The 56,493-nt window shown below is 59.9% G+C and carries 53 protein-coding genes and 3 pseudogenes (2 of these 56 running past the window's edge); 25 read left to right on the top strand and 31 right to left on the bottom strand.

Annotated elements, in window-relative coordinates; genetic code table 11:
- Together OEG84_RS05950 and ttcA are read left to right on the top strand one after the other, a co-directional pair.
- On the top strand, positions 1 to 840 hold the 3' portion of the coding sequence (locus OEG84_RS05950) for a glutaminase (RefSeq protein WP_267652867.1). Its footprint begins 90 nt before the window's first position; the window shows 840 of its 930 coding nt (coding positions 91-930); its start codon lies beyond the left edge, outside the window; its stop codon occupies positions 838 to 840.
- A gap of 40 nt (positions 841 to 880) precedes the next feature.
- The gene (gene ttcA, locus OEG84_RS05945) at positions 881 to 1,798 is read left to right on the top strand and encodes a tRNA 2-thiocytidine(32) synthetase TtcA (RefSeq protein WP_425602898.1); all 918 of its coding nucleotides are present in this window, start codon (positions 881 to 883) and stop codon (positions 1,796 to 1,798) included.
- A gap of 205 nt (positions 1,799 to 2,003) precedes the next feature.
- Here ttcA and OEG84_RS05940 read toward each other — a convergent pair whose 3' ends face one another.
- The 4 genes from OEG84_RS05940 to grxD all read right to left on the bottom strand — a co-directional run bounded on the left by OEG84_RS05940 (position 2,004) and on the right by grxD (position 5,294).
- On the bottom strand, positions 2,004 to 3,251 hold the full coding sequence (locus tag OEG84_RS05940) for a multidrug effflux MFS transporter (protein ID WP_267652865.1): 1,248 nt from the start codon (positions 3,249 to 3,251) through the stop codon (positions 2,004 to 2,006).
- Between the two features lie 384 nt (positions 3,252 to 3,635).
- The gene (locus OEG84_RS05935) at positions 3,636 to 4,349 is read right to left on the bottom strand and encodes a TIGR02453 family protein (RefSeq protein ID WP_267652864.1); all 714 of its coding nucleotides are present in this window, start codon (positions 4,347 to 4,349) and stop codon (positions 3,636 to 3,638) included.
- Positions 4,346 to 4,828, bottom strand: a complete 483-nt coding sequence (locus tag OEG84_RS05930) for a YtoQ family protein (RefSeq protein ID WP_267652863.1) — start codon at positions 4,826 to 4,828, stop codon at positions 4,346 to 4,348. The genes OEG84_RS05935 and OEG84_RS05930 overlap by 4 nt, the downstream gene beginning before the upstream one ends.
- A 133-nt stretch (positions 4,829 to 4,961) precedes the next feature.
- Positions 4,962 to 5,294 (bottom strand): Grx4 family monothiol glutaredoxin, encoded by a 333-nt coding sequence (grxD, locus tag OEG84_RS05925; RefSeq protein WP_267652862.1) that lies wholly within the window; start codon positions 5,292 to 5,294, stop codon positions 4,962 to 4,964.
- 99 nt (positions 5,295 to 5,393) lie between these two features.
- On the opposite strand from grxD, the gene OEG84_RS05920 reads away from it, so the two are divergent.
- Entirely contained in the window at positions 5,394 to 6,242 is an 849-nt protein-coding gene (locus tag OEG84_RS05920; protein WP_267652861.1) for a phosphodiester glycosidase family protein, read from the top strand.
- A gap of 105 nt (positions 6,243 to 6,347) precedes the next feature.
- Here OEG84_RS05920 and OEG84_RS05915 read toward each other — a convergent pair whose 3' ends face one another.
- On the bottom strand, positions 6,348 to 7,193 hold the full coding sequence (locus OEG84_RS05915) for a c-type cytochrome (protein WP_267652860.1): 846 nt from the start codon (positions 7,191 to 7,193) through the stop codon (positions 6,348 to 6,350).
- 135 nt (positions 7,194 to 7,328) lie between these two features.
- On the opposite strand from OEG84_RS05915, the gene OEG84_RS05910 reads away from it, so the two are divergent.
- Complete coding sequence (locus tag OEG84_RS05910) at positions 7,329 to 8,351, top strand: LysR family transcriptional regulator (RefSeq protein WP_267652859.1); 1,023 nt, start codon at positions 7,329 to 7,331, stop codon at positions 8,349 to 8,351.
- Between the two features lie 76 nt (positions 8,352 to 8,427).
- Here the strand turns inward: OEG84_RS05910 and OEG84_RS05905 are convergent, their stop codons facing one another.
- The 4 genes from OEG84_RS05905 to OEG84_RS05890 all read right to left on the bottom strand — a co-directional run bounded on the left by OEG84_RS05905 (position 8,428) and on the right by OEG84_RS05890 (position 11,724).
- The gene (locus OEG84_RS05905; RefSeq protein WP_267652858.1) at positions 8,428 to 8,697 is read right to left on the bottom strand and encodes a hypothetical protein; all 270 of its coding nucleotides are present in this window, start codon (positions 8,695 to 8,697) and stop codon (positions 8,428 to 8,430) included.
- Between the two features lie 36 nt (positions 8,698 to 8,733).
- On the bottom strand, positions 8,734 to 8,967 hold the full coding sequence (locus OEG84_RS05900; protein ID WP_267652857.1) for a BolA family transcriptional regulator: 234 nt from the start codon (positions 8,965 to 8,967) through the stop codon (positions 8,734 to 8,736).
- A 19-nt stretch (positions 8,968 to 8,986) separates the two neighbouring features.
- A complete protein-coding gene (gene purL, locus OEG84_RS05895) occupies positions 8,987 to 11,218 on the bottom strand; it encodes a phosphoribosylformylglycinamidine synthase subunit PurL (protein ID WP_267652856.1) in 2,232 nt (743 codons plus the stop codon).
- Positions 11,219 to 11,346: 128 nt separating this feature from the next.
- Entirely contained in the window at positions 11,347 to 11,724 is a 378-nt protein-coding gene (locus OEG84_RS05890) for a hypothetical protein (RefSeq protein ID WP_267652855.1), read from the bottom strand.
- A 172-nt stretch (positions 11,725 to 11,896) separates the two neighbouring features.
- Here OEG84_RS05890 and OEG84_RS05885 point away from each other — a divergent pair, with 172 nt between their 5' ends.
- The gene (locus tag OEG84_RS05885) at positions 11,897 to 13,213 is read left to right on the top strand and encodes a flavin-containing monooxygenase (protein WP_267652854.1); all 1,317 of its coding nucleotides are present in this window, start codon (positions 11,897 to 11,899) and stop codon (positions 13,211 to 13,213) included.
- A gap of 111 nt (positions 13,214 to 13,324) precedes the next feature.
- On the opposite strand, the gene purQ is transcribed toward OEG84_RS05885, so the two are convergent.
- The 3 genes from purQ to purC are packed head-to-tail and all read right to left on the bottom strand — an operon-like array spanning position 13,325 to position 15,028.
- Positions 13,325 to 13,999: a phosphoribosylformylglycinamidine synthase subunit PurQ gene (purQ, locus tag OEG84_RS05880; protein ID WP_267652853.1), complete on the bottom strand. Its 675-nt coding sequence runs from the start codon at positions 13,997 to 13,999 to the stop codon at positions 13,325 to 13,327.
- A 3-nt stretch (positions 14,000 to 14,002) separates the two neighbouring features.
- Positions 14,003 to 14,245 carry a phosphoribosylformylglycinamidine synthase subunit PurS gene (purS, locus tag OEG84_RS05875; RefSeq protein WP_267652852.1) on the bottom strand — a complete coding sequence of 81 codons (243 nt, stop codon included), beginning with the start codon at positions 14,243 to 14,245 and terminating at the stop codon, positions 14,003 to 14,005.
- An 18-nt stretch (positions 14,246 to 14,263) separates the two neighbouring features.
- Entirely contained in the window at positions 14,264 to 15,028 is a 765-nt protein-coding gene (purC, locus tag OEG84_RS05870; RefSeq protein ID WP_267652851.1) for a phosphoribosylaminoimidazolesuccinocarboxamide synthase, read from the bottom strand.
- A 228-nt stretch (positions 15,029 to 15,256) separates the two neighbouring features.
- On the opposite strand from purC, the gene OEG84_RS05865 reads away from it, so the two are divergent.
- Positions 15,257 to 15,577, top strand: coding sequence for a DUF1476 domain-containing protein (locus tag OEG84_RS05865; RefSeq protein WP_267652850.1), 321 nt, complete (start codon positions 15,257 to 15,259; stop codon positions 15,575 to 15,577).
- Positions 15,578 to 15,708: 131 nt separating this feature from the next.
- On the top strand, positions 15,709 to 16,470 hold the full coding sequence (locus OEG84_RS05860; protein WP_267652849.1) for an HpcH/HpaI aldolase family protein: 762 nt from the start codon (positions 15,709 to 15,711) through the stop codon (positions 16,468 to 16,470).
- 33 nt (positions 16,471 to 16,503) lie between these two features.
- Here the strand turns inward: OEG84_RS05860 and OEG84_RS05855 are convergent, their stop codons facing one another.
- The 7 genes and pseudogenes from OEG84_RS05855 to OEG84_RS05825 form a co-directional block, all read right to left on the bottom strand.
- Complete coding sequence (locus OEG84_RS05855) at positions 16,504 to 17,058, bottom strand: RBBP9/YdeN family alpha/beta hydrolase (RefSeq protein WP_267652848.1); 555 nt, start codon at positions 17,056 to 17,058, stop codon at positions 16,504 to 16,506.
- 106 nt (positions 17,059 to 17,164) lie between these two features.
- Positions 17,165 to 17,407 (bottom strand): hypothetical protein, encoded by a 243-nt coding sequence (locus OEG84_RS05850; RefSeq protein ID WP_267652847.1) that lies wholly within the window; start codon positions 17,405 to 17,407, stop codon positions 17,165 to 17,167.
- A 161-nt stretch (positions 17,408 to 17,568) separates the two neighbouring features.
- Positions 17,569 to 18,875 (bottom strand): annotated as a pseudogene (gene purB / locus OEG84_RS05845) (adenylosuccinate lyase).
- Between the two features lie 121 nt (positions 18,876 to 18,996).
- Positions 18,997 to 19,611: a hypothetical protein gene (locus OEG84_RS05840; protein WP_267652846.1), complete on the bottom strand. Its 615-nt coding sequence runs from the start codon at positions 19,609 to 19,611 to the stop codon at positions 18,997 to 18,999.
- Complete coding sequence (locus tag OEG84_RS05835) at positions 19,608 to 20,339, bottom strand: DUF2259 domain-containing protein (protein ID WP_267652845.1); 732 nt, start codon at positions 20,337 to 20,339, stop codon at positions 19,608 to 19,610. Before OEG84_RS05835 ends, OEG84_RS05840 begins: the two co-directional genes overlap by 4 nt.
- 68 nt (positions 20,340 to 20,407) lie before the next feature.
- Complete coding sequence (locus tag OEG84_RS05830) at positions 20,408 to 21,415, bottom strand: P1 family peptidase (RefSeq protein WP_267652844.1); 1,008 nt, start codon at positions 21,413 to 21,415, stop codon at positions 20,408 to 20,410.
- A complete protein-coding gene (locus OEG84_RS05825; protein WP_267652843.1) occupies positions 21,412 to 22,536 on the bottom strand; it encodes an ABC transporter substrate-binding protein in 1,125 nt (374 codons plus the stop codon). Before OEG84_RS05825 ends, OEG84_RS05830 begins: the two co-directional genes overlap by 4 nt.
- 159 nt (positions 22,537 to 22,695) lie before the next feature.
- Here OEG84_RS05825 and OEG84_RS05820 point away from each other — a divergent pair, with 159 nt between their 5' ends.
- The 7 genes and pseudogenes from OEG84_RS05820 (at position 22,696) to OEG84_RS05790 (ending at position 28,519) form a co-directional block, all read left to right on the top strand.
- Positions 22,696 to 23,190 (top strand): flavin reductase family protein, encoded by a 495-nt coding sequence (locus OEG84_RS05820; RefSeq protein ID WP_324288178.1) that lies wholly within the window; start codon positions 22,696 to 22,698, stop codon positions 23,188 to 23,190.
- A gap of 96 nt (positions 23,191 to 23,286) precedes the next feature.
- On the top strand, positions 23,287 to 24,210 hold the full coding sequence (locus OEG84_RS05815) for an AAA family ATPase (RefSeq protein ID WP_425602897.1): 924 nt from the start codon (positions 23,287 to 23,289) through the stop codon (positions 24,208 to 24,210).
- Positions 24,210 to 25,444: pseudogene (locus OEG84_RS05810) on the top strand (vWA domain-containing protein). Before OEG84_RS05815 ends, OEG84_RS05810 begins: the two are co-directional and overlap by 1 nt.
- 52 nt (positions 25,445 to 25,496) lie before the next feature.
- A complete protein-coding gene (locus tag OEG84_RS05805; RefSeq protein ID WP_267652840.1) occupies positions 25,497 to 25,832 on the top strand; it encodes an XdhC family protein in 336 nt (111 codons plus the stop codon).
- Between the two features lie 11 nt (positions 25,833 to 25,843).
- The gene (locus tag OEG84_RS05800; RefSeq protein WP_267652839.1) at positions 25,844 to 26,539 is read left to right on the top strand and encodes an XdhC family protein; all 696 of its coding nucleotides are present in this window, start codon (positions 25,844 to 25,846) and stop codon (positions 26,537 to 26,539) included.
- A 3-nt stretch (positions 26,540 to 26,542) separates the two neighbouring features.
- Positions 26,543 to 28,215: pseudogene (locus OEG84_RS05795) on the top strand (NTP transferase domain-containing protein).
- Entirely contained in the window at positions 28,205 to 28,519 is a 315-nt protein-coding gene (locus tag OEG84_RS05790; RefSeq protein ID WP_267656104.1) for a TfoX/Sxy family protein, read from the top strand. The pseudogene OEG84_RS05795 and the gene OEG84_RS05790 overlap by 11 nt, the downstream one beginning before the upstream one ends.
- Before the next feature lie 41 nt (positions 28,520 to 28,560).
- On the opposite strand, the gene OEG84_RS05785 is transcribed toward OEG84_RS05790, so the two are convergent.
- Together OEG84_RS05785 and OEG84_RS05780 are read right to left on the bottom strand one after the other, a co-directional pair.
- On the bottom strand, positions 28,561 to 28,974 hold the full coding sequence (locus OEG84_RS05785) for a hypothetical protein (RefSeq protein WP_267652838.1): 414 nt from the start codon (positions 28,972 to 28,974) through the stop codon (positions 28,561 to 28,563).
- 16 nt (positions 28,975 to 28,990) lie between these two features.
- Positions 28,991 to 29,245 carry a hypothetical protein gene (locus OEG84_RS05780; RefSeq protein ID WP_267652837.1) on the bottom strand — a complete coding sequence of 85 codons (255 nt, stop codon included), beginning with the start codon at positions 29,243 to 29,245 and terminating at the stop codon, positions 28,991 to 28,993.
- Between the two features lie 115 nt (positions 29,246 to 29,360).
- Here OEG84_RS05780 and OEG84_RS05775 point away from each other — a divergent pair, with 115 nt between their 5' ends.
- Complete coding sequence (locus tag OEG84_RS05775) at positions 29,361 to 30,314, top strand: LysR family transcriptional regulator (protein WP_267652836.1); 954 nt, start codon at positions 29,361 to 29,363, stop codon at positions 30,312 to 30,314.
- Positions 30,315 to 30,457: 143 nt separating this feature from the next.
- Here the strand turns inward: OEG84_RS05775 and OEG84_RS05770 are convergent, their stop codons facing one another.
- The 4 genes from OEG84_RS05770 to OEG84_RS05755 all read right to left on the bottom strand — a co-directional run bounded on the left by OEG84_RS05770 (position 30,458) and on the right by OEG84_RS05755 (position 35,056).
- Complete coding sequence (locus OEG84_RS05770) at positions 30,458 to 32,008, bottom strand: DEAD/DEAH box helicase (protein ID WP_267652835.1); 1,551 nt, start codon at positions 32,006 to 32,008, stop codon at positions 30,458 to 30,460.
- Positions 32,009 to 32,317: 309 nt separating this feature from the next.
- On the bottom strand, positions 32,318 to 33,619 hold the full coding sequence (locus OEG84_RS05765) for a M23 family metallopeptidase (RefSeq protein WP_267652834.1): 1,302 nt from the start codon (positions 33,617 to 33,619) through the stop codon (positions 32,318 to 32,320).
- Positions 33,620 to 33,740: 121 nt separating this feature from the next.
- Positions 33,741 to 34,565 (bottom strand): ferritin-like domain-containing protein, encoded by an 825-nt coding sequence (locus OEG84_RS05760; RefSeq protein WP_425602826.1) that lies wholly within the window; start codon positions 34,563 to 34,565, stop codon positions 33,741 to 33,743.
- A 23-nt stretch (positions 34,566 to 34,588) separates the two neighbouring features.
- Positions 34,589 to 35,056: a peroxiredoxin gene (locus tag OEG84_RS05755; protein WP_267652833.1), complete on the bottom strand. Its 468-nt coding sequence runs from the start codon at positions 35,054 to 35,056 to the stop codon at positions 34,589 to 34,591.
- 126 nt (positions 35,057 to 35,182) lie between these two features.
- Here OEG84_RS05755 and OEG84_RS05750 point away from each other — a divergent pair, with 126 nt between their 5' ends.
- Complete coding sequence (locus tag OEG84_RS05750; protein WP_267652832.1) at positions 35,183 to 38,572, top strand: YhdP family protein; 3,390 nt, start codon at positions 35,183 to 35,185, stop codon at positions 38,570 to 38,572.
- 52 nt (positions 38,573 to 38,624) lie between these two features.
- Here the strand turns inward: OEG84_RS05750 and tyrS are convergent, their stop codons facing one another.
- Positions 38,625 to 39,878 carry a tyrosine--tRNA ligase gene (gene tyrS / locus OEG84_RS05745; RefSeq protein WP_267652831.1) on the bottom strand — a complete coding sequence of 418 codons (1,254 nt, stop codon included), beginning with the start codon at positions 39,876 to 39,878 and terminating at the stop codon, positions 38,625 to 38,627.
- Positions 39,879 to 40,095: 217 nt separating this feature from the next.
- On the opposite strand from tyrS, the gene OEG84_RS05740 reads away from it, so the two are divergent.
- Entirely contained in the window at positions 40,096 to 41,247 is a 1,152-nt protein-coding gene (locus OEG84_RS05740) for an anhydro-N-acetylmuramic acid kinase (protein ID WP_267652830.1), read from the top strand.
- 123 nt (positions 41,248 to 41,370) lie between these two features.
- Here OEG84_RS05740 and OEG84_RS05735 read toward each other — a convergent pair whose 3' ends face one another.
- The 3 genes from OEG84_RS05735 to OEG84_RS05725 all read right to left on the bottom strand — a co-directional run bounded on the left by OEG84_RS05735 (position 41,371) and on the right by OEG84_RS05725 (position 42,434).
- Positions 41,371 to 41,607, bottom strand: coding sequence for a hypothetical protein (locus tag OEG84_RS05735; RefSeq protein ID WP_267652829.1), 237 nt, complete (start codon positions 41,605 to 41,607; stop codon positions 41,371 to 41,373).
- Between the two features lie 74 nt (positions 41,608 to 41,681).
- Complete coding sequence (locus tag OEG84_RS05730) at positions 41,682 to 42,155, bottom strand: hypothetical protein (protein WP_267652828.1); 474 nt, start codon at positions 42,153 to 42,155, stop codon at positions 41,682 to 41,684.
- A gap of 9 nt (positions 42,156 to 42,164) precedes the next feature.
- Positions 42,165 to 42,434 (bottom strand): hypothetical protein, encoded by a 270-nt coding sequence (locus OEG84_RS05725; protein ID WP_267652827.1) that lies wholly within the window; start codon positions 42,432 to 42,434, stop codon positions 42,165 to 42,167.
- Positions 42,435 to 42,707: 273 nt separating this feature from the next.
- On the opposite strand from OEG84_RS05725, the gene OEG84_RS05720 reads away from it, so the two are divergent.
- Complete coding sequence (locus OEG84_RS05720) at positions 42,708 to 43,748, top strand: AI-2E family transporter (RefSeq protein WP_267656102.1); 1,041 nt, start codon at positions 42,708 to 42,710, stop codon at positions 43,746 to 43,748.
- Positions 43,749 to 43,960: 212 nt separating this feature from the next.
- Here OEG84_RS05720 and OEG84_RS05715 read toward each other — a convergent pair whose 3' ends face one another.
- Positions 43,961 to 49,888: a hypothetical protein gene (locus OEG84_RS05715; protein ID WP_267652826.1), complete on the bottom strand. Its 5,928-nt coding sequence runs from the start codon at positions 49,886 to 49,888 to the stop codon at positions 43,961 to 43,963.
- Between the two features lie 608 nt (positions 49,889 to 50,496).
- On the opposite strand from OEG84_RS05715, the gene OEG84_RS05710 reads away from it, so the two are divergent.
- From OEG84_RS05710 to OEG84_RS05690, 5 genes are all read left to right on the top strand, one after another.
- Positions 50,497 to 50,988, top strand: a complete 492-nt coding sequence (locus OEG84_RS05710; RefSeq protein ID WP_267652825.1) for a hypothetical protein — start codon at positions 50,497 to 50,499, stop codon at positions 50,986 to 50,988.
- 109 nt (positions 50,989 to 51,097) lie between these two features.
- Entirely contained in the window at positions 51,098 to 51,469 is a 372-nt protein-coding gene (locus OEG84_RS05705; protein ID WP_267652824.1) for an RICIN domain-containing protein, read from the top strand.
- Between the two features lie 25 nt (positions 51,470 to 51,494).
- Positions 51,495 to 52,577 carry a hypothetical protein gene (locus tag OEG84_RS05700; RefSeq protein WP_267652823.1) on the top strand — a complete coding sequence of 361 codons (1,083 nt, stop codon included), beginning with the start codon at positions 51,495 to 51,497 and terminating at the stop codon, positions 52,575 to 52,577.
- A gap of 7 nt (positions 52,578 to 52,584) precedes the next feature.
- Positions 52,585 to 53,841: a hypothetical protein gene (locus OEG84_RS05695; RefSeq protein WP_267652822.1), complete on the top strand. Its 1,257-nt coding sequence runs from the start codon at positions 52,585 to 52,587 to the stop codon at positions 53,839 to 53,841.
- Positions 53,778 to 54,833: a hypothetical protein gene (locus OEG84_RS05690; RefSeq protein WP_267652821.1), complete on the top strand. Its 1,056-nt coding sequence runs from the start codon at positions 53,778 to 53,780 to the stop codon at positions 54,831 to 54,833. Before OEG84_RS05695 ends, OEG84_RS05690 begins: the two co-directional genes overlap by 64 nt.
- Before the next feature lie 50 nt (positions 54,834 to 54,883).
- On the opposite strand, the gene OEG84_RS05685 is transcribed toward OEG84_RS05690, so the two are convergent.
- The gene (locus tag OEG84_RS05685; protein WP_267652820.1) at positions 54,884 to 55,603 is read right to left on the bottom strand and encodes a TetR/AcrR family transcriptional regulator; all 720 of its coding nucleotides are present in this window, start codon (positions 55,601 to 55,603) and stop codon (positions 54,884 to 54,886) included.
- Between OEG84_RS05685 and OEG84_RS05680 the strand changes: the two genes are divergently transcribed.
- Together OEG84_RS05680 and OEG84_RS25465 are read left to right on the top strand one after the other, a co-directional pair.
- Positions 55,604 to 56,401, top strand: coding sequence for an HlyD family secretion protein (locus OEG84_RS05680; protein ID WP_425602825.1), 798 nt, complete (start codon positions 55,604 to 55,606; stop codon positions 56,399 to 56,401).
- Positions 56,323 to 56,493 carry the 5' portion of an HlyD family secretion protein gene (locus OEG84_RS25465; RefSeq protein ID WP_425602896.1) on the top strand. 156 nt of this gene lie beyond the right edge of the window, so the window shows 171 of its 327 coding nt (coding positions 1-171); it begins with the start codon at positions 56,323 to 56,325; the stop codon falls past the right edge of the window. The genes OEG84_RS05680 and OEG84_RS25465 overlap by 79 nt, the downstream gene beginning before the upstream one ends.

Genomic DNA, 56,493 nt, shown 5'->3' with positions numbered 1-56,493 from the left:
CTCGCCAAGGTTGACCCCGAGCAATTCGGCATCGCCGTAGCACTGCCTGACGGACGCGTGCTGTCTGCAGGTGACGCAGGTACCGGGTTCTCCATTCAGAGCGTGTCGAAAGTGTTCACGCTGGCGCTGGCGCTGGGCAAACTCGGCGACGCGGTCTGGAGCAGTGTCGGGCGCGAGCCGTCTGGCAATCCGTTCAATTCGATCGTGCAACTCGAGCAGGAAAAAGGCCGGCCGCGCAATCCCTTCATCAATGCCGGCGCCATTGCGGTGGTCGATCTGATCATGGCCGGCCATGAGCCGAAAGAAGCGATCGGCGAGATCATCCAGTTCATCCGCCATCTGGCTGATGATGATTCGATCCTGATTGACGAGCATGTGGCGCGCTCGGAGACGGCGCATGGTGACCGCAACGCGTCGCTGGCACATTTCATGCGCGCCTTCGGCAATATCGATCATCCGGTTGATCATGTTCTGGGCGTCTATTTCCATCAATGCGCCATCGTCATGAATTGCCAGCAACTGGCGCGCGCGGGCCTGTTTCTGGCAAATCAGGGCCGTGATCCGGTGACGGGCGCGCAAGTTGTCTCGCCGCAGCGGGCGCGACGAATCAATGCCATCATGCTGATGTGCGGGCATTACGACGGATCGGGCGAATTCGCCTTTCGCGTCGGCCTGCCCGGCAAGAGCGGCGTCGGTGGTGGCATCCTGGCGATCGCCCCGGGAAAGGCCTCGATCGCCGCCTGGTCGCCCGGCCTTGATCATGTCGGCAATTCCAAACTTGGCAGTGCAGCGCTTGAACAACTGGCCAAGCGGATGGGCTGGTCAGTATTCGGGGCTTGACGGGGCCACGCAAAGCCATCATCCCCACCATATGAGCGACATGACCATGAATGCCGAGGCCCCTGAGGCCATAGCTGATCTCGCGGCAGCCCCTGCAGAGGGGCTGGGGACGGGTGGACCGTCAATGTTTGCCGGCGCGCCGTCGAGCGTGTCGCACAACAAGCTGCGCAAGCGGCTGATCCGCAATGTCCGGCAGGCGATCGAGGATTTTGCCATGGTGGCCCCGCCGCCGGAAGCTGGTGCTGACAATCCGCGCTGGCTGGTGGCGCTGTCGGGCGGCAAGGATTCCTACGGGCTGTTGGCGCTGCTGATGGATCTGAAGTGGCGTGGCATGCTGCCGGTCGACCTGATTGCCTGCAATCTTGATCAGGGGCAGCCTAACTTTCCCAAGCACATCCTGCCCGATTATCTCACCACCCATGGGGTGCCGCACCGGATCGAGTACCGCGACACCTATTCGGTGGTGACGGATAAGATCAAGACGGGGGCGACCTATTGCTCGCTGTGCTCGCGGTTGCGGCGCGGTCATCTCTACCGGATTGCCCGCGAGGAGGGCTGTGAGGCGCTGGTGCTGGGTCATCACCGCGACGATATTCTGGAGACATTCTTTCTCAACTTCTTCCATGGCGGACGGTTGGCTGCGATGCCACCGAAGCTGATCAATGACGAGGGCGACGTGATGGTGCTCAGGCCGCTGGCCTATTGCGCCGAAGAGGATCTGACGCGGTTTTCAGAAGCGATGAAGTTTCCGATTATCCCCTGTGATCTGTGCGGATCGCAGGACGGGCTGCAGCGCAACGCCATGAAGGAGATGATCTCCGAGATCGAAAGGCGGATGCCGGGGCGCAAGGATTCAATGATCCGGGCGCTCGCCAATACCCGGCCCTCGCATTTGCTCGACCGCTCGCTGTTTGATTTTGCGGCGCTGGCGTTGGATCCCAAAAAGACCCCGAAATAGCGAAATTAGCCTCTGCCGATCTGGATGGACTGGTGCTGATGCTGGTCAGTGTGGCGGCATGCGAAATCATGCAGTGGGTGAGCAATCTCGCTAGAGGCAATCGGGCAGAAGAAATAGCCAGACCGCAGCAATGCGCTGCGCCAGGCCACTTTGTGCGGCGAGGGCGCATTAAGCGGCCTGAGCTGGTCCGGTTTCCGGTTTGGAACTAGTTCTGTTCTCCGACGCCGAACAGCCGACCCTTTTCGGCGATTACAACCATCAGCAAAGATATTGCCGAGACCAGCACATAGCCCACTGCCAGCGGCAGCACGCTGCCATCATAGGCTTGGCCAATCAGCGCGCCGACCACGCCGCCGCCGACGGTTTGAGCGAAGCCGAGGATCGAGGATGCGGTGCCGGCAATCGCGCCGAGCGGCTCCATGGCGATCGAATTGAAGTTGGAACCGACAAAACCGAACAGCGGCATCATCAGCATGGAAATTCCGAAGAACAGCCAGAATGGAATCGGACCCCATGCTGCCAGACCGGCCAGCACGATGGCCAGAGCAAAATAGCCGCAGAGCGCACCGTGCGACAGCCGCCTCTGGCCGAACCGGCCAACCAGTTTGGCATTGACAAAAGAAGAGCCGGCCATGACGACGGCGACGGCGGCAAAGGCTATCGGGAAGTAGGCGCCCAGGCCGTAGAGGTCGACATAGATCGGCTGGGCGACGTTGAGAAAGCCGAACAGAGACCCGAAATAGAAGGCGGTTGCCAGCGTGTAAAACAGCGAAACGCGGTTGGTCAGCACTGTGGTAAATGCCTGCACCACGCTCTTCAACGTCAACGGCCGGCGATTTTCGTCGCTCAGCGTCTCGGGCAGGCGCAGCATCGACCATCCGCAGATCAACAGCGAAACTACTGCCATGAACACGAAGATCAAGTGCCAATCGCCGCCAAGAATGATCACCTGGCCGATCATCGGCGCGAACACCGGTACGACCATGAAGACCATCATCACCATCGACATGGTGGAAGCCATGGCGCGGCCGGAATGGGTGTCGCGAACCACCGAAATTGCGATGACTCGGGTGGCGGCGGCGCCGATTCCCTGTAGCAGCCGCGCCAGCAGCAGGAACTCGAAGTTGGGCGCCATCGCCCCGGCAATGGCGCAGACGGCATAAAGCCCAATACCGATAAACAATGGCATGCGACGGCCATACCGATCTGAAATCGGACCAAAGAACAATTGTGCGCCGCCAAATCCGATGATGTAGGATAGCAGCACGAACTGTATCCGATTGGCGTCTTCGACGCCCAATCCCGAAGCGATGTTGGGGAATGCCGGCAACATAATATCGATCGCCAGCGCATTGAGCGCCATCAGCGAAGCGATGATGGCGATGAATTGCACACGGCCGATGCCGCCAATGGTTGTGGACTGGGCCGCTGTGGGCGCCGCTTTTCCGTGCATCGACATATCCATCCTTTGGGAACAGCTTGCGCAAGCGCTGCTGTTCGTTACGGCAGGTAACCCCGATACACTTAATTTCTGGAACGTGATGCCTGGTCCGGGGTGTATGAGGGATCAGGGGGCTGGGCCAACTGGCCAAAAGCCGAAGCCACTCATAACCGCACTATGCTGATCCGGCAAGCCGCTGAAATTGCGTTATTGGCGGTGAACGATTCTATCGCGGGCGGAGCACGGCGATCTCGCCGTGGCCGGTTTTGATACCGACGCGGATCGGGGTGCTGCGGGACTGATGCTGTTCGAACCGGATCGGTTCGCGCCTGGCTTTGCACTGCAGCAAATGCCTGCAGGTTCGGCATTGCGACCCGAATCCAGGCAAATAACCGGCTACTGGAGCTTTTCGTCGCGGGCGGCGCGAACCGGATCGATCACCCGCCAGCCGAAATTGAGAAACGGCAGGGCGGCGCGGGCCAGTTCGAGCAGGTCGTTGAGCAGTGCGGTGCCGCAGAGACGGTCTTCAGCGAAACGATGTGACAAGGTCAGATGTCTCAGGCGAAGCAACTGCAGCAGGGCCGGGTCGGTGATGTGTTCGAAACCGCGCGGCGTTCGCTTGAGACTGTTTTGATTGTCGAATTCATAGCCGAGATCGGTCAGCGGTTTTATGGCCGCGTCAAACTGATCCTTGCGGGCGACGATTGCTTCGCGGAAAGCCCGCAACTCGTCCGATTCCATATTGTAGAACCCGGCAGACAGGAAGCATTCGTCCGGCGAGACATGGAAATAGAGCAGTCCCTGATCTTTCTTGGTGCCGGAGCGGGTGATCACCGCGCTGACATGGGTGTTGTAGGGATGCTTCTCCTTGGTGAAGCGGACATCGCGGTTGATGCGAAAGGTCGAGGTTTTGCGGGAACAGGTGAGCGGAATTTCCTCTGCCGCTAGTCGGGCGGCGAGGTCATCGATCAGGCGACCGCGCGGTTCGTTGAGATGTTGTTCAAACAGGTCTCGATTTTCGTGAAACCAGGCGCGGTCCTGATGGAACCCGAGCGCCTTCAGGAACGGCAGCGCCTTGTCGCCGAAACCATTGTAAGGCGCGTCGCTCATTGGGCCGGATCGGCCGTATCGGTGTAGCCGGGCAGAGCGTCGTCAATCACATAACGCAGGATCGAGACAACCTGGTCTGGTGTCCTGGCCACGGCCAGCGCTGCGGCATCGACTTCCTTGAGCGCGTGGGCGTGCTCGTCCTGATGAAGGATGATCAGCGGCTTGCCAAGGGCGGCTGCGTAGCCGGCGTCGAAGGCGGCGTTCCACTGCTTGTATTTCTCGCCGAAACGGACAACCACGATATCGGCCTTGCCGATTAGTGTGCGGGTGCGAATGGCATTGATTTGCGCGCCCTTGTGGTCATGCCAGAACTTGTCGGGTTCTTCGCCTAGGATTGCGACACCGACATCGTCGGACGCTTCGTGGTGGGTGACCGGGGCGCTGAAGCTGGCCGGCAATCCGGCTTCAGTTGCGCCAGCCATGATCTGCTCGCGCCAGTCGCTGTGGATTTCTCCTGAGAGATAGATGTTCCAGGTCATGATTGTCTCCGTTTCGCAGTCGGCACGCTCACGTGCTTGCCAAAGCTACAGGATTTTTCGCATTTGAAATGAAAAGAGGCGGAAAATCCGCCTCTTGAAACTCAATGACTTGTCGATGCCTTGGCAAGATACCTCAGGCAGCCTTGACCGGCACACCCTTTTCGGTGAGGTGCTGCTGCAACTCGCTCGATTGGAACATCTCACGAATGATGTCGCAACCGCCGACAAACTCGCCCTTGACGTAGAGCTGCGGGATGGTCGGCCAATTGGAATATTCCTTGATGCCGTTGCGCAGAGCGTCGTCGGCCAGCACGTTGACGCCCTTGTAGGCAACGCCGAGATAGTCGAGGATCTGCACCACCTGGCCTGAAAAGCCGCACTGCGGAAATTGCGGGGTGCCCTTCATGAACACCACCACGTCATTGGTCTTGACTTCGTTGTCGATGAATTCATTGATGCCGGACATTGTCGGATCCTTTCGCGGAGAGCGCCAGAAGGCTTCGTTACCTCTCAAATAATGCACAGCGGATGACAAGACAAGCTGGCGCTCACTATAAGTGAAGACATGATGACGCGGCGCACCGGTTTTCTCGCAATTGTGATCGTCGCCGGTGCCTGTATGGCCGCGGCGATCTGGCTTGGTGCCGTGAGGAACAAGGCCATCCCCGGGGCTATATCCGGGGCAGGCGGCGACGCACCGCAGGAGGCGATAATGGAGCATCCGGATCGGCCTGGCCTTTGCCAGGAGATCGTGTTCGAGGGCGCGGGGGCGATTGTCTGCAGTGTCGACCCCGCCAGACAAGAGATTGTGCTCAGCTATCGCGACGAGGACGGCAAGCCCTACGGCTCGGTTGCACGGGCGGCGCAGCAACTGGCGGCAAAAGGCGGGCTGGTGCTGGCGATGAATGCCGGCATGTACCATTCAGACTTGACGCCGGTGGGACTTTACGTGGAAGACGGTATCGAAATAGCGCCGCTGGAGACCGGCGACGATTTCGGCAATTTCTACCTCAAGCCCAACGGCGTGTTCTTCATCGGCGATGACGGGCGTGCCGGAATTCTGGAAACCGAAGCCTACAATGCGGCGGGGCTGAAGCCTGCGTTTGCCACCCAGTCGGGCCCGATGTTGCTGATCAAGGGGGCGGTGCATCCACGGTTTCTGCCCGATGGCACCACGCGCTATATTCGCAACGGTGTGGGTGTCCGCGCTGATGGCACGGTGGTGCTGGTCATTACCCGCGATCCGCTAAGCCTTGGCTCGTTCGCGCGGTTGTTTGCCGATGCGGCGAATTGTCCTGACGCGCTGTTCTTTGATGGTGGTGTGTCGAGCCTTGCCTGGGGCAGCCAGATGGAGATCGATTCGGGCGATCCGGCGGGTCCGGTGTTGGATGTGTTTGAAAAACCACGCGATTGAATTTCAATCCCTGCCGGGCAAATGCCTTGTTTTTCCTGGATGCGGGCGGCGCCACAGTGCCGCCCGCTTCTGTCTATCAGGAATGCGGGTACTATCCCGGATGTCTCAGTGCGAGACAGGACGTCCATCCTGGGGATTTGTTTGAAGCCAGGCATGAATGCTGGTGATCTCGGACGCGTCGAAATTCGAAAAATCGGAGCGGGCGACTTCGCTCATGAGGCCTAATTCGCGGCTGCCGAGGCCAATGCCTGTGCGCAGCAGCTGCGTGAAGTCGGCAAGCGAATAGGCCTGGCTGACGACGGCCAGCGGCGGCACCACCTTGCCTTCAACTTCTGCCTCTGTCTGCAAATGGTGGCAATGGCTGCAGGTATTTGCGACCAGGTATCGGCCAGTGTCGGCGGGGCGGTGGGCCAGTTCAGGTAAATTTGCAGGCGTGTGGTCGGCCTCGAACGGTAGATGGTCGAGCGCCAGGGCGATGCGGCCGAGCGGGCCGAAGCTGGAGGCCGCGGGCTGGGCATCGGGTGCCTGGGGCAGGGTGCGCAACCAGGTAATGATGTTGGCAACATCGTCGTCGGCAAGATGCGCGAATGTCGAAGATGGCATTACCAGTGCGGCTGTGCCGTCCTTCTTGACGCCATGGCGGATCAGCCGTTCGAGTTCGCCATCGGAATAGGTCGGTGCAATGCGCGAGATGTTGGGCGCAACAAGCGTGCCGACCAGCGGCGCCGTAAACAGCACATTGCCGGCGCTGCGATGACAACCGACGCACATGAAGCTTCGGCCACGGCGGCTGGCCTCTTCGATCGGCAGGCCGGAATCGGCATGGAAATCGGTAACGGCGATATCATAGGTTTTGCCGAGCCGGTATTCGGACCCGACAAATACCGCCACGGCGCCGAACACGACAATGGAAAGAGTAATCACAGCAATCTTGCGGAAAAGCTTTTTCATCGGAATTCGCCTGAATGGGAGGGGCAGGGTCGGTTCGTCCAATCCCGCATCGGTGGCGAGCCAATAGCAGCGGTTGCATTTCTGCTTCAAACACCATTCTTGCCAGCCGGTTCGGCAAAATTGCATAATGGATAGATGAGCGACTGGAACGACATTCGGTATGTGCTGGAGGTGTGGCGGACGGGATCGACAATGGCCGCCTCGCGAAAGCTCGGTGTAAGCCAAAGCACGGTGATGCGGCGGATCGCGGCGCTGGAGACGGAGCTGGCGATCGAGCTATTCGACAAACGCCGCACCGGCTATGCCGCGACCGGGGCGCTGACGGCGCTGTTACCGCGGATGGAGGCCACGGAGGCTGCCCATCTCGCGTTCGAGCATGACGCCGAGGCGATCGGCCGGGATGTTTCCGGTACCGTCACGCTGACAGCGGCGGAGTTGGTCTGCTCGGTTTTTCTCAACAGGGCGATCGCCGAACTGCGGCGCACGCATCCGGCGATCCGTATCGAGTTGCTGGCCTCCGGGCAGATGCTCGATCTGGCCGCGGGCGAAGCGGATATCGCCATTCGCGCAGGCCCGCGGCCGGCGGGCAACGGGCTGTTCGGCAGAAGCCTGGCAGAGGAAACCTGGGGCTTTTATTGCAGCAGCTTCTATGCCCGCGAGCACGGTGTGCCAGGCTCGGTCGCCGATCTTGCTGACCACGCGTTGCTGGCGCCGAAGGAGAAGAGCTTTCCGGCGCCGATCGCCGACTGGTTCCGCCAGCATGTGCCCGACCGCGCCATCGTGGCCCGTCACAGCGGATTGACGCCTGTCTATTACGGAGTCAAGTCCGGCGTAGGGGTGTCGGTGCTGTCGGATTTCCTTGCAGCGGGCGACACCGACCTCGTCTGTTGCTTCGTGCCGCCGGAGTTCAGCCGCACGGAAATCTGGCTGCTGACCCATGAGCGGCATCGCCAGACTGCGCGGATCCGCGTGGTGATGCGGTTTCTCGGCGCCTATTTTGACAGATTGCGGTCGCTGGCGATTGCTGAAAGTGCGGGGCCTGGTGCTGGTGGCGAAAGTGCGGTTGTCGATGTAGCGAAACTGCCGCCGGATTCCACCCGCGCGGATCCAGAAATCAATGGCGGCACGGGCCGTGATACCCAAACTTGGCGCGAATGAACGACTGCTGGGAGCCCGGTTCAAGCGTTCTTTCCGGGCACAAAAGTCGATTCATTCAATGCGTTAGAGAAGTCTCTTAGCGTGATTTGCGCGCAGTCGACTTGCGCCGCGTGGTGCGTCTTTTGGTGCGGGTACGGGCCGGTTTCTTGCCGGTGAGCGCTTCGATCATCACTTTCTCGAGGGTTGAGGTGGTGGTCGAGCGCCTGCGCCGCGTGGTGGTCTTGCGGCTTCTGGTCTTGCGACGGGTCGTTTTGCGGCGACGCTTGCGGGTAACGGCACCCTTGGCCATTCCGTCAACCACGCCTTCGATGACGTCGCCGATCAGGTCCTCGAAAAACCCCGGCATGTTTTCAGGCCCGGATCAAAGGGACGGCGAGCCTGATCAATCGGGCACGCTGGTCTGCAGCGCCAGAGCGTGCAGCACGCCGCCCATGTTGCCCTGCAGCGCCTGATAGACCATCTGGTGCTGTATCACCCGGCTTTTGCCGCGAAAGCTCTCGGACACCACTTCGGCGGCATAATGGTCGCCATCGCCGGCGAGATCGCGAATGGTGACCTGCGCGTCTGGAATTCCGGCCTTGATGAGTTTTTCGATGTCACCAGCATTCATTGCCATTGGGAGGCTCCTGATTGGGCTATTCGGCTGCCATTGCGACGGGGGCATCCATGAATGCAGGGAACCATGATTCATGGGTGGTGCGCAATGCGGATACCGGGATGGAAATAAGTTCATCGATTTTCAGGCTGGCGCCTGAAACCGTGCCGAGTTTGCGGAAGGGGACGCCGGCGCCCTCGGCGCTGGCCATCACGTAGCCTGCCATATCGGCGGGCACGGTAATCACATAGCGTGCCTGGTCCTCGCCAAACAGCAGTGCATGGGAAGGACCCTGGCTGCCTGAAAGATCGATGTCCATGCCGAGGTCGGAGGCCATCGCCATTTCCGCCAACGCCAGGGCCAGGCCGCCCGAGGAAATATCGTGGCAGGAACTGATCAGCGAGTTGCGAATTGCCGAGCGGACGAAGTCGCCGTTGCGGCGTTCTTCCATCAGGTCGACCGGCGGCGGTGCGCCCTCGGCGCGTCCAAGGCAGTCGCGCATCCAGGCGGTCTGGCCGAGATGGCTGCCATCACTGCCGATCAGGATCACGGCATCGCCGGAGGTTGCGCCGCCGATCCGCGCCATGTTGGCCCAGTCGGGGATCAGCCCGACGCCGCCGATGGTCGGTGTCGGCAAAATTCCCTCGCCATTGGTTTCGTTGTAGAGCGAGACATTGCCCGAGACGATGGGGAAATCGAGCGCCAAACAGGCCTCGCCGATGCCCTGTATCGCCATTACCAGTTGCCCCATGATTTCGGGGCGCTCGGGATTGCCAAAATTGAGGTTGTCGGTGGAAGCCAGCGGCTCGGCGCCGGTGGCGGTCAGATTGCGCCAGCATTCGGCAACGGCCTGCTTGCCACCCTCGAAAGGATCAGCCTCGACATAGCGCGGCGTGACGTCGGATGAAAATGCCAGCGCCTTGGTGTCGTGGCCTTCAACCCGGACCACGCCAGCATCACCACCAGGAATCTGCAGGGAATTGCCCTGAATCAGCGTGTCGTATTGCTCCCAGACCCAGCGGCGGGAGGAATTGTTGGGCGAGCCGAGCAGATCAAGCAGGGCTTGGCCATAATCCTCAGGCTCCTCGACATCGGTTGCGGCGAGCGGCGACAGGCTTCCGATCTCACGCCATTCCCGGTCATATTCGGGGGCTTCGTCGCCGAGTTCCTTGATTGGCAGATTGGCGACTTCCTCGCCCTGATGCAGAATTCTGAACCGCAGATCGTCGGTGGTGTGGCCGACAATGGCGAAGTCGAGGCCCCATTTGACAAAGATCGCCTTGGCTTCAGCTTCCTTCTCGGGTTCCAGTACCATGAGCATCCGCTCCTGGCTTTCCGACAGCATCATTTCATAGGCGCTCATGTTTTCTTCGCGCACCGGCACCTTGTCGAGGTCAAGTTCGACGCCGAGGCCTCCCTTGGCGCCCATTTCGACCGCTGAGCAGGTGAGGCCGGCAGCACCCATGTCCTGAATGGCAATGACGGCGCCGGTTTGCATCAGCTCAAGACAGGCCTCGAGCAGGCATTTTTCGGTGAACGGGTCGCCGACCTGGACGGTAGGACGCTTTTCCTCGATCGATTCGTCAAACTCGGCCGAGGCCATGGTGGCGCCGCCGACGCCGTCGCGGCCGGTCTTGGCGCCGAGATAGACCACCGGCAGGCCGACGCCCTTGGCTTCGGAGAGGAAGATCGCGTCGGTCTTGGCAATACCGGCGGCAAAGGCGTTGACCAGGCAATTGCCGTTGTAGCGGGCATCGAATTCGACTTCGCCGCCGACAGTGGGTACGCCGAAGGAATTGCCATAGCCGCCGACGCCGGCAACGACGCCGGAAACCAGATGACGGGTCTTGGCGTGCTCAGGGTCGCCAAACCGGAGTGCGTTCATGGCTGCGATCGGGCGCGCGCCCATGGTGAAGACATCACGCAGGATACCGCCAACGCCGGTGGCTGCCCCCTGGTAGGGCTCGATGTAGGAGGGGTGGTTGTGGCTCTCCATCTTGAAGACCACGCAGTCGCCATCGCCGATATCAACCACGCCGGCGTTCTCACCGGGGCCCTGCAGCACGCGCGGACCGGTGGTCGGCAGCGTCTTGAGCCACTTCTTCGATGATTTGTAGGAGCAGTGCTCGTTCCACATCGCTGAGAAGATGCCGAGTTCGGTGAATGTCGGTTCGCGGCCGATCAGATCCAGTATCCGCTGATATTCATCGGGCTTGAGCCCGTGGGCGGCGATCAATTCGTCGGTAATGGGGATCGTGTTGGGGATGGTCATGGTGGGGACTGCCCTTCTGGTCCTGCGCGTATCGCCCGCATATAGCGCACTGACGCCCACGATGGCAGCTTGAATTTCAACAGAATGCCGATTAATGCCGCAATTCTGTGGATCGAGCAGCCGCTGCGCTAGCAGCCGACTGCGCCTGAGGCCCAACGCGAGATGTCGCCATTGATGCGGCTGGCGAGCGGTGTGGTCGAGAGCGGGCCATAAAACTGGGCATTGCTGGCAGGGGCGACGATAACGGCTTTGGGCAGGGATTGCGGCTTGCCGCGCGGAATCACCAGCAGCCGCGGCGTGCTGGTGGTGTCGAGTTCCGGGATGATGCCGTAATCGGCAAAATCACTGTCTTTGAGCCAACAGGCATGGGCTTGCGTGTTGATCCGCTGCAATGTCGACACGGACGCTGCGTGGCCATCGAGGCCGGCACCCGGGCCGGGTGAGGGGCTGCATGCCGAGACAGCAAGGCCTGAAGCCAGAACAAGCATCGAACAGATTGGTTTCATCAAGGTCTCCGAGCGCTGGCAGCCGCGATATTCAGGCTTGGTGATGCAATAGCACGATTCCTGTTTCAGCGAGGGCTTTACGCAGGCACTGCGAGTTGCGCAGAGAGCGGACGTTGTGGCGGGTATCCCTTGCTGTTATGAGATCAGCCGCCTTGATTGCATCAATAGGTGAGTGAGCGGTTTGACGAATGTGGATCATGTTCGGGTGTGTGTCATCGGCGCCGGTCCTGCCGGGCTTGCGACGATCAAAAACCTTGCCGAGGCAGGTATCGACGACATTCTTTGCCACGAGGCCCAGGATTCGACCGGCGGCATCTGGGCTTATTCCGACGACGCGGAACGTCCGAGCGTTTATCAAACGGCGCATACGATCACGTCGAAGCGGCTATCGCAATTTCCCGACTTTCCAATGCCGGACGACTATCCGGATTACCCGTCCAACCGGCAGATCCTTGCCTATATGCGCGCCTATGAGACGCATTTCGGGTTAACACGCTACATCCGCTTCAAGTCCAAGGTCGCCGATGTCGCTGCCCGCAAAGGCGGCGGGTGGACGATTTCCTATGAAGATTCCTCGGGAAAGCATGCGCATACTGCCGATTATCTAATCGTCAGTTCCGGCCACCACCGGGAGCCATCATGGCCTGAACTGCCGGGGGATTTTTCAGGCGCGCAGTTGCATTCGGCGCACTACAAGAATTCGGAGAGCTTTGCCGGAAAACGGGTGCTTGTGGTCGGTGGTGGCAATTCGGCCTGTGATATTGCAGGCGAGATCTCGCGTGTTGCTGATCATGTCAGTTTGAGCATCCGAAGCCCGCAAGTCATTTTTCCGAAGATTGTCGGCGGTCGGCCGGTGGATGTGCAATTGGCCAAGCTTCAGAAACCACGGTTGCGGTGGGCGCGGGATTTCATACTCAAGGCATTCATGTGGTTAGCTGTCGGTCCCTATCAGCGATATGGACTGCAGCAGCCGAATTTCCCGATTCTGAGCCGCCATCCGACGCTCAATACCGCCATTCTTGATCATATTCGCCATGGCCGGGTGATGGCACGGCCGGGCATCCGTTCATCCTCGAACACGAATGTGACTTTCGTCGATGGCTCAGATGGAGATTATGACGTCATCATCTGGGCGACCGGGTTCAAACTCAGCGTTCCCTATCTCAACGAGATTTGCGGTAATTGGCCGGACAGCATCCGGCTGCCGCTTTATCTGAAGATGATGCTGGCTGATGTTTCCGATGTTTTCTTCATCGGCTTGATCCAGCCGATCGGATGCATCTGGGTAATTGCGGACCTGCAGGCCAAAGTTGCTGCAGCCGCTATTTCCGGGGCCTGGCAACGCCCGGATGACATCGCCGCCCGGATTGAACGGGAGGCACACCGCGACGCCAAGCGCTACAAGGCGAGCCCGCGGCATGCCGTTCAGGTGGATGGGCGAGAATACAGCGCTGAACTTGAAAATATCCTGCGCTCAGCTCGGCGGTAGCCAAGGTTTGGATTGGGCGGTGTCAGCGCCGCTGAACGCATTTTGCCAAAACACGTAATCAGAACGTCCCAGCGATCCCATTTCAAAATCGCCGGACACCACGTCCAAGTCTTACGCGTCGACCAAACCCAGTGCGCTTTCAAACAGCGCCCGGCCATCGGTGCCGCCATGGGCAGCGGTGATCAGGTTTTCCGGATGCGGCATCAGCCCAAGCACGTTACCGGCCTTGTTGACGATGCCGGCGATATCATTGACCGAGCCGTTGGGGTTGGTGCCATTGGCATAGCGTAACACGACCTGACCGTTAGCCTCGATCAGATCGAGGGTGGCGGCATCGGCAAAATAATTGCCGTCGTGATGGGCCACCGGGCAACGGATGATCTGGCCTTGCGCATAGGCCGAAGTAAAGACCGTCTTGTTGTTGGCAATCTCGAGCTCGACTTCGCGACAGACGAATTTGAGCGAAGAATTGCGCATCAGCGCGCCGGGCAGCATGCCGCTTTCGACCAGGATCTGGAAGCCGTTGCAGACGCCAATGACACGGGTACCGTTTTCGGCCTTCTCTCGCACCGCCTTCATCACCGGCATGCGCGCGGCAATTGCGCCACAGCGCAGGTAATCGCCGTAGGAAAAACCGCCGGGGATGACAATCAGCTCGATGTCGTCGGGAATCGAGGTTTCTGTCTGCCAGATAGTCAGCGGCGGCTCACCGGCGATATCGGTCAGCGCGGCGATCATGTCGCGATCCCTGTTGAGACCAGGCAGGAGAATAACGGCAGCTTTCATGGCTTATTCGACCTCGACCGCAAAATCCTCGATCACTGTGTTGGCGAGCAGCTTTTCGCCCATCGCCTTGAGTTCGGCCTCGGCCTGTGCGCGGTCGGCGGTCTCAAGTACCACATCGAACACCTTGCCCTGACGGACCTGGCCGACGCCCGAGAACCCTAGACCGCCGAGCGCGTGTTCGATGGCCTTTCCTTGCGGATCGAGAACCCCGTTCTTGAGGGTCACGGTTACGCGTGCCTTGATCATATGGTGAGCTCCAGGGGCTTACTTGACCAGAACCGGCCCGGAGGGGCGGGTTGGCTCGTTCTCGTTCATGATGCCGAGGCGGCGGGCGACTTCCTGATAGGCTTCGACGAGATTGCCGAGATCGCGACGGAAGACGTCCTTGTCGAACTTCTCGTTGGTGTTGACGTCCCACAAGCGGCAGGAATCCGGCGAGATCTCGTCGGCGACGACGATGCGCATCATGTCGCCTTCAAACAGCCGACCGCATTCGATCTTGAAATCGACCAGTTGGATGCCGACACCCAAAAACAGGCCGGTGAGAAAATCGTTGACGCGGATGGCAAGCGCCATGATGTCGTCGATTTCCTGCGGGCTGGCCCAGCCGAATGCCGTGACGTGCTCTTCGGAGACCATCGGGTCGTCGAGCGCATCAGCCTTATAGTAGAATTCGATGATAGAGCGCGGCAGCACCGTGCCTTCTTCAATGCCCAGCCGTTTGGCCAGCGAGCCGGCAGCAATATTGCGGACCACCACTTCCAGCGGGATGATCTCGACTTCCTTGATCAACTGCTCGCGCATGTTGATGCGCTTGATGAAGTGGGTCGGAATGCCGATCCGGTTCAGATGCGTGAATATGTACTCGGAGATCCGATTGTTGAGCACGCCCTTGCCGTCGATCACATCATGCTTCTTCTTGTTGAACGCGGTAGCGTCATCCTTGAAGAACTGGATCAGGGTGCCAGGCTCGGGACCTTCATACAAGATCTTGGCCTTGCCTTCGTAGATTCGGCGACGACGATTCATCGGGGGGATCTCTGTCAAAATGCGCCGGCTGAAGCCGCGACGCTTCGGCATGATGTTGGAATTGAGCCGTGCTTAGCTGATTGTCCGCGGTTTCACAATGTTGTTGTCAGCCGTGTCCCCGGAATTGCGTGACGGCGGGGCGTGTATGCATTGCACTTTCGCCATTCTTTTGTTTTATGGGCCAAAGCCCCATATGGGGAGAGTTGAACCATCTTCGGGAGCTAACCCATGAACGATATGAAAGACCGCGAGAACGCCTTTGAGAACAAGTTCGCGCATGACGCTGAACTCAAGTTCAAGGCGGAAGCGCGCCGCAACAAGTTGCTGGGGCTTTGGGCTGCCGAATTGCTCGGCAAATCCGGAGACGAGGCTGAAGCCTACGCGAAAACCGTAATTCTGGCAGATTTCGAGGAAGCCGGCGAAGAAGACGTGTTTCGCAAGCTGCGTGGCGACTTCGACGCTGCCGGTGTCGAACAGTCCGATCATCAGATTCGGCGCCAGATGAATGAGCTGATGGCAATTGCCGTCGAGCAGATCCAGAGCAGCTGAATTCGTCACACTCGGTTCATTGGGTGATTCTTGATCAGAACCGCTCGCGGCTTGCTGCGGGCGGTTTTTTGATGGAATAAATTGTCCGGGGCGCGTTAGGGCGCGAAAACGTGACGGGGAAGGAATTTTTCATGCACCTGAAAGAAAGTCTGGAGCGCGACGAATTGCTGCTCACCGCCTGGTCGACTTCGGCGTCGGCGGAGATGGCGGGAGCGCTTGCAGACTGCCCGTTTGACGCGGTGACTGTCGACATGCAGCACGGCGCCCATGACGAGGCGAGCGCCTTTGCTTCGGGCCGGTCCATCCTTCAGGCCTCTAAACCGGCGTTGTTGCGCATTCCTGTCGGGCGCAACGATCTGGCCAGCCGCGCGCTCGACATGGGGTTCGAGGCCGTCATCGCGCCAATGATCAATTCGGTGGCTGAGGCAGAGGCCTTTGCGCGGGCGATGAAATATCCGCCGCTCGGCGAGCGCTCCTGGGGACCGATGCGGGCGCTTGCGCTGCATTCGGAGCACACGGCCGAGAGCTATTTTCGCTCGGCCAACCGTGAGACGCTGGCGATTGCGATGATCGAAACCCGGCAGGCCCATGCCGCGCTTGATGACATTCTGGCGCTTGCCGGAATTGATGGCGTGTTCGTCGGCCCGTCCGATCTGTCGATTTCCTGGTCGGGTGGCGAGGGTGTCGACCCGAATCGGGAAGACATGCAGGAGGTTCTGGCCGATATTGCCAAGCGGACGCGAAAGGCGGGCAAGTTCGCGGCGATTTTCGCGGTCGATCCGGCGGCTGCGCCGCGATTTGCGAAGATGGGCTACCACATTGCAGCCCTCAATACCGATCCGGGCACTATCCACGCAGGGGCTGCGGTGATGCTGGACAAGGCGCGGCGCTGAATTTCAAGGAAGTACCGCTGATTTCCGGGTGCATCAGACCTTCAAACGGGCGAGAAAGTGGGCAAACACCATGGTCCCCTCTGGCCACGGTCCGTGGCCCGACTGGGCGTTGATATGGCCGGCTTCGCCAGCGTCGACCAGCATCGCCCCCCAGGCATTGGCGATGTCGCTGGCATGCTCGAAGGAACCGAAGGAATCGTTCTGGCTCGCCACGACGATCGACGGAAACGGTAGCGGATCGCGCGGGTAGGGACCGAAGGTCATCAGATGCTTCGGGCGAATGTTCGGGTTGACGACATCGGGCGGTGCCACCAGAAAGGCACCGGCGATCGGCTTGTTGCATTGCGGCAGCGCCTGCACCGCAGTGGCGACACCAAGCGAGTGGGCGATGATGACGACCGGCTTTTCCGCCTGGTTGACGCATTCGGCAAACCGCGCGGTCCAGTCTTCGCGCACCGGCTTGGCCCAGGCGTCCTGTTCAACCCGCCGCGCGCTCGAAAGCCGCGACTGCCAGCGCGACTGCCAATGGTCGGGGCCCGAATTGGTGTATCCGGGAACAATCAGGATATCTGCTTGAGCAACTTTCATTCAGCCGAGGTGGCCGAGGTGGCGTCAAAAGTCAACGGGGATGCGGTTTCTGGTCGGGCATATTTCCAGGCGTGCCGGTCGGCTGCAGGGGTGATGGTTATCCCCGTCAGAAGTCATTTTGTGTGCCGCTGGCGACTCCGATCTGACTCGACGGGGTGATGACGAACGGGGCGCCACCATTGCTCAACCGGTCTTGGCCAAACAGCGACAGGCCGGCCAGAATGATAATGACGACTGCGGTGGCAACCCACAGTGAGGCGCCGGTTTCGCCGGTGTCGTTGCGCGGTTCGTAGCCGTGTTCGCCGCGGTTCTGGCGGTCACGGGCGCCCAAGGGCGGTGTGTCCTGCATGATTCTCTCCATAACCCGATTCCATGAAGGGGTAATTGAGAGCCATTTTGGACAAGAACAGCGGCGAGATGGCGGCGACAGATTGACCAGATGAAGGCGAGGGGCGTCGTGACATCAGGCTTTGTTACCGGCTGTCACGAAGCTTCCCTCAAATGGCGCCTTCAGCTCTCGCCAAACACCCGCGCAAAGATCGTGTCGACGTGCTTGGTGTGATAGCCGAGATCGAATTTCTCGCGGATCTGTTCCTCGCCCAGAACCTTGACCACTTCCTCATCGGCGAGCAATTCCTCAAGGAAATCCTTACCTTGCTCCCAAACCTTCATGGCGTTTCGCTGAACCAGACGATAGCTGTCCTCGCGGCTGACGCCGGCCTGGGTGAGCGCCAGCAACACCCGCTGGGAATGGACAAGGCCACGGAACCGGTTGAGGTTCTTTTCCATGTTCTCAGGGTAGACCAGCAGCTTTTCAACAACGGTGGCGAGCCGGGCAAGCGCAAAATCAAGCGTAATGGTGGCGTCCGGGCCGATCATCCGCTCGACCGAGGAATGCGAGATATCCCGCTCGTGCCACAGCGCCACATTTTCCATCGCCGGCATCGCGTAAGCGCGCACCATGCGGGCAAGGCCGGTGAGGTTTTCAGTCAGCACCGGGTTGCGCTTGTGCGGCATTGCCGACGAGCCCTTCTGGCCGGGTGAGAAATATTCTTCTGCTTCTAGCACCTCGGTGCGCTGCAGGTGACGGACTTCAACCGCCAGGCGCTCGACCGATGAGGCAACCACGCCGAGTGTGGCGAAGAACATGGCATGGCGGTCGCGCGGGATCACTTGCGTCGAAACCGGTTCGGGCTTGAGGCCAAGTGCGGCGGCGACATGTTCCTCGACGCGCGGGTCGATGTTGGCAAACGTGCCGACTGCGCCGGAAATGGCACAGGTGGCGATTTCCTCGCGGGCGGCAACCAGGCGGGCGCGGCAGCGGGCAAATTCTGCATGGGCATAGGCCAGCTTGACGCCGAAAGTGGTCGGCTCGGCATGAATGGCGTGACTGCGGCCGATGGTGATGGTGTCCTTGTGCTCGAACGCACGGGTCTTGAGCGCTGCGAGCAGGCGGTCGACCCCGGCGATCAGCAGATCGGCGGCGCGGGTCAGTTGCACATTGAGGCAGGTGTCGAGCACATCGGATGAAGTCATGCCTTGGTGGATGAAACGCGAATCCTCACCGACGAATTCGGCAAGATGGGTGAGGAAGGCGATCACATCGTGCTTGGTGACTTGTTCGATCTCGTCGATGCGGTCGACGCTGAATTCAGCCGCCCCCCGCGTTCCCAGATAGTCTTGGCCGCGGATTTCGGGATAACGCCGATTTCGGCCAGCGCGTCGCAGGCATGGGCCTCGATCTCGAACCAGATCCGGAACCGGGTTTCGGGGGACCAGATTGCGACCATTTCCGGACGGGAGTAGCGAGGGATCATTGGGGAAGCCCTGAGTTTGTTGCGATGAGATTGATACGATGTGGCGGGTCTAGACCATTCCGTCAGGGAATCAAATGTCTGGGCGGGGTTGAACGGGGGACAATGCCCAAATTGTGCGGTTTTACCTGCTCCGTGGCCGATTCAGGACGGGCGTTCTGCTCCGCGTGGGGCGGAGTGTCCAATTCCGGCCGCGTGCCAGCAACCAGGCGGCTGCGAGCAGGAACACCAATCCGAGCGGCAGATAGAGCCGCAGTCCCAGCACCGCGAACTGGTAAAACGCTGAGGCGGTCGTGAAAGCGAGCTGTATCAGCCACAATTTGGTAAACGGCTCGCCATGCCACTGGGCGTAAAAGTTTCGGTAGATGATTGCGTAGATGATTGCTGTGATGATGATGGTGGACAGCGACAGGCAGAGAACGGCGGCCGCAAAAGCGGCTTCACGGGCCTTTCGAAAGGCGATGACGCGGAATGCCGCCAGGCTGAACGGCCAGGCTAGAGCGCCGGCGCAAAACAGCAGCGCCGTCAGGCTCCAGTAATGCGAAGTCTGGGCGCCGGTCGACAGCCACATGGAGGCCTGCGCCGAAATCGCCATTGCTGCGCCCCAGGCGATGGCGCCGAGCACGGCTTCACGCCAGCCAATGCGCGCCGCGCCCAACCGGTCGCGCAGGTTGGAATTGTCATTGGCGGGCTTTGGCGCGGGCGCCCGCCGCTTGCGCTTCTTGATGGGCGTGTTCATTCAAAGCGTCGTGTGACTGCGATCCAGCGGCCATTTTCGCCTTCGAAACCGAAGGAGCGGACCAGCACCAGTACGGCGTGGGTCCAGATTCCGTCGGCATAATGGGTTATCGCCCCGCCGAGCCGGTAGCCTGTAGGGCAATTGCGGCTGTTGGGCACCGAAGTGTCCTCATGCAGCACAATCGATGCGGGCTCACCGTTGGCCTCGGTCATTTTCAGCCGGAAGCCGAGCGATGTTTCGGTGATTGACGCGCAGGATGCCGTTGGCGGTAGTTGCTTCTCGATCAGCTGTGCGGTGTAGGCCCCGAAAGGCTGTGGCAGCATCGACATCGGCAGATAGCGCAGCTGGTCGGTTGAACCATTCAGATCGGAAAGAGGGTTGAATGCGGCGATCACGCCGGGATTGGCGGAAAAATTGTATTGCTGCTCAAGGGCGCTGGATTGCGTGGGGGCTTCAGTTCGCGCATCGGCCACGGTTGCGGCCTCGTCCTCGACGACAACGCGAACGGTCGAGCCGGGCAGGAACGAATCATCGGCAGTGTTGATGAAAAACCGGTTGGCGAAGGCAAAGCCGGAGCCATCCTGAACGCCGAATTCCTCAAATGCGAAAACACCGCCGTCGGCGGAAAAGCCGAGCGGGCGGAACTCGGAGAATTCGCCGGCGTGGGCCGGGATGCCAGTCAGCATCAACGCCAACAAGGCGAAAACTGCGCGGCGAAGGAGAGGCATGGCGGGTCCCTTTGTTGTCAATCAGACCGGGTAGCACTGCCGGCGCATGGGGGCAATTGGCTGCCGGATTAATCGGGGTGGCTTGACCAGGCAGGCATCAGGTCGCGGGGATCGGGTGTTGCCGCATGGATGCCGCGGGCAATGGCGCGGCTCATGGTCGAGGCGGCAGCGGCGCCAAGATCGACAAAGGCATCGAGTGAGGGTTTCTGGCCCGACGCGCCGGTGGCCAGTGCAAACACCAGATCGCCATCAAATGGGGTGTGGCTCGGCCAGATGGCCCGGGCGAAACCCGCATGGGCGGCAATCGCCAGCCGCTTGGCCTCGGCCTTGGTCAAAACTGCGTCGGTGGCAATGACAGCAATGGTGGTGTTGGCGCCGCGGGCCATGTCGCGGAACTTGATCCGCAACTCGGCAGCATCAGCGGGCATTGGCGACGGCAGCCCGAGGCCGGCAAATTCCGAACCGATCTCAAACGCAGACGCCCAGAAATGGCGGGTGTCGCCGATGGTGACGGAGCCCATCGGGTTGGCGGCGACGAGGGCGCCGACGATGTGGCCGCTGGCGGTGACGCAGGAGGCGGAGCCGAGCCCGCCCTTGAAGGTTGCCGTCAGCGCCCCAAGCCCGGCGCCGTGCGAACCGATGGCGAAATCCGTGTTGGCGGCAGCAGCAGCCTGGTATCCCAGTTCCCGGTAGGGCGGGTATCGGCCCCAGTCCTTGTCGCCGCCATTGATCAGATCGAACAGGATTGCTGCCGGAATGATCGGTATCCGGTGCGGGCCGACTTCAAACCCGTGCCCCTGTTCGCGCAACAGCGCCTGCACGCCGCTGGCGGCATCCAGACCGAATGCCGAGCCGCCGGACAGCACCAGGCCGTTGACGGTCTCGACGGTGTTGTGAGGCTCCAGCAGATCGGTCTCTCGGGTGCCGGGTGCGCCGCCGAGAACTTGGACGGCGGCAGTCGCAGGTGGATCGCAGAGGATCGCGGTGACGCCGGAATTGAGCCTGGTGTCATTGGCGTTGCCAACTTTCAGCCCGGCGACATCGGTGATCAGGTTGCGCGCGCCGGTCTCCATCACTGGCTCTCCTGCCGCAACTGGGCAGCATCGGCGATGCTCATCCGGGTGAATTCGCCATCGCGCAGGATGGCGAGCACGAAGCCCGGTTCGCGGCGTTCGCCCTGGTCGGTGAAGGTGACTGTTCCCAAGGCTGTGGAGAAGGTCGATTGCCGGAGCAGATCTTCAACGCTGCCATTGCTGTGGCCTTGCCGCGTGGCGACCGCGCCGAGGATCTCGGCTGCCGCATAAGCGGGAATCCGCAAGCCTTCGGCAATCAGGCCGTGGTCTTCGAAGACGCTTCGGGCGGTCTCGGCGTCAGGCCCGGGGATCGCGCCATCCGAGAGTACCGCGATGGTGCCATCGGGCAGCGGGTTCTCGCCTTGCGGTGCGTGCAAGGCATCACCGCCCATGAACTTAAGTGGCAATTTCTGATAATCAGCCTCCTTGGCGATCACGGCCATGTCGCTGCGTTCACCACCGACAAAGACGTGTGTGATGCCGGCGGACCGCAACCGGCGCACTAGGCTCGGCTGGGTATCCTGTCCGGGGCGGAAATTATCGACAAAGGTCGGTTTGAGGCCGCGGTCTTCAAGCTTGACGCGGATGGCTTCAACCAGTTCTCGGCCGGAGATGGCGCCGTCCTCGATCAGCGCGAAGGATTTGTCGGCCCACAGCCGGAAAATCGCGTCGGCGGCGATTTCCGCCTCGGCCCCTGAACGCGGTGCCAGCCGGTAGAATTTCCAGCCCAGGCGGTTGGCTTCCTCGCCGACGATATCGGCGCGCACGGTCAGTGTCATCACCGGGATCGATTCTTCGGTCAGCAGCGGCAGCGCTGCAGCCAGGCTTTCGGTACACAAGAAGCCAACGACGATGTCGACGCCCGCTTCGGCCATTGCGACTGCGGCATCAGCGCCCGATTGAGCTGTGCAGCCGTCGTCGCCCTCTACAATATCGGCATAGATGCCGGGATTGGATTGATCCCAGATCTGGAAAGCTTCGCGGACATGTTGGCCGAGCAGGGCGAATTGTCCCGACTGCGGGATCACCAGGCCAACGCTGAGCGGTTCCGCGCGCACAGGTGTGGCGGCAAACGAAAGTGCGGCGATGAGCGCCAGGCGGTTCAGCAGGTATCGGGTTTTCATGCAGGCATTTAGCCCGCAGCAAGGCACAATTCCAAGCGGAATTCGCAGCTTCCATCGCCTCGGGCGGAACTGGAGGAGAAAAAGTCGCGGCTGCGGGTTTCAAATTCGGTTGTGGCCTTTATGTATGGTGCCGAGGCTAGCAGAACCAAAGGCGCACAGGTGTTGAAACGGCAGACCATTGATTCCAGGGAATATCGCGATGCGATGGCGCGATATGCCGGGCATGTGCAGATAGCGGCAACAGCGCTCGAGGGCGTGCGACGCGGCGTAACCGTGACCGCTGCCTGCTCGATTTCGGACAATCCCGGCACCGTGCTGGTCTGTCTCAATCATTCCAACCCGAACAATGCGCTGTTTGCCGAAGCCGGCGTGTTCACACTGAACACGCTGATGGCCGACCAGGAGCCGCTAGCGGTGGCGTTTTCAGGGCTCGACCATCTTGATGTCGAGGCGCGGTTCGGGCTTGGCGAGTGGGATACGATTGCCACCGGCGCTCCTGCACTTGTGGGCGCGGCGGCGGTTTTCGACTGCCGGGTGATCGAGGCCAAGATCGTGGCCACCCATACGGTTTTCATCGGCGAGGTGATCGGCCTCAGGGTCGGCGCGCCGGGGCCCGCGCTTTTGTATCTGGACCGTGGCTACAGATCGCTCTAGTTTTCGGTCAGGTTGCATCAGGCTGATACCGAACGGGATTCGCTTTTTCCGGCCGATGCCACAGCCTGTCGTTTTCCTCCTGCAGCCGGAGCCATGATGTCGATTCAAAATCCTGTGCCAGCCACCATTGATGCAACGCTCGAAATGTTGACGAGCGAGGATTATGTCGCCGGGCGGGCACTGGCGACGGTGCTGTTTCTCAGTCTGCGGATGCAGCGGCCACTGTTTCTGGAAGGCGAGGCCGGCGTCGGCAAGACCGAGATCGCCAAGGTGCTGGCCAAGGCGCTCGACCGACCTCTGATCCGGTTGCAATGCTACGAGGGGCTGGATGTGGCCTCGGCAGTCTACGAGTGGAACTACCCGGCGCAGATGCTCGAAATCCGGCTGGCCGAGGCCACCGGTGAGGACGACAAGTCGGCGATCGAGCGCAGCATATTTTCCGAAAAACACCTGATCCGCCGTCCGGTGCTGCAGGCGCTGGGTGGTGTGGCCGGCCGGGCGCCGGTGTTTCTGATCGATGAGCTTGATCGTACTGACGAGGCGTTTGAGGCGTTTCTGCTGGAGATCCTGTCGGACTACCAGGTGACCATCCCTGAACTTGGCACGATCAAGGCCGAGGAGCCGCCGATTGTCATCATCACCAGCAACCGCACCCGCGAGATCCACGATGCGCTGAAGCGGCGCTGCCTGTACCACTGGGTCGATTATCCGACTGCCGATGTGGAACTGGAGATCGTCCGCCGCAAGGTGCCGGGATGCCATGCGGAACTGTCGCGGCAGGTGGTGGCCTATGTGCAGCACCTCAGGCAGATGGACCTGTTCAAGAGCCCGGGCGTTGCCGAGACCATCGACTGGGCCACAGCACTGACCGAACTCGACCGGTTGGCGCTTGATCCTGAAACCGTGTCGGACACGATCGGCACCCTGCTCAAATATCAGGATGACATTGCCCGGATCGAAGGCAGTGCCGGGCGAGAGCTGCTGGCCGAGGTGAAAGCCGAGCTGGCAGCGTCGGTCTGATGGCCGAAGCTGTTCCCGCCAAAATTTCCGATCATGACGACGGCCGTATGGTCGACAATATCGTCTATTTTGCCCGTGTGCTGCGCAAATCCGGCATGAAGCTTGGGCCGGCGGCGGTGCGCGATGCGGTCGAGGCGGTGCAGGTCGCAGGCATCGGCAGCCGCGAGGAATTTTACTGGGTGTTGCACTCGGTGTTTGTCAAGCGGCGCGAGGATCATCAGGTTTTCGATCAGGCGTTCAAGCTGTTCTGGCGCAGCCGTGATCTGGTCGAGAAGATGATCGCCATGTTTTCGCCGGTGGCGATCGAGACCGAGCGGAAGGAAAAGCTCAAGGCCGGCGAAACCAGGGTCAGTCAGGCGCTGTTCGAAGGCCACGAGAAAAGCCGGCCGCCCGAAGAAAAGCCGATCATCGACATCGATGCCCGTGAGACCAGTTCCGGCAACGAGGTGCTCAGACAGCAGGATTTCGCGCAGATGACGGCGCTGGAACTGGCTCAGGCCAAACGTGCCATCACCGAACTGACATTGCCGTTCGACCTGGTCGAGACCCGTCGCTACAAGCCATCGTCAACGCCGCGGCGGATCGATCCGAGAGCGACCATGCGTGCTGCCATGCGCACCGGCGGGGATCTCATTTTGCCGCGGTTTCGCAAGCGCCGAAAGGTGCACCCGCCGCTGGTGATCATTGCCGATATTTCCGGATCGATGAGCCAGTACACGCGGGTTTTTCTGCATTTCATGCATGTCATCAGCGAGCAGCGGCGCGGCGTGCACACGTTCCTGTTCGGTACGCGGCTGACCAATGTCAGCCGGCAGATGCGCGGCAAGGACCCTGACGAGGCGGTGGACCAATGTGCCGGCGCGGTGCGCGACTGGTCAGGCGGTACTCGAATCGGCGAAGCACTGAGGCTGTTTAATCGAAAATGGTCGCGGCGGGTGTTGGGGCAGGGGGCGATTGTCATCCTGATTACCGATGGATTGGAACGCGATTCGTTCGAGGAACTGGAAACCGAGATCGACCGGCTGCACCGCTCATGCAGGCGACTGATCTGGCTCAATCCACTGCTCCGGTTTGACGGTTTTGAAGCCCGCGCACGGGGGTGCGGACGATGCTTGGCCATGTTGACGAGTTGCGCGCGGTTCACAACATTGAGGCGATGGCCGATCTGGTCGCGGGGCTGGGGATGAAGGACGCGGCTGCGGCCGATCCGCGCCGGTATCTGCAAGGCTCTTGAATTGCGGGCCGGCAAGGGCCCATACTCGTTCTTTGCATGAAGGGAGGTCACCATGAACACTGTGACCGCGGACGACCAGATCGATCCGCTGATGATTGCCGAGCGCTGGATGCTCGATGGCCGAGAGGTGGCGGTAGCCACCGTGATCGAAACCTGGGGGTCCGCGCCACGACCGGTGGGCAGCCATTTGGTAATTGACGCCAATGGCGATTTTCATGGTTCCGTTTCCGGGGGATGCGTTGAAGGTGCCGTGATCGCGGAGGCCGCGGATGTGATTGCCAGCGGCGAGCCCAAGGTTCTCGAATTCGGCGTGGCCGACGAAACCGCCTGGCGTGTCGGGCTTTCTTGCGGCGGCAAAATCCAAGTCTATGTCGAGCGGCTTGGCTGAGGCATGCACTGATGGATCCCAATCTGCTTAAAAAACTTAATGCTGCACGGCGTAACCGTCAGGCTGCCGTCATGGTCACCGATCTCGGCGATGGCCGCGACCGGCTGGTGATGAAGGGCGATCCGATCGCTGGCGAGCTTGGCGCGGCGCTCACCAAAGTGTTTGCCGCCGGCAAATCTCGGATGGTGGAGGCGGAAGGCCGCCGGTTTTTCCTCAATGTGCATGTGCCGGCGCCGCGCATGGTGATCATCGGTGCGGTGCATATTTCGCAGGCGCTGGCGCCGATGGCCCGGATTGCCGGATATGACGTGCTGGTGGTTGACCCACGCACTGCCTTTGCCACCAAAGAGCGGTTTGAAGGTACCGAGCTTATCGCCGACTGGCCCGAGGATGCGCTCAAGGATCGGCCGATCGATGCGTTTACCGCGCTGGTTGCCGTGACTCACGACCCGAAGATCGATGATTGGCCGCTGACCCAGGCGCTGCAAGCGGGCGCGTTTTATGTTGGCGCGCTTGGCTCGCGCAAGACCCATGCACGGCGCATCGAGCGGTTGATACAGGCGGGTTTGAGCGAGGCCGAGATCGGCCGTATCGCCGCCCCCATCGGGCTTGGCATCGGTGCGCAGAGCCCGGCCGAGATTGCCGTTGCGGTGCTGGCGCAGGTGATTGCAGCGCTGCGCCGCGCGGACGTGCCGGAAGAGGCGTAAGCGGTGCAATTTGGCCCGGTTCCCCTGCATGAGGCAGAAGGTACGGTGCTGGCGCACAGTACATCCGCCGGATCGCGACGGCTGAAAAAGGCCATGTGCTCGGCGCAGCCGACATCGATCTGCTGGATCAGGCGGGCATAATGGAAGTTATCGTCGCCCGGCTTGAGCCTGGTGATGTTGGCGAGGACGAAGCTGCTTCGACCCTCGCACGAGCCTTCATCGGCGCCCACATCCGTGCGGCGAATGCCTCGACGGGCCGGGTCAACCTGCACGCCACGCGGGCCGGACTGTTTCGCGCGGAACCCAAGCTGGTTGATGCGCTCAACGCGATCGACCCGGCGATCACCTTTGCATGCCTTGCGGATCGCACTGCGGTGACGGCTGATGAAATGGTGGCGACCATCAAGATCATTCCGCTGGCTGTACCCGGTGCTTCGTTGGAGCAGGCACAATCAGCTGTTGCCGCGCCTGACCTCGCCGTGGTCATGCCGTTCAGAGCGCTGCGCGCTGGGCTGATCGCGACTGAACTGCCGACGCTGAAAATCTCGGTCATGGACAAGACGCGGGATCTGCTGGCAGCCCGGCTGGCGCCCTCGGGCTCGTTGCTGGTGCGCGAGGTCCGGGTGCCGCACGATGCTGGGGCTGTTGCCCCGGCAATTGCCGAAATGGTCGGGGATCTCGATCTGGTGTTCGTGTTCGGAGCGTCGGCGGTGACCGATCGTGATGATGTCATTCCGGCAGCTATCCGCCAGGCCGGTGGTACGGTGGAACGGGTGGGGATGCCGGTCGATCCGGGCAATCTACTTGTTCTGGGCGCTATCGGCGATGTCACCGTTATCGGGGCACCCGGCTGTGCCCGCAGCCCGCGCGAAAACGGGTTTGACTGGGTGCTGGCGCGGGTATTGGCGGGGGAACCTCCCTCGTCGCAGGATATCGGAAGGATGGGCGTCGGCGGTCTGCTCAAGGAAATTTCGAGCCGGCCGCAGCCACGTCAGTCGACGCCTGAGCGGACGCGGCAGGTGCCTGAGGTCGGTATTGTTCTTTTGGCGGCCGGCAAGGCCAGCCGGATGGGCGATGGTGCGGGGCACAAATTGCTGGCCGAGTTTGACGGTGAGCCGTTGATCCGGCGGATGGCGCGTACGGCACTGGGGTCATCCGCAAAGACCACGGTGGTGGTGACCGGGCACCGCGCGGGCGATATCGCGGCGTGCCTTTCCGGGTTGGACCTGGATCTGGTGGAAAACCCGGACTACGGCTCGGGCATGGCCTCTTCGCTCAAGGCCGGGCTTGCCGCGCTGGGCAGCAACATTTCCGGCGCGCTGGTGCTGCTGGGCGACATGCCGGCGCTTGGCTCCAAGCATCTGGATGCGTTAATCGCCGCTTTCACTGCGCATGAGGGCCGGGCGATCGTCCGCGCGTGTGACGGTGAGCGCCGCGGCAACCCGGTGATCCTGCCGCGTGCGGCGTTTTCGGAGGCGATGACGCTTTCGGGGGATGTCGGCGCACGGGCGCTGATTGAAAGCGGTGCCTGGCGCGTTATCGATGTCGAGATCGGTCCGGCGGCGCGGCTCGATGTCGACACGCCCGAAGCGGTGCGGCTGGCTGGCGGCATTACCGAGACCGGACCGGCGGCGTCCGTGCTCGGGCCTGCGAAGGAGACCGGCCATCGACAATGATCTGATCCGCGACATGTTTGACAGCCTTGGTGAGGTGACCATCAAGCGGATGTTCGGCGGCAAGGGCGTCTACCATCAGGGCCGGATCCTGGCGCTCGAATTCCACGACGAAATTCTGCTCAAGGCGGACACCGAGAGTGCGCCTGAGTTCGCCGCCGCCGGTGCGCAGCAATGGGTCTATGAAGGCAAGAACAAGCCGGTGGCGATGCCCTATTGGTCGATACCGGACTCCGCCATCGACGATCCCGATGAATTGTCGACATGGGTGCGGCTTGCCTGGGAAGCGGCGCTCCGGGCGAAATAATCGTCAGTTGGTGTCGCGTATGGGGCGGGCGTCGCCGACTGTCAGGAAGTTGGGTTGTTCAGCGACGGGGCCTCAACCGAGTTGGTGCTTGCAGCGCCATTACGCAAAATTACATACGCAAACATAGCCATCGCGGCGAGCGCGAGCACGGAGCCGATCTTGGCCAGAACTTCTCCATCGCCCTTGATTGCCATGGCTATGCCCGGCACGATCACCAGCACGGCGGCGACGGTCAGGAAATAATGGATATTGGCGAGCCGTGAGGCTGCGGCGCGCGGGCTGAGCGCATAGTATGTTCCGAAAACCGCCATGGCGACAAAGCCAATCAGGTTGAGGTGGCCGTGCGCCGGTGACAGGGTGTGGTTGCCAGAAGCCGACATCTGGATCCCCCAGGTCATTCCGGCGAGCGCGAAAATGGCGCTGGTGGCATAAAACCGTGTTGCAATGCTGTTCATGGTCTTCCCTCCTTGGTTATATTTGTGTGTTCGAGCCGCGTACCGGTAAAACTCCAGCGAGATCGGCCGGTGCTATCAAGGCCTGAGCGCATATCCCCACCGTATTGGCTTCATGATGGACACGGCCGACGGGCTCGAATTGGGGCGATCTGGCAAATAGGGTGGAATAGGTAACCGACGTGACGCCGTCGCCGGTCTTGCCATCAAATATCGTTTGGGTGCGCGTCTGCAGCCATTTAATGGCATCGGCACCAGGAATATGCGTGGTCATCGTTTTCTCTGGAACGCGTGGCTGGCTGGGTACGAAAATGGTTTCGATTGATTACAGCCTAAGTCGGATGTACTCATATTCGAAATCGTTTGTTCATATGGCAGGTATTTGCCTCATGAATTTATTGACCTTCGATCTGAACCTGATGCGAGTACTCGACGCCTTGCTGCGCGAGGGATCGACGGTGCGCGCCGGGCAACGCATCGGCTTGTCGCAGCCGGCGGTGTCGGCAGCTCTGGGGCGGTTGCGCTTGGTGCTTGGCGATGAGTTGTTCCTGCGGCGCGGGCAGGGACTTGAACCCACCGATTACGCGCGGTCCATCGAAATTCCACTGCGCGAGGCTCTCGACAACATCGAGGCGCTGTTTGCCCGTCCGAAACAGTTCGACCCGATGGTGGCGACCACCGATTTCAAGATTTCGGGTAGCGATTTTTTCGCCGAACTGCTGATGCCGCGGTTGGCGGATCAGGTTTCCAGACGGGCGCCGGGTATCCGCGTGCAACTGGTGGATCTGGTGCCGGACAATTACGTCGAAAGACTGGAGCGCTACGAAGTCGACATCGCTCTGATCCCGGATAGACCGGTGCCTGACTGGGTGGAGAAGCAACCGGTGTTCTGGTCGAATTTCTCGGTCATTGCCCGGCAACGCCATCCGCGGCTCAGGCAGGCTGGTTTGATGCCTGGCGATGTGATCCCGATCGATTTGTTTTGTGATCTTGGTCATATCCTGTTTTCCCCCGAGGGCAAACTCAGGGCGATGGGTGATAAAGCGCTGGACGATATCGGTCGGGAACGGCGGGTGGTGATGACGATGCCGGTGTTTTCAGGCGTCTACCGCGCGGTCAGTGAATCCGATCTGATCGCGCTGCTGCCGCATCGCCTGGCGCAACGGGTTGCGCCCAAAGCGGGCTTGAGCATCTATCAGGCGCCAATGCCGGTTGAAGCGGTACTGTTGACAATGGTCTGGCACAAGCGCTCAACGGCGGCGCCGGATCATCGTTGGCTACGCGAGTTGATTGCGGAGACCCTGGACCCGTTAAATGAGGGCCAGCCGCGGCTGGTGGTCTGAGTTTCACGGCCTGGCCGGAACCCGGACAGCGGCCCCAATGCTATTCAGCCCGGGGTGGCAGGCGATGCTGTGGTCGCGCGCAAAAAAAGCCGCCGGCACGAATGCGGGCGGCTTTGTCGTCTGGTTGTTCGGCTTCAAGCGCCTTACTGGCTGGCGCCAATCATCATGAATGCCGGAATTTCGTCGCCGAAGCCAACCGGTGTCGGATCGCGATCATCATTCTGACGGCCGCGGCGATGGCGGTCGTCATTGGCAGGCGCCGGAGATTTTTGCGCAGACTGGCGCGGCTGATCGCGCTCCTGACGCGGACGGCGCGGTTCCCGTGCTTCCTGTACAGGTGCGGGGGCTTCGTTGACATTGTCGCTGGCCTGCACGGCAGCAGCAACTGGTGCCTCTTCGTTGCTTGCCTGCGCGGCTTCGGGCTGTTCCTTGACGACTTCAACCTCGGCCTTGTCGCCGCGTGGCCGCTTGTCGTCGCGTCCGCTGCGGCGCGAGGGTGACTTGCTTTCGCCACGACGGCCGCGGCGCGGTGCCTCGTCAGCGTCGCCGTCAGCAGAAGCGACCGCTTCCTTGCCGTCGAGCCATTCGATGTCCTGGGTGATCAGCTTGGTGATGGCGTCGATATATTTGCCATCACGCTTGGAGACCATGGTGAAGGCAGCGCCTGCGCGACCGGCGCGGCCGGTGCGGCCGATCCGGTGGACATAATCCTCGGCGTGGATCGGCACGTCGAAATTGAAGACATGGCTGACATCGGGGATGTCGAGGCCGCGAGCGGCGACATCGGAGGCCACCAAAAGGGTGATCTCGTTGTCCTTGAAGCCCTGCAACATGTTGGTACGCGAGCGCTGGTCCATGTCGCCATGCAGGGCGCCCACGGAAAATCCGTGCTTTTCCAGTGATTTGAACAGATCGGCTACATCGCGTTTGCGATTGCAGAAGATAATCGCGTTCTTCAAATCGGTCTGGGCGCGGATCAACTCGCGCAGGCGTTCGCGCTTTTCGAAATCCTTGCCGCTGCAGGCAACAAGCCGCTGCACCACGGTGGCTGCGGTGGAGGAGGGCGGCGCCACTTCAACGCGAACTGGGTTCTGCAGGAACTTGTCGGCGAGCTTCTGGATTTCCGACGGCATGGTGGCCGAAAAAAACAGGGTCTGGCGGGTAAAGGGAATGAGTTTGACGATCCGCTCGATGTCGGGAATGAAGCCCATGTCGAGCATCCGGTCGGCTTCGTCGATGACCAGCAATTCGACGCCAGTCATCAAGAGCTTGCCGCGCTCGGTGTGGTCGAGCAGTCGGCCCGGGGTGGCGATCAGCACGTCGGCGCCACGCTCAAGCTTGCGATCCTGCTCGTCAAAGGAGACGCCGCCGATCAGCAGAACGATGTTGAGGCGATGGTTCTTGCCGTATTTCTCGAAATTCTCATGGACCTGCGCAGCGAGTTCGCGCGTTGGTTCGATGATCAGTGTACGCGGCATCCGCGCGCGCGCCCGGCCACGTTCGAGCATGGTCAGCATAGGCAGAACGAAACCGGCAGTCTTGCCAGTACCGGTCTGGGCGATGCCGAGAATGTCGCGCCGTTCGAGCGCCGGGGGGATTGCACCCGCCTGAATCGGGGTGGGGATCGTGTAGCCTGCGTCTGTGACGGCGGACAATACTTTTTGGCTTAAGCCAAGGTCAGCAAAAGTGGTCAATTGGGAACGGTTTCCGTTTCGGAGTGTGCGACGATGCACGGGATGGCGCGCTGTGCACGATCCCTGTGGGTTTCGCTTAGTCGTTACGCGCCACAAAGTCAAGAAAAGCCGCCATCTGGCGGCGGTGGCACCTAACCCACATTTGGTTGATTAAACCGCTATTTCAAGGTTGCGGAAGCATTGAAGGCGGCACCGTGTTGCTATTGGCCCACAGTACTTCACTTCCTTCGCCGATGACCTATCGGTTTGTCTGACGCACAAATCGCCTTGCCTTGCATCGGCGTGGATTGGCCAATGTCTGGAAAAGGTCTAATTGGAAGCCAGTAACGGCCTGAGGATATTGGCGGTTTTGACGAAGCGCATCGGGTCCACCGGCTTGCCATTGCGGCGAACCTCGTAATGCAGATGTGGCCCGGTGGAACGGCCGGTGGAGCCGGCCTTGCCAATGCGGGTGCCGCTTGTCACCCGGTCACCCTGTTTGACCAGCACCTTGGAGAGATGCGCGTAGCGGGTGGTGATGCCGTTGCCGTGATCGATCTCGACCATCTTGCCATAGCCGCCGCTGCGTCCGGCGCGAATGACGACACCTGAGCCGGCAGCGCGTACAGGGGTTCCGCTCGGCGCCCTGAAATCAATACCGCCATGGAACCCCAGCTTGCCCAGGAACGGATCCTTGCGGTTTCCAAAACGCGAGGTGATTTCCATGGTGTCAATCGGAGTGGACACCGGCAGCTTGCGAACCAGCAGACGCATTTCATCGAGCCGGCCAAGGGCCTGGTCGAGATCGTCAAGCGTGGTTTCAAACGCCTTGGGATCGTTGGGGCGGACAAAAGGGCCACCCACGGCATTGTCTTCGGCCTCGGGAACCGGCAGGCCGGTGGATTTGATCGCTTCGCCAATTTCCGAGGCGGTTTCGTAGGCGTTGATGGCGAGACCCTGCATTTTCTCGATCTGGCTGCGCTCGATCGATTTAAGCGACAGGGTGACGTGAGAGAAAATCCGGTCGGCGCGGTCGCTGACCGATTCAGCCCCGGCGGTTTCGGTGCTGCCCGTGTAAGCCAGCGGATTGATCCTGGCGGCTACCGGATCGGCGAGAACGCGAGAACGCGGCGCCAGACTTGCCAGACGCAACGTCTTGGTTGACGCTGGCGTCAGCGCAGCCTGCTTTTCGGGGTTGGGAACGGGAACCGGGACCTGTTGCTGAAGCGAGCCGACCCGATCGAGCAGGGGGCCGAGCTTGCCATTGCGGTCACTCAAGGCTTCCTGGCGTGCGACCAGTTCAGCGACCTTGTTTTCCATCAATTGCTGGTCAAGCAATTGCCGGCTGGTGACGTGATCGACTTGCGAACGCAGGGCGGCAATTCTGTCTTCATAGGCGTGCTGCATGCGGGCCTGTCGTGCCATCGAGGCGCCAATCAGATCGTCGCGCAGCACCAGATAGGAGGTGGCAGCGAGATAGCCGATAGCCATGACGCCGAGCAGCGACATGCACAGCCCGGCAATCCATGGGCGAATGGTAATGTGACGAATGCTTTCGCCACTGGCGAAAATGATCGTGTGGGCCTGTTTTTGCCGTTTGCCGAAAGTGCGGCTGTCCTGCCTTTGCGACACGCAATAATCCTCGTCAAAACGGGTTGCCGTTGAATGTTCGAGGACGATTACACCCTGTTAAGGTTAATAAACGTTTGAGATGCATGTCCGTTATACCGGGAACAGCGGACCGGACCGCTGTTCAGGACATGTTTTGGCTCGAAAGTGTCCGGTAGAAGGTCGGGGTCAGCCCGGCTGCGGCGCGGGCGAGGTCGTTGAAGGGCGGTTTCAGGCCACCGCGGAAATTGGCGCGGACCAATTCATGAAATGTCCGGGCCGCATCCTTGCCCTGCCTGGCGCAGAGAAAGCGGAACCATTTGGCGCCGATCGCCACATGTTTCTTTTCATCTTCGTAGATGATGTCCAGGACTGCGGCACTGTCGTGGTCGCCGGCCTCGCGCATTTTTGCGCGCAGCGAAGGGGTCACGTCGAGCCCGCGGGCTTCCAGAATCAGCGGCACCACGGCGAGCCGTGCGGTCAGGTCGTTGCGCGTGTCATGGGCTGCCTGCCAGAGGCCATCATGGGCCGGCATGTCGCCATAATCGGCATCCAGCGCGCGAAGACGCTCGCGTACCAACTTGAAATGCTTGGCTTCTTCGTAAGCGACTTGCATCCAGCCATCAAAAAAGCTTTGCGGCATCGGCGCCGCAGCAAAACGCCCGACGATATCCAGCGCCAGATCGACAGCGTTGAGCTCGATATGGGCGATGGCATGGAGCAACGCAATCCGGCCGCGTGGCGAATGCAGCGAGCGTCGTACTACCTGGGTTGGCGCCACCAGAACCGGCTTGTCGGGGCGGCCGGGCCGGTCCGGCGGAAGTGTGTCCAGCGGTGAGCGTAACGACAGGCGCCGTTCGTGCCAACGCCGGGCGACATCCTGGGTCAGTTCGGTCTTTTCATCCAGATTGGCGGCACGAATGGCGCGCGAGGCGCCGTCCCGGAGTGACAGGAGAGGGGTGTCCATCATCGATTTGGTGTTACTGGCGATTCTCATAATGCCTTGACGACATCGAGTACTTCCTGTGCATGCCCCGGCACCTTGACCTTGCGCCAGATCCTGGCAATGCGACCATCGGCGGTAATGACGAAAGTCGAGCGCTCGACGCCCATATATTTGCGGCCATACATGCTCTTTTCCTTCCAGACCCCGTAGGCTTCGAGCACCGTTTTTTCTTCGTCGGAAGCCAGAATCACGCCGAGGTCATGCTTGGCGATGAACTTGTCATGGGCCTTGACCGGGTCAGGCGAAACGCCGATCACGACCGCGCCGGCCTTGGCAAATTCACCGGCGAGCGCGGTGAAGTCGATTGCTTCCACTGTGCAGCCACTGGTGTCGTCCTTGGGGTAGAAATACAGCACCACCGTGTTGCCGGCCAATCCGCCCAGCGACACGTTTTTGCCGCCATCGCGTGGCAAATCAAAGTGCGGCGCCAAACTGCCTTCGATGAGTTCGCTCATATTGAAAACCTTTCATCACTTACGTGGGATCATTTGCGAGTGACCCTGCCCCGAGGCGGTATATAAACACAAGCCGGACAGTCCAGCAGAATCAGCAATCAGCAGAAAGATGCCCGCAAAACCCTCATGCCGGATCACCTGATCACCAAGCTTCGTTTCAAAAAACGCGATATTGCCGCCTTGCACGAGATGCCTTCCTCCGTCGCCGAGGACCGGATCGTGCTGCGTGCATCGAGGCATCGCAGCCGACGCTGGAGCCTGTTTGTCTGGTTTGCCGGAATTGCAGTCGGATTGGTGGTGCTGATGGGGTTGGGCCTGGCAGCACTGGAGGCGGGATTAGCCGACGGGTTCGTGCGCGATCAGGCCCAGGCTGCGCTGGCCCGGGCGGTGGGTTCGCAGAACCGGGCGGAAATGGGATCGGCCGGAGTGCGTATGACGTCGCGCGGCGAGATTGCGCTCGAGGCCCGCGATGTGGTGATCGCGCCGCTCGACAGCGCCAAGGCGCCCAACCGGATCGACAGGGTGTTGATTGCGCTTGACCCGATCGCGCTGCTGTCGGGCAGGGTCGTCGTCAAATCCGTCGATATTGCCGGTGTTGGTCTGGTCGCTCCGGAACGCGGCGGGTTCGATATCGCCGACCTTGCCGGATTTCGCGTCGATTCCACCGGGTCGGCAATCGAGGAAATGTTCGTTGCCCTCAACGAGATTGCTGCGCGGGTCGAAGGGGTCGACGCCGGGATGTTCCGGTTTTCCGATGTCAGGATATCGGGATCGGGGGCGCTGATCACGGTCGAACAGGCGTCAGTACAGCGAATTGACGGGCAACATTACGGGATTGAAGCGGACCTGATCCGCGCCGGCCGCTCGATTGCCGTGCGTGGCATGGCCAGCGCCGAGGGCATCGGTGCAGGGCTTTCCGAGATCAGCGGCGAAATCGATGGTCTCGCCATTGACCTGCAAACCAACGGCCGTGTTGAACGCCGCAATGGGGTGAGCTCTGAGATTTTTGTTGCTTTTGAGGCAACGCGCGGCGGGGTCGATAGTCAGCCGGCGCTCAATGCCACCGTGACCACATCAGGTGGCACCATCATCCTGGGCGGGATTGAAGCGGAATTGAGCGAGGCGCGCGTCAATCTTGCTTACATGCCGGCAATGGAGAAGATCGAAATCACACCTTCACGGATCCGGGTCGGCGAGACGGTGATGCCGTTTACCGGTGGGTTGATCGACGCTGACAGGATCGAAAGCGTCGGTGGGATCAAAGGTGAGGGAGTTGCGTTTGACCTGGTGGTCAAGAACGGTCAGGCCGCGCCGGGAGATTCGGACGAACCGCCGATTTCCTTCGACGGTAAGGCCTTTGGCCGGTTTGACGCCGCCAAGCGTCTGCTGGTTGCTGAAGAACTGGTGCTGGCCTCGGCGCGTGGCGGCCTTTTCGGGTCGGCGTCGTGGCGCTTTGTCGACGGTCAGTCACCGGAGATGAACCTGGTGGCGCAAGCGCCCAGCATGACGACGGCGGCGGTCAAGCAGCTATGGCCATATTGGGTCGGCAAACAGGCACGGCAATGGGTGCTCAACAATCTCTATGGCGGGACGGTCACCAACGGACGCATCCAGTTGACTGTGCCGGCAGGCCATTTTCCGCCTGACAGGCGTGCAACCTTCAATGAGAACCAGTTGCAGATCGATTTTGACATCCAGCGGGCGCGCATGAATGTCGCCGGCGACATTCCGCCCTTGCGCGACACGATTGGCCACATGAAGCTGCGCGGCTCCAAGGTCAGCGTCACGGTTGCCTCGGCGACGGCGTTTTTCCCCACTGGGCGGAAAGTCGACATCACCGATGCGACATTTGCGATCCCGGCAACCGATCAACAGCCGCTGATGGCCGAGCTGGCCATGTCGGTCAGTGGCGAAGCCGACGCCGTTGCCGAATTGATCACCTATCACCCGATTGATGCGCTTGACCGAATAGGTCTGACGCCGGAAGATTTGAGCGGCACAATTTCGTCGACGGTGACGGCGCGGTTCGGCCTGGATCCGAAACAGTCACCGCCACCGCCGGAATGGACTGTTGAGCTGCAGATGAGCGGAGTCGATATCGCCAAACCGGTCGAAGGCCGGTTACTGACCAAGATGGATGGCAGTCTTTATGTCACGCCGACCCAGGCCGAGCTGAAAACCGAAGCCCTGGTCGATGGTGCGCCGATGAAGCTCGATGTGGTACAGCCGGTGGGCGATTCGACCGTCCAAGGGCAGCGCAAGCTGTCGGGGACGCTGAGCCCGGAAGCCCGCGAGAAGATCGCGCCCGGCACCAGTTCGTTGATCTCGGGGCCGGTCGGGTTTGTTATGGAAACCGGCACCGACGGAAGGCAATTGGTCACGCTCGATCTCAAGCCCGCGGAACTTACGGTTCCGGGCATAGGCTGGACCAAGGGCGAGGGGATCGCTGGTACGCTTCGCTTTGCCTTGCACGAAAAGGGTGGACTGACCCGGCTTGACGATTTGCGTTTGTCAGGCGACGGCTTCGAGGCCACCGGCGCGCTTTCGATCAAGGGCGGGCAATTGGCATCTGCCGATTTTACCAAGGTGGTGCTGTCGTCGCGCGACAATTACCGGGCAAAAATCAGCCGCAACGGCAAGGGCTACAAGGTGGCGCTTTCTGGTCAATCGTTTGATGCGCGGCCGATGATCGCGCTGGCGAAGTCGACTGCGGCGAGCAGCAGCGATGATGCCGGCGCCGTGCAGATCGAGGTCTCCGGCAGCGTCGACACGGTGCACGGATATTCCGATGAAAAACTGACATCGGGCGTGATCGCCTACAAGGGCAAGGGAAGCCAGATTGAAAAGTTCGATTTCAAGGCGGTCACAAAAAGCGGGCAAGCGGTGGTAATCGCGATCTCCGGCGGCAAGTCCAATGAAACGATAAAGGTTACCAGCGGCGACGCGGGAGCCTTCGCACGGTTCGCAGGCGTGTATTCGCGCATTCGCGGCGGCCTGCTCAATGTCGGACTCACCCGCCAGGGCGGCCCGTTGCGGCGCGGTGCGATCGATATCCGGAATTTCGTGGTGGTTGGCGAGCCGCGGTTGAGTTCGCTGGTTTCGACCCCGAGCAAGAAGGACGGCCGCAGTCTGCGCGACGCGGTGAAGGCTGATATCGATGTCTCGGAAGCGCGCTTTGAAGTGGCCAACGCCAAGGTGGTTTCCGGCAATGGCGAATTGCGGGTCAGCGAGGGCGTGGTGCGTGGGCCGCAGATCGGCGCTTCTTTCCAGGGCAAGATCTATGACGCGAAGGGCCTGATCGACCTGACCGGCACCTTCATGCCTGCCTATGGGGTCAACCGTCTGTTCAGCGAATTGCCGTTGATCGGCATTTTTCTGGGCAATGGCCGGGATCGTGGCCTGATCGGCATTACGTTCCGGCTGGCCGGGAAAACCGCATCGCCATTGCTTGAGGTCAACCCGCTGTCGGTGATTGCGCCGGGCGTGTTCCGTTCGATTTTCGAATTCAGGCAATGACGCTGGGCCCAGCCGCCGGATCAGGCGACCCGGTGGCGTGAACGAGCGGTAACTATTCCGCGCGCACCAGAACGTGCTTCTTCTTGCCAAGCGACAGCTTGATCACGCCGTCGCTGTTTAAGAAACCGGCATTGACCAGAGTCTTGTCGTCGCTGATTGGAACATCGTTGAGCTTGATGGCGCCGCCTTGGACATGACGGCGGGCTTCGCCGTTGGAACCGGCCAGACCAGCCTGGACGAACAGCGCCAAGAGGCCAATGCCGGCCTCGAGTTCGGAAGCGGCAACCGTGATGGTGGGCAGATCAGTTGCGGTCTGGCCTTCCTCGAAGGTCTTGCGCGCGGTCTCGGAGGCTTGTTCGGCTGCGGCGCGGCCATGCAGCATGGCGGTGACTTCGGTCGCCAGAATCTTCTTGGCTTCGTTGATCTCGGCGCCGCCGAGGGCTTCGAGCCTGGCGATCTCGTCGAGCGGCATGGTGGTGTAGAGCTTGAGGAAGCGGCCGACGTCGGCGTCTTCGCTGTTTCGCCAGTATTGCCAGAACTCGTAGGCGCTGAGCATGTCGGCGTTGAGCCAGACCGCGCCATTGGCGGATTTGCCCATCTTGGCACCGGACGAGGTGGTCAAGAGCGGCGAGGTGAGCGCGTAAAGCTGCGGGCAATCCATGCGGTGACCGAGGTCGATGCCGTTGATGATGTTGCCCCACTGGTCTGATCCGCCCATCTGCAGGCGGCAGCGATAGCGCTTGTTGAGCTCAACGAAGTCGTAGGCCTGGAGGATCATGTAGTTAAATTCCAGAAACGAAAGCGATTGCTCGCGGTCGAGCCGGGTCTTGACGGAATCAAACGCCAGCATACGGTTGACCGAAAAATGCCTGCCGACATCGCGCAGGAATTCAACGTAGTTGATGCCCATCAGCCAGTCGGCGTTGTTGGCCATGACCGCGTCCTGCGGACCGTCGCCGAAATCGAGGTAATTGGCGAACACGCTCTTAATGCCGGCGATGTTCTCGTCGATCAGTTCCGGGGTCAGCAGTTTGCGGGCTTCATCCTTGAACGAGGGGTCGCCGATCATGCCGGTGCCGCCGCCCATCAGCGCGATCGGCCGGTGCCCGGTCTTTTGCATCCAGTGCAGCATCATGATTTGGATGAGACCGCCGGCATGCAGGCTTGGCGCGGTCGGATCGAAGCCGATATAGGCAGTGACAGTCTCGTTCCGGAACAAATCATCGAGGCCCGTCTCATCGGAGACCTGGTGAATGAACCCGCGCTCGGAAAGAGTGCGCAGGAAATCGGACTTGAAGGCTGACATATCACTGTCCTTGCGGTTATCTCGGCTATTCCGGAAACAATTAGGGCGTCGATTGGTATGAGACGCCCGGGCGGGCCTTTAGCATTAGCGGCAGGCGCATTCAACTGAGGCCATGTCGTCGCTGCTGACGCGGGCGGCCTCGGCATGTAGGTTGCAACGCAAAACAATGCTGATTCCACCTCTTGCGGATCGGCTGATGCAGCAAGGATGACGGCCGATGGCGACTGGCGGCGATCTCAAACGGGCAATCGGACTAATGAGCGGGACTTCGATGGATGGCATCGACCTGGCGATGCTCGACACGGATGGCGACGCGGTGGTGGATCGCGGTGCTTCCTCGTTTACGGCCTTTGACGCAGATTTCCGCAAGCGGCTGACAGCAGCGCTGGAGACAGCCAAGGCGATTACTGAGCGCGAAGAGCGTCCTGGTGAACTGGCCGAGATCGAGATCGAACTAACCGACCGTCACGCCGAGGCGGTGGAGGCGTTCATGGCGCGCGAATCCCTGAACCGTGACGACATTGACGTGATCGGCTTTCATGGCCAGACGATGCTGCACCGGCCGCGCCAGGCGCTGACCGTTCAACTGGGCCTTGGCGCGCGGCTGGCGGAGCGGCTCGGGATTGATGTGGTGTATGATCTGCGCGCCCGCGACATGACGATGGGCGGGCAGGGTGCACCGCTGGTACCGGCCTACCACCGCGCGCTTGCCGCCGGACTTTCTGGCGAATGGGCCGAGCTCAGACCGGTCGTCTTCGTTAATATCGGCGGGATTTCCAACATCACCTATATAGGCTCAGATGACGTGTTGCTGGCCTTCGATAGTGGACCGGGCAATGCGCTGATCGATCAATGGGTGACCCGTCATGCTGGTGTTCCCTATGATTCCGGCGGCGCCATCGCCTCGGAGGGGCGGGTGCTGTCGAGTCTCGCCAACCAGTATCTGTCGTCGCCATTCTTCACCGCTAAACAACGCATATCGCTTGACCGCAACGATTTCCTGCCGCCCGAAGATGGTCAGGCAGAGCTTGAGGATGGGGCGCGTACGCTTGCGTTTGTGACTGCTGCAGCGATCGCCAAGGCGCAGGCGCATTTGCCGGAAAAACTCAAATTGTGGATCCTGACAGGCGGCGGCCGTCACAACCGGATGATCGTCGAGGATCTGACCGTCGCCACGCGCCATTCCGGGCAGGTGATCGTTGCCGAACAAGCCGGGTTGAATGGTGATTCGATGGAAGCCGAGGCCTGGGCCTGGCTTGCGGTGCGATCGCTGCGCGGCCTGCCGCTGACCTACCCCGGCACCACCGGGGTGAGCGAGCCGGCTACCGGCGGGGTGCTGGCACGAGGGTACGGCTGCAAAAATGCCTGACTGATAAAGCGCTAGGGCAGGGGTCGTTTCAGAATCAAGACCGGCGCCATCGGGGAGAAAGAGGGCGCCGGTTTTTGTTACGGATCGTCTGTTTACAGACTGCGATATTCGGTGTTGGCTTTGTCAGAGGGCCTTGCGGATACGGGTGAAAGCGTCCTTGAGTTCCGAACCGAGGATTTCGACGGCGTCGCCCAGATCTTCCTTGCTCTTTTTCAGGTTGGCCTGGCTTTCGAAGTGGTTCCAGCGCTCCTGAAGTTCAGTCCATTCGTCTTGCGCTTCCTTTGAGCCGAGGTGCACCTTGAGCTTGATCTCGTCGTAATTCTGTTTGAGGTCTTCGGCCAACTTGTTGATATCAGGCATGTATTTGGTCCTTGTTTGAGAGGTGATCAAGCTGGCGACGAAGAGCCAGTCAGGTCAGATTGTATTCATAAAAGTCACGAGCCTGCCTTGCGGCGGCGCAGACTGCGGATGATCGTGGAGATGATCGGAACCAGGAACCTGGCACTGTCCCATCCATTGAGTCCGTTGATGCCGGCCATGCTGCCTAGCGCTGCGGCTGCCGGGTTGGACTTCAATTCGGTTTCCAGTGTTGCCGACGTCAGATCGCGCAGTTCCCTTGCTGCGGCGAGATCCGGACCGGGCCTGGTAGAGGTGGCAATGACTACGAGGATGATTGCCAGCAGCATGTTGGCGACAGCCAGGATGAAGGGTGCCTTGATCGGTCCCCAGTTGGCAAGCAGCAACTGGTAAGCAGCGATATTGAGAAAAACCAGTGCCATCAGCACGATCAGGGCCGCGAAAAACATCAGCGTGAGTTTTCGCACCTGCACCTTGAGGCGGATTTCACCTACCAGCAACTCGGAACGAAGATAGAGCCGGAGGATTCGAACGGTTGAATGAATGGACATGGTCTTACATTACTTTGCTGTTAAACGGCCGATGACAATGCCGAGCGCAAGGGCTGCGGAAACCGACGCAACGGGATGCTCGGTGAAGCTCTCTTCAGCCTCATCGAGCATCGTCTGGACCAGATCGCCAAGCTCACTGAGCAATGTGTGAACATCGTCAGGCTGGCCATCGGATTCTGGCGAACCGGAATCCGGGTTCGGCGGAGGGGCGCTGCGCCGCAATTGCTCGACTTCCGCCCGCAGGCTTGCGATTTCTTCTCTCAGGCTGGGCTGCTTCATGGCCTATCCCCAAATCTCATCTTGAGACGGGATTATAGCCAGGAGCACCGCCACCGAATTGATCTAACGCATTCCGCCGCAAAGAATTTCGAACATGATATCGGGCGTCTGTTCCTTTACAGCATGATAATAGCTGCCGATGCCGCTTTGATGGGCAGTAGAGTGTGTCGCTTGGACAATCGGGATGTGTCGGCTACATAATCGTTTAACCGGGATGATTTGCTCGATCTGACCGCTCCCTATTGTGAAAGATCCGCTATGGAACCGCACAGTATTCTAGTTCAGCGCGTGGGCTTCTATCTGATACTGGCGCTGACAACGATTGCTTTTGGCTTGCTGCTGCTTCCATTTTATACGGCGGTACTCTGGGCTATCATCCTGGCGATTGTCTTCCATCCGGTTCAGCACTTTCTTGTTCGTCGCCTGAACGGTAGAGAAGGGGTCGCTGCTTTCCTGAACATTCTCATGTGCATTTGTCTGGTGATTGTTCCGGTTGTAATCATCCTTGCTTCCATCGCGCAGGAAGGCGCCAGCCTCTACAAGCAAGTCAGCAGCGAGGAATTCGATCTGCGCGGTCGCGTGGAACAGTTCACAAGCGCTGTGCCTAGCTTTATCGAGCGCTGGACACCCTTCGAAATTGGCAATTTCCCCGACCTGCGGGACAAGCTTTCCGGAGGAATCATGCAGGCCGGTCAGTCGATGGCGGGCCATTTGGTGAATGCCGGTGAGACCACACTTAATTTTTTCATCGGTTCCGGCATCATGCTGTATCTGCTTTTCTTCCTGTTCCGCGACGGTGAAAAGATTGTTGCAAGGATCAAGCGGGCGATGCCGCTAAGTGATGATTATTCCGCCCAGTTTCTGGAAAAATTCACATCTGTCATCAATGCGACAGTGCGAGGCAATATCATCATCGCGATTATCCAGGGGACAATCGGTGGCGTGACATTCTGGGCTTTGGGGATCGAGGCGGCGTTGTTGTGGGGCGTGGTCATGACCTTCTTTTCCATGTTGCCCGCGGTGGGGGCCGCCTTTGTCTGGGGACCGGTGGCGTTATTCTTGCTGTTTAGCGGTGCATGGTTGAAAGGCATTATCCTGATTTTTGTCGGGCTTCTGATTATCGGCCTGATCGACAATCTGCTGCGGCCGCCACTCGTCGGCAAGGAATCAAAGCTGCCGGATTACGTCGTGCTGGTTTCAACGGTCGGCGGTATGGCCCTGTTCGGGATCAATGGTTTTATTGTCGGGCCGTTGATTGCGGCCATGTTCATTTCCGCCTGGTCGCTATTTGCCCATGAACCTGCTGACATCTGATGCACGCCGCGAACGATCTGGCTGATTGCGTATGAAGTTCTGTGGTTCCGCCTTGATGGGGTCGCCGCTATTGGCCTTGGTCACAGGGGACGCAAGGCAAGGCTGCTTTGCCATGAACACGCGGGTTGTTGCCCGCTCATGAGGGTCGGTTGACGCTGCGGGTCTCACTGCAGCGTCAACCTGAAGGCGCGAATGCCCGTGGCGTTGGCTGTTTACCAGCCCTGGCCCTGCGCACATTGATTGAACTCTTCGGAATTGTGATCGGCGATGGCGTAAACGCATTGTTCGATCGCCTGATAGCATTGCCCGGCCTCTGCTTCAGCGTAGTTACCGTAGCAATAGGACTGGATGGCGTTCAGGGTTTCCTGTGTGTCATCGACCGAAGCTGCTCCTGACTGATCCATCTGCTCGTTGCCGTTGTTCTGCTCCTGTTCCTGCTGCTGCTGTGCTGCCTTGTTGTCGCGCACGGCGTAGAGGCAGTTGAAGAAGTCGTCGGAGCCGTAGCCATAGGAGGCGCAGCCCTGGATCTCTTCACCGCTGATGTCAGAGAACTCGCTGGCGACACGCTGATCGATTTCCGCCTGCTGATTGGCTGCGGCGGCATCGCTTTCGGCCTGTTGTTGCTGCTGTTGCTCCTGTTGCTGTTGTGCTGCCTTGTTGTCGCGCACGGCGTAGAGGCAGTTGATGAAGTCGTCGGAGCCGTAGCCATAGGAGGCGCAACTCTCGACCTCTTCACCGTTGAGGTCGGGGAATTCGTTAGCGACACGCTGGTCGATTTCCGCCTGTTGATTGGCTGCCGCGGCATCGCTTTCGGCCTGTTGTTGCTGCTGTTGCTCCTGTTGCTGTTGTGCTGCCTTGTTGTCGCGCACGGCGTAGAGGCAGTTGAAGAAGTCGTCGGAGCCGTAGCCATAGGAGGCGCAACTCTCGATCTCTTCACCGTTGAGGTCGGGGAATTCGTTGGCGACACGCTGGTCGATTTCCGCCTGTTGATTGGCTGCCGCGGCATCGCTTTCGGCCTGCTGTTGCTGTTGCTGCTGTTGCTGTTGTGCTGCCTTGTGGTCACGCACGGCGTAGAGGCAGTTGAAGAAATCGTCGGAGCCGTAGCCATAGGAGGCGCAGCCCTGAATCTCTTCATCGGTGATGTCGGAAAACTCGCTGGCAACACGCTGGTTGATGGCTTCGCTGGCGAGGCCCGAGTCCAGGCAATCAAAATAGGGTGAACTGTTTTCACCAAACTCCTGACCGCAGGTTGTGAAGTAACCCATCGGAAGTGACGAGTAATCCTTGTCCATGCGCTGGTCTGCGGAGGAGTTGTCAACCGGGTCCGCTGTGGCCGGGTCTGCAGCCGGCGTCACGCCAGCAGCTGCCGCAGCTACCGCCTTGTCGGCGCAATCCCAGAACATGGTTTCATTGTTGTAACTCGGAGAGTTTGTATCACCATTGGCGGTTTCACACTGTGCCCATGCAGCATCGGGAACGGCGCTGTAGTCACCATTGAGACGCTGATCCTGGGGGTCGTTTGTCCAGTCGGCTGCAGAGGTGGCGCCATTGGCCGTGGCGGGATCTGCATTCGGATCGGCTGCGGGATCCGCGGTCGGCGTGCCGGCAGCTGCCGCAGCTACCGCCTTGTCGGCGCAATCCCAGAACATGGTTTCATTGTTGTAACTCGGAGAGTTTGCATCACCATTGGCGGTTTCACACTGTGCCCATGCAGCATCGGGGACAGTGCTGTAGTCTCCATTGAGACGCTGATCCTGAGGGTCGTTTGTCCAGTCGGCTGCTGCAGAGGTGGCGCCATTGGCCGTGGCGGGGTCTGCATTCGGATCGGCTGCGGGATCCGCGGCCGTCGTGCCGGCAGCTGCTGCGGCTACCGCCTTGTCGGCGCAATCCCAGAACATGGTTTCATTGTTGTAACTCGGAGAGTTTGCATCACCATTGGCGGTTTCACACTGTGCCCATGCAGCATCGGGAACGGTGCTGTAGTCACCATTGAGACGCTGATCCTGGGGGTCGTTTGTCCAGTCGGCTGCTGCAGATGCGGCACCATTGGCCGTGGCGGGATCTGCATTCGGATCGGCTGCGGGATCCGCGGCCGTCGTGCCGGCAGCTGCTGCGGCTACCGCCTTGTCGGCGCAATCCCAGAACATGGTTTCATTGTTGTAACTCGGAGAGTTTGCATCGCCATTGGCGGTTTCACACTGTGCCCATGCAGCATCGGGAACGGTGCTGTAGTCACCATTGAGACGCTGATCCTGGGGGTCGTTTGTCCAGTCGGCTGCTGCAGATGCGGCACCATTGGCCGTGGCGGGATCTGCATTCGGATCGGCTGCGGGATCCGCGGCCGTCGTGCCGGCAGCTGCTGCGGCTACCGCCTTGTCGGCGCAATCCCAGAACATGGTTTCATTGTTGTAACTCGGAGAGTTTGCATCGCCATTGGCGGTTTCACACTGTGCCCATGCAGCATCGGGGACGGTGCTGTAGTCACCATTGAGACGCTGATCCTGCGGGTCGTTTGTCCAGTCGGCTGCTGCAGAGGTGGCGCCATTGGCCGTGGCGGGATCTGTAACCGTCGGCGGTGGGCCGCCAGCGGCGAGGGTCTTGTCGGCGCAATCCCAAAATCTGGTTTCATTGTTGAAGTCAGGCGAGTTCGGGTCTGCGTTGACTGCTTCGCAAAAGTCCCAACCGTCTTGGGTAATTGCGGTGTAATCATTGTTCAGACGGCGGTCCTGAGGGTTGTCCATCCAGCTAGCCGCAACGGCGTTGGCGCCGCCTGCAGTTTTGGCCGCGGTTTCGAGGCAATCCCAGAAGGCGGCTTCATTGTTGTAGCTGGCGGCGTTGACGTCGGCATTGGCAGTTTCGCAAGCGTTCCATTCGGCAACGGCAACTGCGGAGTAATCATTGCCGGCGCGCAAGTCCTGCGGGTTGATTGTCCAGTCAGGTGCTGAGGCGATGTTGCCGGAAGTGGCCCCGGCGCCTTGTTTGCCCTTGCCCTTTGTGCCGGGCGCGGCATTGCCTGTAACCGCCGGGTCAGTAGAAGCGTCTTCAAGCTCCTCTAGCGTGTCCATTTGTGCCTGTTCGAGGCAATCATAATAGCCTGTGGCGTCCTTTGCCTTGTTAGGATTTGCGGCTTCGCAGCTATCAATTCTTGCTTGTGACACGATCGAATAGTCGTTTCCGGCCCGCGGATCGGATGCAATGCCGGTTACATTGGCCTGGGCTGCGAGCCTCAAGCCTTCATCTGCGCAATCCCAGTAGGCCTTCTCATTGTTGAAAGCCGGGGAGGTGGGGTCAAGATTGCCGGATTCGCAAGTTGACCAATAGGCAACTGGAACATCGTTGTAGTTCTTGTTCTGACGCTGATCCTTAGGCGCCAGGGTCCAGTCGGCTGCCTGTGCAACCGCAGGCTTGGCGGGCTTCGCGGGCCTGGCAGGCTTGTTGCCGGTTTTTGCCGGTCGATTGGAATTGTTGCTCGCTTTGGAATTGTTACCAGGGGTGGCGGCGACGCAGCCCGGCATCATCACGTTATCCTGGCGAATGTAAGTGTCCTTGCCGGATTTGAAGCCGAGAACTGTGCCATTGCGGACGTTGAGCTGGAAGGGCTTCAGGCTGCGGCTTCGGGGTGAGAGGCGGGATTTGGGCCAATTCGGGGTCAATCCGATCTGGGCGCCGCAGAATTCTGTCCACGACAATGCGCCTGTGCGGCCGTTGAGGAGAATGTTGCCCGATGTTCCGGTTTTGCTGGTGTAGGTACCCACTACCAGCGGCGCATTGAGCTTGCCGGCTTTGGTGGAGGGATCAAACGCACGCACAGGCTCTTGCAGCGCAACAGTGAGCTCATAGGAACTGCGTCCGCCAGTTGAACCGACGACGATCTGGTAGTTGCCCGTCAGCGGCAAAACGCCTTGGTGGAAGGTGGCATAGTCGCCGTCGCCGGCGCCAGGCAGCGTGGCCCCGCCCTTGACTGCGTTCTTGATGTAGATCTCGAAGGCGGCGTTGCCGGTATTGGACCACAGGTTGGTCTGAAGGGTTTGCCCCTTGATGCCACTGACCGTGTAGATCGCCAGTTGTCCATCGTTGACCTTGCGAACGCTTGAAACGCCGCCGGTATCGGCGTCGACATAAAGCCGCTGGCGGAAAACATCGACGCCATTGCCGGCGTTCTTAACCGCCTTGTTGTTTTTCCGGTCGTTCTTGTTGTCGAGAATCTTTCCGACGAGATCCAGCACCCCGACAACGATGTCGGCGGCATTGGTCTGGTTGTTACCTGACCGAGTGCCGGAATTGCCGCCCGAAGCGATGCCGGGTGCGGACGGAGGGGTGGGTCTGCGGGTTTCGCACCTGCCCTTGGTGCCGGATATCGCCTTCTTGTTGGCGCAGATAATACCACCCCACTGGTACCCTCTGTCGCCATTGCCTAGACGGATCGAGAACCAGGGGTAGCCCTTGTAGATCTTGTTGGTGCGCCGCAGCACGGTGATCGCCTGGCCGGAGCTGGTGGATGCGATCTGGGCCGCTGTGATCGAGGCCTGGGCGCGAACCCGGCCACCGACCGAGCCGGCGAGAACCGGAAATTCAGACCCAGGACGCGCACTTGGCGCCTTTGAAGGCCGGGAGCCGGACCGGGTGGGGCGGGCGTCAGGTCTGCTCGGGCGGGTGTCTGGGCGCTGGCCGGCTGTTGGCCGGGGTGTTGGCCTGGATGCGGTGGGGCGGCCAGGCCTTTTGGGGGATTTGAGGCCAGGTCTGGTCGGCCGGATGCCGGGCCGAGGCTTGAATTTGTTGGTTGCCGAGCGCGTTTGGCCGGCAGGCATATAGTCCGTCAGCACAAATGCAGCGCCGTTCTCGCCCCGATGCTGGCCGGCGGCGATTACCAGATCCTTGCCGACGAAGATGGTGGCCTTGGGCTCGTATTTACCTGTGTCCAGCCTGATGGTGCGCAGCAGGTTGAGATCATTAGCCGACAGGATCCAGACCGTGCCTTCGGCGCCAACGACCACGACTTTGTCCTCGTCGGCATTGATCTGGGTGATCAGTTCGGTGGCGGAAAATCGCGAGATTTCCCTGCGCGAACGAGCATCGATCATCACCACGCTGCCGTCATGGTCGGTCGTCTCATAACGACCACCGGCGAATACGGATTTTCTGTTGGCGGCCATGGCCCAGATTTCGATGCCGGAGACAGCAAGCTTGCTGGTCCTCAGGCTGGAGCCGCTGACGACTGAAATTTTCTCACCGCGCGCGTGGCCGACCCAGATGTCGGCGCCGACAACGGTCATGGAGGTGGCCCATTGCCCCAGATCAGGTGAGGTTTTCTGATTGCCGCGGTCGGTGTCGACCCGCACCAGCTGGCTTGTGTCGGAGCTGCAGTCGGGCTCGCCCAGAACGAACAGGTCGGAGCCGGAAATTTCCATTGCACTCGGGCAAAGCTTGAGCTTGGCGACCTGGCTCTTGCGACCGCGGCTATCGTGTCGGAGCACGACCTTGTCGGTTGCCACCAGCGTATAGATGTCCTTGTCGGCGCTGATAATCTCGATCGGCAGGCGACCGACCTTGAGCCGTTCGACAACCTTGCCGGTCTTGTAATTGACCTTGGCGATGGTGCGTTGACCACTTTCAGCTGCCCAAAGGTAGGAACCGTCATGGGCGAGGCCTTCGATCCATTTGCCCAATTCGATCACACGCGGCGCAATATCGACGTCATCGGCGACGACCGGAGCGCCATTTCGGGTTGAATTGGCAGCGCCTGCGCCAAGGCGACCGGGCCTTTTGGGGCCGGGCTTCGCACCGCCAGCAACGCTGACGCGGCAATCCGAACCGGACGACGCATCTGAGGCGCGGAAACCGCATTCGAGAAGCATGCCGCGAATGTCGGCGACATCGGGTTCGCGGGCGGATTTGGGCAGGCGTGCAGCGGCGTTCTTGCACTCTGCTTCTCCACGCTTGAGCCGGTTGGGCACACTCATGCTTGAGGGAAGTGTGCTGGCCACCAGTTCGAGGCAGACAATGTAACGCAACACCGCATCGTTGCGGGAATTGGTGACGTATTGCGCATCCTTGGTGCTGTAGCTCTGGGCCATGGCGGTGAAAGGATGGACCAATCCGGCAAGCGCCAAAAGGATCAAGAATTTCGTCAACCGCATCATGCCCATTATCAGCCCGCCCTCAGTAAATTTAAGTCTTCTTATTTCGACGCGCCGAATTTTTCGACACAACATAGAAATTGTCTTCCGTACGAATTTATGTTGAATTAAGATTGTGTAAAGGAATTTCTTGCAAATGGCGCCATTTATCAACCAATAATATGTATTTCTAATCGAACTAAACCCTGAATGGGTCTAAAAATCCACTATTATTGTTGGATTGTTTTTGTCTGAAATAGTATTTGCGATCAATAATACGTAGATCTATCTGGGTGCGATGCGAAAATATGACGGATTTACCAGAGCGAGTGAACGAGATTCTGAAGCGGATCTGGATCTTGGTTCGCTACAGCCTGCGGAGATAGTTTCTCTGCTGAGGGAAGAAGGGGAGCATGCATGGGACGGGCTATTGATTTTTGCATCATGGGGATTGTCGCTGCAACATGGTTGATGGCGACCGCCGGGCAGTCACAAGCCAGCAATTGCGCGGTCGACACATACGATCACAATGGCTCGGCAATGGAAGTCCAGTTGTGCGACAACGAGTTGTACATTTCCTATGACAAGCCCCGAGCAGCGCTGAAAAAAGTGGTGTCGAACGCGGGACTCCGTTGTTTGACGGCCGCGTCACCGCGGTCGGCGCGGTGATCGGCAAAGCCTGGGTGTTCAGCGCCAGATGCGGCGCGATGTCCTATGATGTTACTGGCGCGGTTCGACCCAATTCGATCCTGCTTGAGGGCAGGGCGCCGAAACGTGACAAGAAATGCAAGGTCACCCGATACCGGGATGACGAGTTGCTGTTCACCAACAGCTACAGCAAACCGTCACGCCCGGCGCAGACAGCGAAACCTGACCGGAAACAGCGGCTGCGGGCCTCGGGTGACGACTGGTACGCGATTGCCGGGGCGTTCCCTGAATTCGGCGATGCATCCGACCGGGTGAGCGAACTGGCAGGCTCCTGGTTCGTGCTCGACACCAATGAATGTCTGAGGTTTACCCGGAATTACTGGGTCGCGGCCGCGGGGCCAATGTCGGAGAGAGACGCCAAAAGGGCCGCGGGTTCAGCCCGTCGGTTCGATGCCTACACGAAGAAATGCCGATAGGACGGACCTGCCGATTGCTGCAGGCTGATCAATGTCAGCCCGGTCAATTTCAAGGGGGACCGATAATGACCAATGTCGGAAATTGTTTGCGGTCTGAGCTGCTGCCTTCATGGTACTGGCCACCACGCTATCGGTCACTATGCCTGCAAAAGCACAGCAATATGCGGCAGACGGGATTGCGCTGACGCCGACATTCCGGATCAAGTCCAAATTTGACAATACCTACCTGAAATCGAGTGGCCGGCACATCAGTTTAACGACGGCCCTCGCTCCCGATGATGATTCATTTCTGTGGGTCTTTGTGGATGGAAAAGGCGATGATTATACAATCGCCAATGTTGCGACGGGTTGGATTCTGATCAGGCCCCGCAATTCCGCAAGCGTTTATGCGACAGTTACAGAAGGCCGCCTGGTTGATCTGTGGACAGTTAAGGATGGCACGAATTCGTATCAATACATGGGGCGATCTCGGGAGCTATAAGCCAAATCCTGTTGCCACGGATGTCATGCTGATCAGCAAATATGATTACATGCGGTCGGAGCCCCATGACATTGGTCTGAAAATAGAGGGTGGCAGCGCGACCGCGCGCCCCAAAGCAACAAAAACCGATCCCGCATTCGTCTGGACCCTTGAACCTGGACCGGCAAGGGATCTGATCAAGATCGATATCGAATCCGTCAAGGCCATCCAGACTTCGACCGGTCGGGATGGTGCCACCAACGTGTTGACTGGCGGCATGGTGCTTGCGCTCGAATGGGGCCCGACGATTGCCTCGTCCGGCGCCGCTGGTGCGATCAAGGGCGCTGTTTCGGGATTGGCCAAGAACCTTGGCAAGAAGGGCGCACAGAATTTCGCCAAGAAATCAATGAAGGAAATTGCCAAGGAAGCTTTTGAAAAGGCCGCCAAGGAGGGCTTTCGCTCCACCGCTGCAAATGTCGCGAAAGCGACCCGCCGCGGGTGGTCCAGCGGCGCCAAGTTCGCCACTTCGTCCGCCCGGAAGGTGACATCAAAAATTGGCAAGGCGGGCAGCAACCATATCAAGAAAAAGAAGACCATGCTGCTGCGCTATCGGAAAAATCCGAAAGCGGCGCTGACGCTGAAAAATCTCGGCAAGACGCTCGAGCGATCAAAGTCGCTGACAAAGACAGGACTGGATGCGGAGGAAAACTTCGAGAAGTTGAAAGACGGCTTCAACAACTCGGTCAGTAGCATGGCTGCGAGAATGTTGGCCCAACAAGGCGTCACACCCGCCATTCTTGCCGCCACGAGTGCGGCCAAGGCCAAGGCGAAGGACACTCGCTCCGGCGGCGCCACCAGCCCAGCAGCACCGGTGGTTTTGCAGAGTCTGGAACCGGATGACCATGAAATTGGCCTCGCGCGTATGGCGCTCATGGCGATGGCTGAGTTTGAAACGCCGGAAATCAACAAGCTCAGGACTGCCTGCGACAGCTTTGTCGATTTCGCCGAGCCGGTATCGCCTGTCAAGGTGGTCACTCCGGCAATTGTTGCCCAGGTCGAGGGCGCCTTCAAGGAGATACAGGGTGCGCTTGTGGCAGCCGGGGCGGAGGCGGCCACCAAGGAAAGTTGATGCGATCGTGCTGGAGACGTTCCTCAATCCCTTCGGCTCGGCGATGGACACCATCGTAGCAATGACCAATGACACCGATGATTCTCTGGAGATTGAACTCAACGGGACCTCGGTCTGGCCCAATGGTGGTGGCGACTGGCGCGATATAGGCAAGGGCAGCACCAAGAATGTGGGCGTGTCGAGGGTCTTGCCCCGCACCGCAGGCGTGAATGTTCACCTGATCGAGTATGATTGCGCCAGCGCTGACGACAATCTCGGGAACCTCAAATTCGATACGGCCGGGCTGCGTAAGGGTGAGGGCCATACTGAAGCGCTGGTTCATAGCGGTTCGGAAGGCAGTCTGTACGGTGTCACGTTCACGGTTGCGCCAGTCTCGCTCGACCCCTCGCAGCAGGAGGTGGAAGCCCCAATCGCGATCAATGCCTGCCTGAATCTCGAGCAGAAGTTGTACAAGATCCAGAGAAAAGTAGACATCGCGTATGAGACGCTGGAAAAATATGTAGCGGTTCCCCAGCTCATTCTCGCGAGGTATGGCGTTGAAGGTCTCACCGCATACAACAACGCCCGCGCCTACCATCTGACCGAGAAGGTCTGCCCTGACGATTCGGCCGATTACGGAAAATTGCTTGCCGGCGACTGGAGGTTGGGGGAATTTGACAATTTGGCGAGCGAAAAACTTCAACCTACGAAATCGACACTCACATTTTCGGCAGATGGGACATTGCTCGGTTCAGGTGAAGGAACCTGGGAGAAAGTGCCGAACAAGTGTGAATTGAAGATCGATCGCTTCAGTTACGATAAAAGGATGTTCGTTCAGAGCGAAGGCGACGGTGTAACGCTCTACACCGACACCGATCACCATCTGGTCAACAATGTGATGCGGTTTGCACGCTGGAAATACGCGGATACCGATTACACCGACGAGAACGGTGTATTGCACGTCGCCAAGCCCGAAGGAATTGATGGCGGCGGTCGTGGCGACTGGCTGGAGAAGATCGAAACCAATCCGCTCCCCGCTTCCATCGTCAACTCCAACGATAAAAATGCCCGGGCCGCGCTGTTCGGGCACTGGAAAATCAAAATCCCATCCCCCCGGAGGGGGTGGAGAACTATGACGCGGGACAAGCGATCTGGACGTTCACTTCCGACAAGATTTTTGTCTCCAGCCTACCGGATGCGGAACGGAGCAAGGACGGTCCTGTGCCGAAATCCGACACGGTCACCGGCCGTTGGGAATATCTGGGGGACAGGCGGGTCAAGGTAACGCTGGATGGAGAATTCAGCGCTGAAAATTATGGCGAGACGTACAACGGCATCGGAAAATCCTTTGTCGTGTACATCGACACGAATGGGTATGGCTATCGCAACTTGGAGGAATACACAAAAGACAGTGTCGATGCCTCGGGCCGCAGCGAATTGGTGGTCTATCTGGAGCCGGGCCAGACCGGGGATATGAAACTGCAGAGCGAAGAACTCGACGATGGCGGGCAACCATACGAGGTCGACCCGCAACGCGGGATCGTGTTTGTCGGGCTTGATCCGAGCGGCGGCTGTATTGGCGCCGGCAAGCCGCTGGAAGGGCGCAACAGCTTCACATTTGGGGAAAGCGGCAACACCCCGGCTGATGACGCCAGTTGGTATGGCAATCCGGTGGATGCGCGCGGCACTGATACGTCGCTCCGCTACGACAGGGTCGAGGGAGCAGACTGGGATAAGTGCGTGGCCGACAATGAAAATGCCAATTCGACCTCCTACAACAACGAGAGCCTGTTTTATGACTGTCTGGATGGCTATCAGACCGCCGCTGGCGATGTCGATGCACCGGGCGAGGAAGAACGTTCCGATGTGTCGACTGACGAGGGAATGCAGGAGAGCGCAGCGATGGCATGCGCCCGGCAATACGGGCTCAATGCGAAATATTCCGATCAGACGGGCCAGGTGACGCTGACCAATGGCGCGGCCTATTACATAGATGTGCAAAAGGTCGGTTCGGGGGACGGTGGCACCACCGGGCCGGACCAGTTCTATCTCGAATCTAACCATTCCAGCGAATTTGAATCGGCACGAAGCGTGGTCTATGTGGCGCTGGATCTCGGAAGGCAGCTGCATCGGCGCCTATATGCCAAGGGAGGCCCGCAACAGCCACACCTTTGGTCTGGCAAACTGATGCCTGTTGCGCGCCAATGGATCTTGGAGTGCCCGCGGCTTTGTGATCTGGTGAGGAAAAGTGCGGCGATGTGCAGCCGTCGCCGATGACCCGGCGCGACATCGCCCGGGCCATTACTACAGCCATCCGGCTTGATCGCTCAGCGGCCGCGCACACCATGTAGGAACGTCTCGACCACCGAGGTGAGGATGGTTTCAATCTCGTCGGGGTCCGGTGGCTCTCTCAATCCGAGCACGACCTGCAAATGCAGATTGCCGCGCAGCATGCCGGTAAAGTTGTCGGCGGACAGCAGGCAGTCGCGGACATTGATCTCGCCTCTTGCCTTGCTCCGTTCCAGCAATTCTGCCAGGCGTGCCGAGGCACGGCTTGGTCCTTTTTCATAGAATGCCCTTGCCAGTTCAGGAAATCGTGATGTCTCGGCCATGACGGTTCGCAACACCCCGACCACGGTCGGCGATATGTAAACCTCAATCAACCTGCGACCAAATTCCATCAATGTATTTTTAAGATCAGGGTCAGCAAGCCGCTCGACGGTCATGTCGGCCAGTGCATTGTCGGTGATTTCTGTAACAAGCGCAGTGAAAAGACCTTCCTTGCTGCCAAATTCACTGTAAATGTTACGCTTTGATCCACCGATTTTTGCGATAATGGAATCGATGCTGGTCGCAGCATATCCTTGCTCGAAAAATATCTGGGCGGATGCTGCGAGGATCGTTGCACGTCTTTGTTCAACAGATGGACGCTTTGACGGGGTTGGCTCGGACATATGGCACCCAACTCGATTTCGATCTTGACCGGTACGGTATCTTACCGTACCGCATCGATCAACCGGTAACGAGCGGTACCAAGCGATGGTCAAATGCGACGACTTCTGAGAATCCTGATCCTTGCCGGCTTGGCCGGTCTGATTGCCACTCTCTCGTTTTCAGGCTGGACCTGGTGGACGAGTGGCCGATTCGAAGTGGCAACCGACAATGCTTACCTGCGCACTGACATCACATCACTGGCCCCGAAAGTGGCAGGCTATGTGGTTGATGTGCAGGTTGGCGACAATCAGATGGTGCACACTGGCGACATACTGTTCCACATCGATGATCGGGACTACAAGGCACGGCTGGCCCAGGCAGATGCGAATATCGCTGCTGCGGAAGCCACCCTTGCCAATCTGGATGCGGAGCGCAATCTGCAACAGGCAGCGATCCTTCAGGCTGCTGCCCAACTGGATGCGGCGCTTTCACGCCTAACCCTCGCACGTCAGAATTTCGAGCGTTCCGGCAGCCTGGTACGGACACGAACAGCAAGCCCGGCTCAGCTCGAACAGGCAGAGGCCGCAAAGGATCAGGCCAATGCCGCTGTCGATGCTGCCAAAGCCGCGCTCGAGGCCACTAAGAAGAAACTCGACGTTCTCGCAGCTCAGAAATTGGCAGCCAGTGCCGCGTTAAAACAAGCCAGGGCCACCCGCGATCTCGCGCAACTCGATCTCGACAATACCGTTGTTCGGGCGCCGCTTGATGGCATTGTCGGTAATCGGCAGGTCCGTCTCGGTCGGTTCGTGACACCGGGGCATCGTTACTCGACATTGTTCCGGTCGATGACATCTGGATCATCGCCAATTTCAAGGAAGTCCAACTCCAGCGAATCGCGCCCGGTCAACTAGCGAAGATATGGATCGATGGATTTCCGGATGTGGAAATAAAGGGGACTGTCGCCAGCCTGGCCCCGGGGACCGGAACAGCTTTCAGCCTGATT

Source organism: Hoeflea algicola (assembly GCF_026619415.1).
GTDB classification, from domain to species: domain Bacteria; phylum Pseudomonadota; class Alphaproteobacteria; order Rhizobiales; family Rhizobiaceae; genus Hoeflea; species Hoeflea algicola.
Note: the sequence above shows the minus strand (reverse complement) of the source record. Positions and strands in the feature narration are given on the sequence as shown.

Coding starts and splice junctions, on each gene's coding strand:
- OEG84_RS05905 (WP_267652858.1), bottom strand. CDS start 8,697: ATGCCGGGGTTTTTCGAGGACCTGATCGGCGACGTCATCGAAGGCGTG.
- OEG84_RS05930 (WP_267652863.1), bottom strand. CDS start 4,828: ATGACCTGGAACATCTATCTCTCAGGAGAAATCCACAGCGACTGGCGC.
- tyrS (WP_267652831.1), bottom strand. CDS start 39,878: ATGTCAGCCTTCAAGTCCGATTTCCTGCGCACTCTTTCCGAGCGCGGG.
- OEG84_RS05700 (WP_267652823.1), top strand. CDS start 51,495: ATGCTGATCAGCAAATATGATTACATGCGGTCGGAGCCCCATGACATT.
- OEG84_RS05800 (WP_267652839.1), top strand. CDS start 25,844: ATGGATCCCAATCTGCTTAAAAAACTTAATGCTGCACGGCGTAACCGT.
- OEG84_RS05920 (WP_267652861.1), top strand. CDS start 5,394: ATGATGACGCGGCGCACCGGTTTTCTCGCAATTGTGATCGTCGCCGGT.
- OEG84_RS05840 (WP_267652846.1), bottom strand. CDS start 19,611: ATGAACACGCCCATCAAGAAGCGCAAGCGGCGGGCGCCCGCGCCAAAG.
- OEG84_RS05725 (WP_267652827.1), bottom strand. CDS start 42,434: ATGAAGCAGCCCAGCCTGAGAGAAGAAATCGCAAGCCTGCGGGCGGAA.
- OEG84_RS05805 (WP_267652840.1), top strand. CDS start 25,497: ATGAACACTGTGACCGCGGACGACCAGATCGATCCGCTGATGATTGCC.
- OEG84_RS05735 (WP_267652829.1), bottom strand. CDS start 41,607: ATGCCTGATATCAACAAGTTGGCCGAAGACCTCAAACAGAATTACGAC.
- grxD (WP_267652862.1), bottom strand. CDS start 5,294: ATGTCCGGCATCAATGAATTCATCGACAACGAAGTCAAGACCAATGAC.
- purL (WP_267652856.1), bottom strand. CDS start 11,218: ATGACCATCCCCAACACGATCCCCATTACCGACGAATTGATCGCCGCC.
- OEG84_RS05775 (WP_267652836.1), top strand. CDS start 29,361: ATGAATTTATTGACCTTCGATCTGAACCTGATGCGAGTACTCGACGCC.
- OEG84_RS05815 (WP_425602897.1), top strand. CDS start 23,287: ATGTCGATTCAAAATCCTGTGCCAGCCACCATTGATGCAACGCTCGAA.
- OEG84_RS05740 (WP_267652830.1), top strand. CDS start 40,096: ATGGCGACTGGCGGCGATCTCAAACGGGCAATCGGACTAATGAGCGGG.
- ttcA (WP_425602898.1), top strand. CDS start 881: ATGACCATGAATGCCGAGGCCCCTGAGGCCATAGCTGATCTCGCGGCA.
- OEG84_RS05890 (WP_267652855.1), bottom strand. CDS start 11,724: ATGAAACCAATCTGTTCGATGCTTGTTCTGGCTTCAGGCCTTGCTGTC.
- OEG84_RS05825 (WP_267652843.1), bottom strand. CDS start 22,536: ATGAAAACCCGATACCTGCTGAACCGCCTGGCGCTCATCGCCGCACTT.
- purQ (WP_267652853.1), bottom strand. CDS start 13,999: ATGAAAGCTGCCGTTATTCTCCTGCCTGGTCTCAACAGGGATCGCGAC.
- OEG84_RS05715 (WP_267652826.1), bottom strand. CDS start 49,888: ATGATGCGGTTGACGAAATTCTTGATCCTTTTGGCGCTTGCCGGATTG.
- OEG84_RS05785 (WP_267652838.1), bottom strand. CDS start 28,974: ATGAACAGCATTGCAACACGGTTTTATGCCACCAGCGCCATTTTCGCG.
- purS (WP_267652852.1), bottom strand. CDS start 14,245: ATGATCAAGGCACGCGTAACCGTGACCCTCAAGAACGGGGTTCTCGAT.
- OEG84_RS05760 (WP_425602826.1), bottom strand. CDS start 34,565: ATGATGGACACCCCTCTCCTGTCACTCCGGGACGGCGCCTCGCGCGCC.
- OEG84_RS05780 (WP_267652837.1), bottom strand. CDS start 29,245: ATGACCACGCATATTCCTGGTGCCGATGCCATTAAATGGCTGCAGACG.
- OEG84_RS05755 (WP_267652833.1), bottom strand. CDS start 35,056: ATGAGCGAACTCATCGAAGGCAGTTTGGCGCCGCACTTTGATTTGCCA.
- OEG84_RS05940 (WP_267652865.1), bottom strand. CDS start 3,251: ATGCACGGAAAAGCGGCGCCCACAGCGGCCCAGTCCACAACCATTGGC.
- OEG84_RS05855 (WP_267652848.1), bottom strand. CDS start 17,058: ATGAAAGTTGCTCAAGCAGATATCCTGATTGTTCCCGGATACACCAAT.
- OEG84_RS05935 (WP_267652864.1), bottom strand. CDS start 4,349: ATGAGCGACGCGCCTTACAATGGTTTCGGCGACAAGGCGCTGCCGTTC.
- OEG84_RS05750 (WP_267652832.1), top strand. CDS start 35,183: ATGCCGGATCACCTGATCACCAAGCTTCGTTTCAAAAAACGCGATATT.
- OEG84_RS05910 (WP_267652859.1), top strand. CDS start 7,329: ATGAGCGACTGGAACGACATTCGGTATGTGCTGGAGGTGTGGCGGACG.
- OEG84_RS05705 (WP_267652824.1), top strand. CDS start 51,098: ATGGTACTGGCCACCACGCTATCGGTCACTATGCCTGCAAAAGCACAG.
- OEG84_RS05915 (WP_267652860.1), bottom strand. CDS start 7,193: ATGAAAAAGCTTTTCCGCAAGATTGCTGTGATTACTCTTTCCATTGTC.
- OEG84_RS05680 (WP_425602825.1), top strand. CDS start 55,604: ATGCGACGACTTCTGAGAATCCTGATCCTTGCCGGCTTGGCCGGTCTG.
- OEG84_RS05835 (WP_267652845.1), bottom strand. CDS start 20,339: ATGCCTCTCCTTCGCCGCGCAGTTTTCGCCTTGTTGGCGTTGATGCTG.
- OEG84_RS05850 (WP_267652847.1), bottom strand. CDS start 17,407: ATGCAGGACACACCGCCCTTGGGCGCCCGTGACCGCCAGAACCGCGGC.
- OEG84_RS05860 (WP_267652849.1), top strand. CDS start 15,709: ATGCACCTGAAAGAAAGTCTGGAGCGCGACGAATTGCTGCTCACCGCC.
- purC (WP_267652851.1), bottom strand. CDS start 15,028: ATGAATCGTCGTCGCCGAATCTACGAAGGCAAGGCCAAGATCTTGTAT.
- OEG84_RS05865 (WP_267652850.1), top strand. CDS start 15,257: ATGAACGATATGAAAGACCGCGAGAACGCCTTTGAGAACAAGTTCGCG.
- OEG84_RS05730 (WP_267652828.1), bottom strand. CDS start 42,155: ATGTCCATTCATTCAACCGTTCGAATCCTCCGGCTCTATCTTCGTTCC.
- OEG84_RS05900 (WP_267652857.1), bottom strand. CDS start 8,967: ATGGCAATGAATGCTGGTGACATCGAAAAACTCATCAAGGCCGGAATT.